Genomic DNA, 51,577 nt, shown 5'->3' on the forward strand with positions numbered 1-51,577 from the left:
CACCGCCTCCTGCGCCAGATCGCCCGCCGCAGCGCGTGTCTCACTGGTCACGGCACCACTCCCAGGAGGAACGTTCCTCCTGGGCCGCCGCAGGTTCGACCGGTGCTGCGGTGCGGGCCCGCTCAGTGGATGATGCCGGTGCGCAGTGCGACCGCCACCATCCCGGCGCGGTCACCGGTGCCGAGCTTGCGGGCGATCCGGGCCAGGTGGCTCTTCACGGTGAGCGCGGACAGGCCCATCGCCACGCCGATCGCCTTGTTCGACTGGCCCTCGGCGACCAGCCGCAGCACCTCGACCTCGCGGCCGGACAGCTCGCGGTAGGCGGCCTGCTGCGGGCCCGGCGCACCGGGGGCCCCGGGCGCACCCGGAGCGCCGGCGGCACCCGGCATGCCCGGCATGCCGGGGCGGCGCATCCGGCCGGCCAGCCCGGCGGCACCGAGCGGCAGGCCCGGGCGGCCGGGCATCGCGACGTTGGTGCGGGTGCCGGTGACCACGTAACCCTTGACGCCGCCCGCGAGCGCGCTGCGGACCGCGCCGATGTCGTCGGCGGCGGACAGGGCCAGGCCGTTGGGCCAGCCCGCGGCGCGGGTCTCGGCGAGGATGGTCAGCCCGGAGCCGTCCGGGAGGTGGACGTCGGCGACGCAGATGTCGCGCGGGGTGGAGACCCGGGGGCGGGCCTCGGCGATCGAGGACACCTCGATCACGTCGCGGACGCCGAGCGCCCAGAGGTGGCGGGTGACGGTGTTTCGGACACGGGGATCGGCGATGACCACCATGGCGGTGGGCTTGGTCGGGCGGTAGGCGACCACGTTTGCGGGGTGCTCAAGAAGGACCGACACCAGGCCTCCTGCGGGGAGTGGCGGACGGAACCCCGAGGGGGCGGTCGGAGTGTTCCGCGTTCGGAAAGGGTCACAGTCTGCTTCGGCAGCTACCGTGCCCGGCTTTAGCGAAAGATCACGATCTAGTGAGTAACAATACGGACAAATCGCGCATATGACTGATGCGACATGCCTGGTATTCGTACAAAATCGATCAGATTCGTCATAGATCGGTCGACTCTGACCGGTTAATTGACACAGAGCAGGACTGAAGTCACACTCCGTCAGTCCTGGGGGTGGCATCGGGGCGGGCGGTGCCGTCCGGCCCGGACGCCACCCTTCAGTGCGACCGGGGGCGTCGCCGCGCGGGCATCGGGACCACTCCACCGAGTGACGTGACCTCGGTCGGCGACTGCGGGGCCGGGCTGGCCGGGGGCAGCCCGGCGCTGATGCAGAGCAGGTCCCCCCAAGCCGCCAGGTGCCGCTCGAACCGGCCGTCGGCCGGCGTCCAGGAGGCCCGGATCTCGATCTCGGTCGAGGACGGGCGGTCCGCCAGACCGCCGAAGTACTGCGAGGCGCAGCGGGTCACCGTGCCGGACGGCTCCGCGTACCCGGCGCCGTGCGCCTGCAGCGCGTCCAGCAGCCAGGCCCAGCCGACCTCGGAGAGCATCGGGTCCCCGGCCATCTCCGGCTCCAGCTCGGCCCGGGTCATCGTGACCACCCGGAACTCCCCGTTCCAGGCCTCCTGTCCGGCCGGGTCGTACAGCAGCACCAGCCGGCCGTCGGCCAGCTCCTCGTCGTCGACCTCCACGGTGGCGGTCAGCGCGAACGCGTACGGGGCCAGCCGGCGCGGGGCCGGCGCGGGGGAGAGCTGGAGCTCGGGCCGCAGCCGAGCCCCGTCGAGGGCCTCCACGGCCGCCCGGAACTCGCTCGGCGCCCCCTCCCGACCCGTTCCGCCACCTGTTCCGCCACCCTGCGCGGGGTGCCCGCCGACCGCTGCCATGACCCGAAGACTAGGTCGAAAACCCGGGTTATCGCCGCAACTTCCGTCCGAGCGGCGTGCCGGAACGGCAAACCCGGCCAGATCTTGGAGGAACCGACGAGACCGGCTGAGGAGGGCGGCCCCGCGCGCGTGCGAAGATTTGACCCGTGAGCGAGACTACGGCAGACCCGACGGCGGCCACCCTCGACGGCCGGACCACCCCCGCGCGCCGCGGCGCCGCGCACGACTCCGCGTTCCTGCGCGCCTGCCGGCACGAGCCGGTGCCGCACACGCCGGTGTGGTTCATGCGCCAGGCCGGCCGCTCGCTGCCCGAGTACCTGAAGGTCCGCGAGGGCATCCCCATGCTGGAGTCCTGCATGCGGCCCGAGCTGGTCAAGGAGATCACCCTCCAGCCGGTGCGCCGGCACAAGGTGGACGCGGCGATCTTCTTCAGCGACATCGTGGTGCCGCTCAAGGCCGTCGGCATCGACGTGGACATCAAGCCCGGCATCGGCCCGGTCATCGCCGACCCGATCCGCACCTTCGAGGACCTCCAGCGGCTGCGCCCGCTCGAGCCCGACGACGTCCCCTACGTCACCGAGGCCGTCGGCCTGCTCGTCGACGAACTCGGCGAGACCCCGCTGATCGGCTTCGCGGGCGCGCCGTACACGCTCGCCAGCTACCTGATCGAGGGCGGGCCCTCCAAGAACCACGAGAACACCAAGGCCATGATGTACGGGCAGCCCGAGCTGTGGGCCGCCCTGCTGGACCGGCTCGCCGACATCACCTCCGCCTTCCTCAAGGTGCAGATCGAGGCCGGCGCCTCCGCGATCCAGGTGTTCGACTCCTGGGTCGGCGCGCTCGCCCCGGACGACTACCGCCGCTCGGTCATGCCCGCCAGCACCAAGGTCTTCGACGCCGTCGCCTCCTACGGGGTGCCGCGGATCCACTTCGGCGTCGGCACCGGCGAACTGCTCGGGCTGATGGGCCAGGCCGGCGCGGACATCGTCGGCGTCGACTGGCGGGTGCCGCTGAACGTCGCCGCCGAGCGGGTCGGCCACGGCAAGGGCCTCCAGGGCAACCTCGACCCCGCGGTGCTGTACGCGCCCACCAAGGTCGTCGAGACCAAGGCCCGCGAGGTGCTGCACGCCGCCCAGGCGCTCGGCACCAGCGGCCACATCTTCAACCTCGGCCACGGCGTGATGCCGTCCATGGACCCGGACGCGCTCAGCCGCCTGGTCGCCTTCGTGCACGAGGCCAGCGCGCGCTGACGCCCCGCGGCGGCGGGCCCCCGGGAGCCGGGGGCCCGCCGCCGTGCGTCACTCCCCGGGCTCGGTGGGTTCTCCGGGCTCCTCGGGCCGGAAGGGCTGCGGGCGGGTCCGGCGCCAGTACCGGTAGAGCAGCGCCGCCGGGACCCCGAGCACCAGCAGGAACGGCGCCACCGCGGCCAGCGCCACCACCAGCGCGGAGCCGATGGCCACCAGCACGTGCCAGCCGCCGCCGAGCGCGGACCCGACCGAGTCACCGAAGCCCTTCCCCTCGGGCTTCGGCGTGGGGGTCGGCGTCGGCGCCACCGCCTCGCGGCGGACGTCCAGGGTGACGGTCGAGTACGACGTCCGGGCGGACAGCTCCTTCTGCTGCTTCTGCAACGACTCCAGATCCGCCTCCCGGCGGCTCAACTCGCCCTCCAGCGAGGTGATGTCGCTGAGCGACTTGGCCTGCGCCATCAGCGCCCGCACCCGGTCCACGCTCGCCTGCTGGGTCTGCACCCGGCTCGCCACGTCCGCGACCTGCTGGGTCAGGTCGTCCGCCTGACTCTTGCGCGACACCACCTCGCCCAGGGCGGCCAGCTGGTCCAGGGTCTGCTGGTAGGCGGTGGACGGGATCTTCAGTGTCAGCTGCCCGGACTCGTCCGGCCCGCCGCCGCTGACCGACTCGCCACCCACGTAGCCACCCGAGGCAGTGGTCAACTCCCTCGCCCTGCCGAGCACTTGCCCGACGTCCTTGGCGCGCAGCCCCAGCTGCGCCGTGTACGAGATCAGCCGGGTGTCGGCCACCGGGCCGACCCCGGCCGCCGCCGGGGCGCCGGACGGCTGAGCGCCCCCCACGGCCGGCGCCGCCGCGGCGGGCGGATTCGCCGCCTGCGCCGGCCCCGCGGCCGAGTCCCGCCGCCCCCCGTCCCCGCCACCACCGGCGCTGCAGCCCCCCACCAGCAGCACCGCCCCGGCCACCGCCGCCCCCAGTGCCCCGGCTCTCGCCCGTCTCCGCATTCCCGGCCCCTCCCCAAGTCCTTTGGCAGTCCTTGCCATTGGACGTAAGAGCCTGCCCCACGGACCCGCCCGGCAGATCGCGGGTGCATCACAGCTCGGCGCCGGGACGGACACGACCTACCTGGTACCGGCCCCCGGCGTCCAGGTCCGGCAGTCCCTACGGAGCGTGGCAGATCAACTACGGTGGGCTCGTGGACGAACTCCCGGACTGGATGTACGCACCGCGCATCGAGGGCTGGTTCGCCGCCGACCTCGATCACCTACCGCAGGCGCCGCCGCACACCGAACTGCTGCACGGAGCCTTGGTCTTCCGGCTGGCGCCCCAGCGGTCGTGGCACGACCGGGTCGCGCGGCGGCCGGCCACGGCGCTGGAGGCGCAGGCCCCGGACGGACTTCTCGTCGAGAGCCGGATGTCGGTGACGCTGGACGAACGGAACCGCCTGGAACCGGACGTGGTGTTGGCCCAGGCGGCCTTCGAACCGGACCGCGCCGGATACACCCCGGGCGAGGTGCTGCTGGTGGTCGAGGTGGTCTCGCCGGAGTCTGAGTGCCGTGATCACGGGGTCAAGTTCGGCAAGTATGCCGAGGCCGGCATCCCGCACTACTGGATCGTCGAGCAGGAGGACGGTCGGCCGGTCGTGCACATCCACGAGTTGGACCGGGTGGCACATGCGTACGCCCCGGGTCGGATCTTCCGGGGCACGCTGAATCGGCCGGTGCCGTTCCCGATCTTCGTCGACCTGAACGCGTTGGCGGATTGAGGCATCCGTGTAAAGACCTGCGAGACTGCGAGGCATGTCGGATGCACGGGTCGTCGTCGTCGGTGGTGGGATCGCGGGGCTGGCTGCGGCTGCCTTCCTGAGCGGGGCGGCCGGGGGGGCGGCGCGGGCCCGGGTGACGCTGCTGGAGGCGTCGGGGCGGGTCGGCGGGAAGCTGTGGGGCGGCGAGGTCGGCGGGGTCCGGGTGGACCTGGGGGCCGAGTCGGTGCTGGCGCGGCGGCCGGAGGCGGTGGAGTTGGCGCGGGCGGTCGGGCTGGGGGCGGAGCTGGAGCCGCCGACCACCGCGAAGGCGGCGATCTGGACCAGGGGCGCGCTGCGGCCGCTGCCCGGCGGGCAGGTGATGGGCGTCCCGGGTGACCTGGAGGCGCTGGCCGCCTCCGGGGTCCTGACCGCCGAGGGGCTGGAGCGGGCCCGGCACGAGCAGGACACCGAGGTCGGAGCGGACGTCGCGATCGGCCGGTACGTCGCCGACCGGCTGGGCCAGGAGGTGGTGGACCGGCTGGTGGAGCCGCTGCTGGGCGGGGTCTACGCCGGTCGCGCCGAGGAGATCTCGCTGCGCGCCGCCGTGCCGCAGCTGCTGCCGATCGCCCAGGGCGGCGGTTCGCTGGTCGAAGGGGTGCACGCGCTGGCCTCCCGGCCGCAGGTGGTCGGCACCCCGGTGTTCCAGGGGCTGCGCGGCGGCCTCGGCACCCTGCCGGAGGCGGTGGCCGCGGCGTGCGTCAAGGCGGGCGTGGACCTGCGCACCGACACCCCGGTGGAGGAGCTGCGGCGCACCCCCGAGGGCTGGCGGGTGGTGGCCGGCGGCGAGGTGCTGACCGCGGACGCCGTGGTGCTGGCCGTGCCGGCGCCGGCCGCGGCCCGGCTGCTGCGCGCGGACGCCCCGGCGGCGGCCGCCGAGTTGGAGGCGGTCGAGTACGCGGGCATGGCGCTGGTGACCCTGGCGTTCCGCCGTGCCGACCTGCCCGAACCGCCCAGCGGCAGCGGGTTCCTGGTGCCGCCGGTGGACGGCCGCCGGATCAAGGCCTCGACCTTCTCCTCCAACAAGTGGGGCTGGCTGGAGCGTTCCGCCCCGGACGCCTTCCTGCTGCGCACCTCGCTGGGCCGCCACCGCGACGACGCGGTGCTGGGGCTGCCGGACGAGGAGCTGGTGGCCCGCTCGCTGGCGGACCTGGGGGAGGCGATCGGCCTGACCGCCCGGCCGTACGACACCTTCGTGTCGCGTTTCACGGCGGGCCTGCCGCAGTACCCGGTGGGGCATCCGGACCGGGTGGCCCGGGTGCGGGCGGCGGTGGCGGCGGTGGGCGGGCTGGCGCTGTGCGGCGCCGCGTACGACGGGGTGGGGATCCCGGCCTGCATCGGTTCGGCGGCCGCCGCCGCGACGGCCGTCGGCGGGCACATCGACAGACTGTTGACCCCGGCGACCGGGGACGGTTCCACGGAGAGGACAATGGGCGCATGACTGAGAGCGTTGAGCGGGAGCCCGAGCAGCGGCCCGAGAAGAAGAAGGCGCGCGACCTGAACCAGGTCATCCGCTACACCATGTGGTCGGTGTTCAAGCTCAAGGGCGCCCTGCCCGAGGACCGCACCGCCCTCGCCGCCGAGGTGGACGAGCTGTTCGCGCAGCTGGACGCCAAGGACGTGACGATCCGCGGCACGTACGACGTGTCCGGGCTGCGCGCGGACGCCGACCTGATGATCTGGTGGCACGCCGAGGACTCGGACGACCTCCAGGAGGCGTACAACCGCTTCCGCCGCACCGGTCTGGGCCGCCAGCTGGAGCCGGTCTGGTCGAACATGGCCCTGCACCGCCCGGCCGAGTTCAACAAGTCGCACATCCCGGCCTTCCTCGCCGACGAGCGCCCGCGCGACTACGTCTGCGTGTACCCGTTCGTCCGCTCCTACGAGTGGTACCTGCTGCCGGACGCCGAGCGGCGCGCGATGCTCGCCGAGCACGGCCAGATGGCGCGCGGCTACCCGGACGTGCGGGCCAACACGGTGGCCTCGTTCGCGCTCGGCGACTACGAGTGGCTGCTCGCCTTCGAGGCGGACGAGCTGCACCGGATCGTCGACCTGATGCGCGACCTGCGCCCCTCCCGGGCCCGGCTGCACGTCCGCGAGGAGGTGCCGTTCTTCACCGGCCGCCGCAAGCCGGTGAGCGAGCTGCTGAACGGCCTGGTCTAGCCCGCGCCGTACCGGAGGCCGGCTCCCCCTCTCCCTCACCGGAGTGGGGGAGCCGGCCTCCGGCCTTTGCCTCAGGTGCGGTGGGGACGCAGGGCGGCGCGCAGGCGGGCGTCGGGGAGGACGGCGGGACCGTTCATGGCGACGGCGGTGAGCAGTTGGCGCTCCTCGTCGTCGGCGAGGCCGCGCTGGCGGGCCGGGCGGACCTCGCGCAGCACCTCCTGGCCGATCGGGGAGGCCCAGCGGGTGTACGGGTAGACGTCGACCCGGGCCATCAGCAGGGTGCCCGCGGTGAGGATCAGCGGCAGCGAGAACCAGGCGAGCGGGGCGAGGGCGTCACCGCCGGTGAAGCCGCTGAGGGACAGCGCGGCGGCGAGCAGGACGACCGTCAGCAGCATCGCGTGCCGGACCTGGCGGACCACCACCACGGTGTTGCGCTGGACCAGCGCCGGGGTGGCCAGGCCGGCCAGCGAGAGCCGGGCGCCGATCTCCAGCACGGTGGGGTGCTCGCCCATCGCCCGACGCAGTTCGTCCGTACGGCACTGGCCCTCGGGGCCGACGGTGGCGATGATCGCCCGTTCCAGCCGGCTGCGGCCCTTGGGGTCGGCGACGGTGGTCCAGCCGGTATGGGCGAGGTGCAGGCGGCCGCGCCCGGCCATCAGGACGAGGGCCAGCTCCACCACCCGGTCCGGGCCGCCGGCCAGGTAGGCCGTCTCGTAGAGCCCGATGCCGACGGCCTCCGGCGGCCGCAGCCCGTCCAGGTCGGCGAGGGCGTCGGCGGTGGCGGTCATCCGCACCAGCCGGAGGCAGGACAGCACCGCCGCGACACAGGCCGGTATCAGGAACAGCAACCACATGGGCTTGTTCTATGCCTGGGGCCATGGCGTGGGGAACGGCTTCCCGGACCGCGATACCGAACTGTGACGTCAGGAGCCGCAGCTGCTCCCGCAGCTCGAACCGCAGCTGGAGGAGGAACTGCAGCTGGACGAGGAGCCGCAGCTGGAGTGCGAGGAGCCGCACGAGGAGTGGTGCGAGGAGCCGCACGAGGAGTGGTGCGAGGACCCGCAGGAGGAGTGGTGGGTGGAGCCGGAGTCCGAGGAGCCGCAGGAGGTGGTGGCGGCGGCGCCGCAGGAGGAGCTGCTCGACGAGCACGAGGACGAGGAGGACGACGAGGAGCTGCTCGATGAGGAGAAGAAGGACGAGGACGCCTGGGTCTGCCGCACCGCCTCCTCCTCGGCCGCCGCGGCCAGCATCGCGGCCTCCAGCTCCTGGTTGTCCAGCGCGGCCGCGGCCAGTCCGCCGAGGGCGACCGCGCCCAGCATCGCGCCGCCCGTCAGCCGGGGCGAGACGCCGGCGGCGGGTGTCCACGGGGTGGTGCCCTGCATCAGGTTGAGCTGGCGGTGCCCGGCCGGGGTGACCCGGCCGTCGGCGGGGAGGGTGACCAGCAGGGTGACGGCGCCGACGAACAGCAGCACGCCCGGGTACCAGAGGTTGGGCCGGTCGTAGCCGGCCCGGTCGTCGTCGAGCAGCAGGGCGAGCCCGGCGGAGAGCACGACGACGAGCATCGCCGGCCAGAGCATCCGGCGCGCCGTCCGGGCCTGGTGCAGCCGCGCGGGGCGGCGCATCAGCCCGCGGTCGGCGAGCCGGTCGCCGATCTCCTGGACGGCGGCGGAGCGCATCACCATGCGGCGCAGTGTGCCGAGTTCCCGGCTGCCGGTCGAGCCGACGGCGTCGTGGATCGCCTGGTCGACGGCGTCGTAGGGCCTGGCGCCGGTGAGGGTGACCAGTCCGGCGCGGTTGATCACGACCTGCTCGCCGAGGTGCATCCGGATCAGCGCCGTGTCGAAGACCCGGCCCGGGCCGCCGGCCAGGAAGGCGGTGTCCAGCAGTGCCAGGCCGCGGCCGGGCAGGCCCTGCGGGTGCGGGACGTGGCGGACCCGCTGCCGGGTCCGTGCGGCGTACAGCACGGCCGCGGCCAGCAGCACAGCAGGGATCAGGAAGTAGCTGTTGTGCCACATGGGCGGTTCCCCCGAATGAGACGTCGGATCAGTGGCCGCGCAGGGCCCGGCGCAGGCGGGTGAGCGGGCCCGGCGGCCGCTCGGGCGCCGGGTGGAGCCACTGCTCCAGGGCGCGGCGGTGGTCGGCGGCGGGCGGGCCGCCGTCGGTGAGCACCCACGCGGCGAAGGCCCGGGCGTCGGCGCGGTAGCCGTCGGTCTGCGGGTGGGTTCGCGCGTAGGCGAGGAAGAGCGGCCCGTACTGCGCCCCGAGCAGGCGGGGCAGGTCTGGGGCGACCTTCGCGGTGGTGTCGCGCCGTTTGGCGGCGAGGCCGGTGGACTGGGCACGGACCTGGTCCGGGTCGAAGCCGGGCGGGACGGGCCCGCCGGCCACCAGGGCGGCCAGCAGTTCCGCCTGGCGCCGGGCGAGGCGCTCCCTCGCGTCCTCGGCTCCGGCGGGCCTGCTCGGCTCGGCGCGGTCCAGGTCGCTCATCGGCGGGTGCTCCCCTCCAGCACCCGACGGATGGCGTCCAGTTCACCGGCCAGTTCGGAGGGCGGCGGGAAGTCGGCGTCCCGTTCCAGCAGGACGCCGGGCGGGTCGACCCGCGCGCAGAGTTCGGCCAGCACCTCCAGCACCGGTTCGGTGACGGGGTGGGCGTGGGTGTCGTGCCACACGCCGTCGACCAGGGTGCCGCCGGCGACGTGCACGTAGGCGAGCGCCTCCAGCGGCAGGCGGTCGAGTTCGGCCGCCGGGTCGGTGCCGAGGTTGACCCGGTTGGTGTGCAGGTTGGCGACGTCGATCAGCAGCCGGACGCCGGTCCGCGCGGCGAGTTCGGCGAGGAACTCGCCCTCGGTGAACTCGTCGTCGGGCCAGGCGAGTTGGGCGGCGATGTTCTCCAGGGCGAGCGGCACCGGGAGCTGGTCCTGGGCGATCCGGACGTTCTCGGCGATCACCCTCAGCGAGTCCCGGGTGCGCGGGACCGGCAGCAGGTGGCCGGCCTCCAGGCCGCCGGCCCGGACGAAGGCCAGGTGCTCGGTGACCAGCGGGGAGCCGAGTGCGAGGGCCGCTCCGGCGAGCCGGCCGAGCCGGTCGGGGTCGGGGCGGTCGGCGCCGCCCAGGCCGAGGCCGACGCCGTGCGGGACGACGGTGACGCCGCGTTCGCGCAGGACGGTGAGCGAGGTGGGCAGGTGGTCGGCGCAGATGTTCTCGGCGACCACCTCGACCCAGTCCAGGCCGGGCTGGCGCTCGACCACGGTGTCGATCTCGCTGCGCCAGCCGAGGCCGACACCGAGCCGGGGCGCGGCGGTGTGCACCGGCTTGGTGGCGGCCACCGGTTTGGTGGCGGCCACCGGCGTCGCGGTGTCCACCGGTGTCGAGGTGTCCGTCGTGGAGGTGGCGGAGCCGGGCAGGGCCAGGGCAGGGGAAGTCATCGGTTCGCCCCCTTCGGAGGGCTGGACGGGGAGGCCGTCGGGCGGTGCGGGCGTCGTCGCCAGGACCGCGCGGCCGTGCTGCTGAGGATGTCCCCGGGCGGGGTGGCTGCCAAGCCTCACCCGGTCTTCTCAGAGCATTATTTGAGCTTGCCGTCCTGCTGATCAAGGACACCAGCCCCTCGCACGGGTCAACTCCGCAGGTGGGGTGGCCTGTCGGCGGGAAAATCGGAGGCGGCGACGGGCCGGCGCGGATAGCGTGCGAACCCATGAACGAGACTGAACTGACGATCCGAGACTTCTGCCCCGCCGACGCCGAGGCGGTGGCCGCCGCCCACCGGGCCGGGCGTGAGCACCTGGTGTGGACGGCCGAGGCCCTGCTCTGGGCGAACGCCCGACAGAATCCCGACGAGCACTTCCGCACCTTCGTCGCCGAGTCGGACGGCCGGGTGGTCGGCGCGGTGCGCTGCGGGGTGGTGCTCGGGACGACGACCACCGGCGTCGGCTACGCCAACGGCAGCGTGCTGCCCGCCTTCCGGCGCCGCGGCGCCGCCACCGCGCTGCTGGCCGCGGCCGAACGGCACCTGGCCGGCCACGGGGTGACGGAACTGCACAGCTGGCTGGACGACGAGCCCGCCGCCCTGGCCTTCGGTGCCGCCCGGGGCTACCAGGTGGGGCGCGAAGCGCACTTCGGCGGACGGGACCTGACGCTGCCGCTGCCGTCGGCGCCCGAACTGCCGGCCGGTGTCGAGCTGCGCCCGGCCACCGACTGGGTGGACGATCCGCGCCCGCTCTTCCTGGTGGAGGCGGACGCGATCCGGGACGAGCCCGGCGAGGTGACGATGGACGCCCTGGACTACGAGGAGTGGCTGCGGGGCGACTGGGCCCGGCCGGACCTGGACCTGGCGTTGACGGTGGTCGCCGTGGTGGACGGCGAGCCGGTCGCCCTCACCCTGGCACAGACCGACGGGGTTGACCGCTACTGGTCCGCGTTCACCGCCTGTCGCCGGGAGTTCCGCGGCCGCGGGCTGAGCAAGCTGGCCAAGCTGGAGTCGCTGCGGCTCGCGGCCGCGGCGGGCTACCGGCGCGCGTACACCAGCAACGACGCCACCAATGCGCCGATGCTGGCGATCAACGCCTGGCTGGGGTACGAGCGCTGTGCGGGGGAGCGCAGGGGGATCAAGCGACTGGGGTGACTTCCGGTGCGGCGATCCGGGCAGGCCGATTTGCCGCGAAGGGGGGTATTTTCGGCCATGGGCGGGGACATGACCAGGGCGCACTGTTCGTGGTCGAGTCTTTCCCCCGGGGGGATCATATGGAGATCCTGCTCCAGGTGCTGATCGCATCGGTGCCGGCCGTGATCGGTTTCCTCACGGCCCGTTCCCTCGCCCGCACCAGACTGTTCCTCCGCTACGGCTTCCTGCGGGCGCTGCTGGCGCCGTACAGCCGGGTGCAGATCGTCATCCCGAGCCTGGAGGTGGCGGAGTTCGCCTTCACCTCGGACGGCTGCCAGCTGAGCAGCCGCGGGCCGAAGAACGTGCTGTTCGTGCCGATGGCCGAGGCCAGGGCGATAGCGGAGCTGACCGACCTGCTGCGGAAGGTCAACCGGAAGGCGACGATCGAGCTGGTGGTGGCGGGGGCGCAGGACCCGCGGATGCCGACCTTCTCGATCGGCGGCCCGAGCGTCAACTCCTACTCCGGCGGGGTGTTGGACGCGGTGTTCCCGGACTTCGCCGTCGAGTACCCGGACGAGGCCCGCGCCCGCTGGGGCGGGATGACCTTCGAGGCGCTGTACAACCCGGCGGGGGAGCTGGTCCGCGACCACGGCTTCATCTTCGTCACCCGCACGCCCCGGCAGGCGCCCTGCGTGGTGCTCTGCGGGGTGTTCGCCTTCGGCTCGGCGATGGCGGTGGAGGCGTTGACCTCGGCGAACCGGAGCTCCGCGCTGGCGGCGCTGTTCCGCTCGGGGGAGAAAGGATTCGTCGCGGTGGAGGGGCGGGTGATCGGGCTGGACACGGTGGACGTCACGGTCGAGGTCTGCCGGGTCCTGCCCACCCAGCGGTCCGACGTACCGTCGGGTTTCCGGGGTGAGGTGTCCACCAGTCGTCCCGAGCAGTGAGACGACTGGTCTCGACCATGCAGTGCGAATCCGGACAGTGCGGGAGGGATCGGGGCACTAACTCCAGCTGGCCGTACAGGTTTTGCCCCATCCTTGACGCAACATGGGCATAATCGCGCGCATGACGATCAACCGTGCGAACGTGAGCGCGATTGCCGAGGACCTGTATGTGTGGCTCCCCCCGAAGCGGGGCTGGGGCCTGGCCAACTGCGGCCTGCTGGCCTCCGAGACCACCGCGCTCTGGATCGACACCCCGTACGACCCCTCGCTGGCCGGGGAGTTCCTGGCCGCCAGCCGGCGGCTGCTGCCGACCGGGGTCGACATCGACCGGGTGGTCGTCACCCACGCCAACGGCGACCACCTGTGGGGCGCCGGAGTGCTCCCCGACGCCGAGGTGATCGCCACCCGAGAGGCGCTGGAGCACATCCACTGGGAGCCCACCCCCCAGCAGCAGCACGCCCTGCTCGCCAACAGCGACCCGGACTCCCCGCTCGGCGGCTACCTGCGCGAGCACTTCGGCCGCTTCGACTGGTCCGCCACCGAGCCGGTGCACCCGGACACCGTCTTCACCGGCGAACTGGAGCTCAAGGTCGGCCGCTACCCGGTGCAGATCACCAGCCTGCCCGCCGCCCACACCGGCGGCGACCTGATGGTCCACCTCCCGCACCAGCGCACGGTGTTCACCGGTGACGTGATCTTCTCCTCGACCTCCGAGCAGCCCGGCGACCACCCCTCGCACTGGGCCGGCCCGCTGGAGAACATCATCGGCGCCTGCGAACGGGCCCTGGCCACCGGCGCGGAGATCTTCGTCCCCGGCCACGGCCCGGTGCTCGACCGCGACGGCGTCCAGGAGCACATCGGCTACCTGGCGTACGTCCGCGAGCGCGCCCACACCCTGCACGCCGCCGGGATACCCGCGCTGGACGCCGCCCGGCGGGTGATCGCCGAGCAGCGCCACCCCGAACTCGGCCTGCCCGAGAGGCTGGTGCTCACCGTCGCGGCCGAGTACCGGCACCTGGACGGCTCCGCGCTGCCCGGCATCCTGGACGCCATGGGCCAGGTCGCCCTGGTCGCCCGGGAGCTGGCCGAGGAAGCGGCCCGCGTCCCGCGCCCGCGCTCCGCCCGGAACTGAGCACCGCGCCCGTCCGAACCGACGCCCCGCCCGAACCGACGCCCCGCGCCGGCGGGCACCCGCGCCGAGACCCCGTCCGGCACCCGCGCCGGAACCCCGTAAGGCCCCCGACCCCGGGCGACGGCCCGGGCCAAGCAGCGAGGACACCCGAGTACTCGATGACGCAGATCGCGCTGATCGCCCTGGCGCTGGTCGCCGCCGCGGCCACGGTCGTGCTCGCCCGCAGCCGGGCCGGGGCCGTCACCCGGGCCGCGGCCGCCGAGGCCGCACTCGGCCACGACGCCCAGCAGGCCCGCGCCGCGGAGGCCAAACTCGCCCGCGCCGAACGCCAGTTGAACGAGGCCCAGGAGGCCGTACGGAACTCCGCCGAACAGGCCCGGCGGGCCGAGGAACAGGCCCGGGCCGCCGATCAGCGGGGTGCCGCGGCCAACGCCCGCGCCAAGCAGGCGGCCATCCGCGCCGAGGAGGCGACCGCCCGCGCCGAGGAGGCCGCTGCCCGGCTCGCCGCCGCCGAGCGGCGGGCCGCCGCGCTGCTCGCCGAGATCGGCCACCTCGCCCAGGAGCGGGTCTCCGCCACCGCCGTCCGGCTGACCCACGCCAACGCCCAGCAGGTGGGCCCGCTGGACGCGCAGGCCGTCGGCCCCGAGGCCGTCCGGGCGCTGCAGTCCGTCCTGGACGCCGCCACCGCGGCCCTCGCCGACGAGCGCGAACGGGTCGACGCCGCCGCCCGGGCCGCCATGCGCGGCGCCACCTCCCGGATCCAGACCCTGCTGTACCAGATCCAGAGCCTGGTCCAGCAGCTCCAGCACGACAACGACGACCCCCGGCTGCTGGAGGTCGACTTCCGCAACGAGGTCGCGCTGCGCCGGATCCAGACCGTCGCCGTGCTCTGCGAGGCCTGGCCGGGCCTGGCCCGCACCGACTCCCCGCTCGCCGAAGTGGTCGTCGGAGCGCTCTCCCGGGTGCCCGGCTACGCGCGGATCAAGGTCGCCAACCACCTGCGCGAGCAGCGGCTGGCCGTGGCCGCCCGGGCCGCCGAGCCGATCGCCATCGCCGTCGCCGAGCTGCTCGCCAACGCCACCGCCTACTCCCACCCGGAGACCGACGTCCCGGTCACCGTCCAGCAGGGCGGCCGCGGCGCGCTGGTGATCATCGACGACAGCGGCATCGGGATGGACGAGGACCAGCTGCGTCGGGCCCGCCGACTGCTGGCCGGCCCTTCGGACGTGCTGCTCACCGAGCTGGGCAACCCGCCCAAGACCGGCTTCGCGGTGGTCGGCAAGCTGGCCCGGCAGTACGGCTTCACCAGCCACATCGAGCCCTCGCCGTACGGCGGCATGCGGACCATCCTGCGCATCCCCGCCGCCCTGGTGACGGTGGTGGACGACGAGCAGCCGCTCTCGGTGCTCACCCCGCTGCCGCTGCGGGCCGGCAACGGCCCGGCGCCGGCGCCCTCCGTCGCGGCCGTCCCGCCGATGCGGGACGCCGACGAGCAGGACGGCCCGGTGCTCGCCGACCGCCACCACCAGCCCGGTCCGCACCCGGCGCCCGCCATCCGCGTGGTCCCCGACCCCGCCCCGGGCGCCGCCCCGGGCGGGGACTCGGCCGCTGACCCGGCCGGGGACGGCAGCGGCCTGCCCAGCCGGCGGCGCCGCCGCCCGCTCACCGCCGAGGAGCCGGTGACGGGCGGGGCGGCACCGCGCCCGGGAGCGGTAGCGGGGGCGGGAACGGGAACCGCCCAGGGGGAGCGGCCCGCGCCGTACGTCCGCAGCCCCGAGCAGGCCGCCGCCCACTGGCAGGCGCTCCAGCAGGGCACCGACTCCGGCCGGGCCGCCGCCGCGCAGGCCGACTCCGGCAGCGCCGGGGGCGCCACGGCCGGCGCGACCACCGCGACGGGCGCGACCACCAGTACCGGCGCGACCACCGGCACCGGCGACACCACCGCCGGCCGCGACACCGGTGACCACACCACCGGACCGACCTTAGAAGGAGCCGAGCAGTGAGCAGCTCGCCCAGCCCGACCGCCACCGAGATCTCCTGGGTGCTGAACCCGCTGCTGGAGCTCCCGGGGGTGCTGCACGCGGTGGTCGCCACCGGTGACGGCCTCGTCGAGGCCGCCTCCGACAGCCTCGGCCGGGCCTCCGCCGAGCGGGTCGCGGCGATGACCGCCACCGTGCACGCCGCCTCCCGCGCCTTCACCAGCGCCTTCACCGACACCGAGCGGCCGCGGTTGGCCCAGACCGTGGTGGAGTCCGACCTCGGCTACGCCATCGTCGTCCCCGCCGGGGAGAACACCTCGCTCGCCGTGTTCACCGCCCCGGACGCCCAACTCGGCAACGTGGCCTACCAGATGCAGCTCCAGGTCGCCGCCCTGGGCCGGGCCCTCGCCAGTCCGTCCCGGCAGCAGGGGGCCGGTGCGCAGGACGCGGGCGTGCAGGGCACCGGCTCGCAGGACGCTCCGACCGGGTCATGACCGCCGTCCCCCGCAGGCGGATGGTGCCCGCCTACCTGGCCACCGGCGGCCGCAGCCGCCCCGGCACCGACGGCTTCGAGCGGCTGACCGTCCTGTTCGCGGACCGGGCCGAACCGCCGGCCGAACTCGAACCCGAGCACCGCCGGCTCTGGGAACTGCTGCGCCCCGGCGCGCTGACCGTGGTGGAGGCCGCCGCCCATCTGCGCCTGCCGGTCAGCGCCACCGTCTTCCTCGCGGCCGACCTGGTCGAGGCGGGCTGTCTGCGCGCCCGCGCGCCGATCCCGCGCGCCCAGCAGACCGACCGCTCCATCGTCGAGAGGCTCCTCGTTGGACTCCGTGCACTCCGGTGACACCGGCACCGCCACCGGCGCCGGCACTGCCACCGGTGCCGGCCTCGGCTCCGGCTCCAGCCTCCCGGCCGGGCGGTCGAGCCGGGTGGGTTACCTGCCCGACCGGGACCAGCTGCTGATGAAACTGGTGGTCGCCGGCCCGTTCGGGGTCGGCAAGACCACGCTCATCCGCACCCTCTCCGAGATCGCCACCCTGCACACCGAGGAGGCGATGACCGAGACCGGGCGCCCGGTGGACGACCTGGCAGGCCTGCCGGAGAAGACCACCACCACGGTCGCGGTGGACTTCGGCCGGCTCACCCTGCCCGGCAACACGGTGCTCTACATGTTCGGCACCCCCGGCCAGCGCCGCTTCTTCCCGCTCTGGCAGGACATCGCCCGCGGCGCCCTGGGCGCCCTGGTGCTCGCCGACACCCGCCGGCTGGCCGACTCCTTCGAGATCATGGACATGGTCGAGGAGCAGGGCCTGCCGTACGCGGTCGCCGTCAACCGCTTCCCGGACTCCCCGGACCACCCGCCCGAGGTGCTGCGCACCCACCTCGACCTGCACGCGGCCACCCCGCTGCTGCTGTGCGACGCCCGCGAGCGCGGCAGCAGCCTCGACGCGCTGATCGCCCTGGCCGAGCACGTCCTCGACACCCTGCCCGCCACCGCCACCGATCCCCAGGAACGCCCGTGACCGTCGAGACCCGACCGACCCCGATCTACGGCCCGGTCTTCGCCGCCGACCCCCAGCTGGTGTACGAGCGGCTCCGCCGCCACGGAGCGGTCGCCCCGGTCGAGATCGCCCCCGGCGTCGAGGCCCTGCTGGTCACCGACTACCAGGCCGCGCTGGACCTGCTGCGCGACACCGACACCTTCTCCAAGGACTCCCGCGCCTGGCAGGCGACCGTCCCGCCGGACTCCCCGCTGCTCCCGGTGCTCGGCTACCGCCCCACCGCGCTGTTCAGCGACGGCGCGACCCACGCCCGCTACCGCGCGGTGATCACCGACGGCCTGGCCCTGTTCGAGCCGCACCGGCTGCAGCGCCAGGTCGCCGAGGTCGCCCACCGGCTGATCGACCGCTTCGCGGCGGTCGGCCACGCCGACCTGATCGCCGAGTACGCCCGCCAGCTGCCCGCCTTCGTGCTGACCACCGGCTTCGGCGTGCCGGAGGAGGAGCACGCCGAGGTGGTGGCCGCCATCACCGGGCTGATCGAGTCCACCGCCCGGGCCGGTGCCGCGTACGGCAAGCTCGTCGCGGTGGTCACCGCGATGGTCGCCGAGCGCCGCGAGCGCCCCCGGCACGACCTGGCCTCCTGGTTCGTCACCCACCCGGTCGGACTGGACGACGACGAGGTGATCCGGCAGATCACCCTGACCATGATCGCCGGGCACGAGCCGACCACCAACCTGATCGGCAACGCCCTGCTGCGCCTGCTCACCGACGCCCGCTACGCCGGCTCGCTGTTCGGCGGCGCGGTGACCGCCCACCAGGCGATCGACGAAGTCCTGTGGCACGAGCCGCCGATGGCCAACCTCTCCGCCCACTACCCGCGGTACGACATCACCTTCCACGGCCGCGAGATCAAGGCGGGCTCGCTGGTCCTGGTCTCGTACGCGGCCGCCAACTCCCAGGCCGCGCCGCCCACCGACGGCGACGGGCTGCGCAGCGGCGAGAGCGCCCACCTGGCCTGGGCGGCCGGCCCGCACGCCTGCCCGGCCCGGGATCCGGCCCTGCTGATCGCGATCACCGCCATCGAGCAGCTGACCAGCCGGCTCAGCGACCTCGAACTGTCCACCCCGGCCGACGAGTTGCTCTGGCGCCCGGGCCCCTTCCACCGCGCCCTGGTCCACCTTCCGGTCCGCTTCGCGCCGGTGGCCGGCTGAGGCCGAGAACGCCGGAGGGCCCGGACGGCAGCAGCCGTCCGGGCCCCTCTCCGTGGTACCCCGCTCAGTCCGAGCCGGCGGGCCGCAGCGTCAGCGAGATGCTGTTGATGCAGTACCGCTGGTCCGTCGGCGTGCCGTAGCCCTCGCCCTCGAAGACGTGGCCCAGGTGCCCGCCGCACTTGGCGCAGCGCACCTCGACCCGGCGCATGCCGAGCGAGGTGTCCTCGATGTACTCGACCCGGTCGCCGGCCAGCGGCGCGTAGTACGAGGGCCAGCCGCAGTGGCTGTCGAACTTGGTCTCGGAGCTGAACAGCTCCGTCCCGCAGGCCCGGCAGGCGTAGACCCCGACCGTCTTGGTGTCGGTGTACTCGCCGACGAACGGGCGCTCGGTGCCCGCCTCGCGGAGCACGTGGTACTCCTCGGGGCTGAGCTGCTCGCGCCACTCGGCCTCGGACTTCTGGATCTCGTAGCTCATCACGACTCCCGCTCGGCGTACGTCAGACGTTGGAAGCAACGTTCGCGAGGTGCTTGAGAATTTCTGGCCCCAGGTTGGTGACGTCCCCGGCGCCCATGGTGAGCAGCAGGTCGCCCGGGCGGGCCAGGCCGGCCAGCAGGGCGGGGGCGGCGGCGAAGTCGTGCTCGGGGGTGACGTCGGCGCCGGCCCGGCGGGCGGCGTCGATGATCAGCTCGCTGGTGACGCCCGGGATCGGGTCCTCGCGGGCCGGGTAGATGTCCAGCACCACCGAGGCGTCGGCCAGCGCCAGCGCCTGGCCCATCTCCTCGGCGAGCTGCTGGGTGCGGCTGAACAGGTGCGGCTGGAAGACCACCAGGACGCGGCCCTCGCCCTCCAGGCCCTCGCGGATCGCCTCCAGGTCGGCGGTCATCTCGGTCGGGTGGTGGGCGTAGGAGTCGATCACCTGGACGCCGGCCGCCTCGCCCTTGAGCTGGAGGCGGCGGCGCACGCCGGTGTAGGCGCCGAGCGCCTTGGCCAGGTCGGTGGCCGGGACGCCGAGGGCGACGCCGGCGGCCAGCGCGGCCACCGCGTTGTGGGCGTAGTGCCGGCCGGGCACCGAGACGGTGAAGGCCAGCTCGGCGCCGTCCAGGAGCACGGTGACCTCGCTGGTCATGCCGCGGGCGACCACCGACAGGACGCGCAGGTCGGCGTCCTCGGCGGCGCCGACGGTGACCACGTTGAGGCCCTCGCGGGCGGCCACCCGGGAGGTCAGCTCGCGGGCGCCGTCGTGGTCGGCGGAGACGACCAGGGTGCCGCCGGGGGTGATCCGGCCGACGAAGGTCTCGAAGGACTCGTAGATCTCGTCGATCGAGGCGTAGTTGGCGTGGTGGTCCAGCTCCACGTTGAGCACGATCGCCACCTCGGGCGCGTACTTGTGGAAGCTGCGGTCGCTCTCGTCGGCCTCGGCGACGAAGATCTCGCCGGTGCCGTGGTGGGCGTTGGAGCCGGGCGCGTCGAGGTCGCCGCCGATCGCGTAGGACGGGTCCAGGCCCAGTTCGCCGAGGGCGACGGCGAGCATGCTGGTGGTGGTGGTCTTGCCGTGGGTGCCGGCCACCGCCAGCGCCCGGCGGCCGCCCATCAGCGCGGCCAGCGCGTCGGAGCGGTGCACCACCGGGATGCTGCGCTCGTGGGCGGTGACCAGCTCGGGGTTGTCGGCGCGGATCGCGCTGGAGACCACGATGCTGCTGGCGCCGTCCGGCACGTGCTCGGCGGCGTGGCCGACGTGCACGGTGGCGCCGAGGGCGCGCAGGGCCAGGACGGTCTCGGACTCCTTGGAGTCGCTGCCGGAGACGCTGGCACCGCGCACCGCGAGGATCTTCGCCAGGCCGGACATCCCGGCGCCGCCGATGCCGATGAAGTGCGGGGCGTGCAGGTCGTGCGCGGCGTCGTTCAAGGCGTGGCTCCGTACGGGCGGGATCTGGTGGGCAGGCGGACGGATGCGAATCGTCCTCGCGGGCGGACCGCAAGGACGATTCTGCACCACTGGCGCGCGGAGCTGGAGCGGAGCCAGGGCCTGTCCGGCGGATCCTGCCGGGCGCGCCAGGATCCGCCGGACGGGCCCTACGAGTCGCTGGCGAACAGCCTGAGCACCGGCACCCCCACCTTGTGCCGGGCCTGGGAGGCCCAGTCGCGGTGGAAGAACTCCTCCACGAAGTGCGGTGAGGTGAGCACCACCACCTCGTCCGCCCGGTGCTGCTCGACCGCCGCGCGCAGTCGGTCCAGCGGCTTCTCCTCGACCAGTTCGCCGATCGCCTCGGCCCCGGCCGCGCGCAGGTGGCGCAGGCTGTGCTCCAGCGATTCGCCGGCCACGGTCGGGCCGCTCTCGGACTCGTCGTGCTCGTGCACCACCTTGTCGAGGTGGCCGAGGGCGACGTCGTCGAGCGCCCGCAGCAGTTCGTCCTGCTTGCCGCGCGGCTGCATCAGGACGACGAAGGACACCTTCTCGTCGCTGTGGAGCGTGGTGACGAGCTCCACGTCCGCGTCCGAGAGCGCCTTTTCGATCATCAGTACCGTCTTGAACACGTGAGTCCCTTCCAGTGGCCGGCCCCCGGGCCCCGGCATCGCATAACGGGATCACGATCAGGGGGTCACGGGGTCATCCGAACCCGGGTGACGCAGGTAGCGGGTGAAGAGGAATCCTTTCTGCTCGATCAATGAGACCAGCCGCATCCGCTGCACGTCAGGCATTTCCGCATCGCGGACGATGCGCGGCGCGTCGCCGCCGGTGACCAGCGGGGCCAGCGACAGGCACAGCTCGTCCAGCAGGCCCGCCGCCGCCAGCTGCCCCAGCAGCCGCGGCCCGCCCTCGGTCAGCAGCCGCGTCCAGCCCCGCTCCACCAGGGCCGCCACGCCCACCCGCAGGTCCACCGAGCCGCGCCCGGCGAGCACCAGGTCGGCCCTCTCGGCGACCTCCCGGCGGCGCTCCTCCGGGGCGTCCTCGACGGTGATCACCACCGTCCTGACCAGCGGTTCCGTGAACAGCGGCGCGCCCAGGTCGAGGTCCAGCGAGCGGCTCACGATCGCGATCGCCGGGGCCGCGGCCTGCCCCGCCGCCGCCCGCGCGGCCGCGAACTCCGCACGGGCCCGGGCCGGCCGGTAGCCCTCCGCCCGGACCGTCTCGGCGCCCACCAGCACCACGTCCGACAGGGCTCGCAGCACACCGAAGATCCGCTTGTCGGCGTCCCCGGAGAGGCCCTCGGAGAGGCCGTCCAGCCGTGCACCGCCGTCCAGCCCCGCCACCATGTTGGCGCGCAGCCACGGACGCCCCCGATTCACCTGGTCGGGGTACGCGTAGACGGCCGCGAGCGATTCCAGGTCGGACGGATCGGCGACCGGAGCGCCCAGCGGGCTGATCAACTGTTGCATGCCCCCAGTCTTCCACCGCGGCCCCCGCAGGGGCCCTGCGCGGGCCTCGCCCGGGCTCCGCGCGGCCTGACCGGAGCGGGTTCGGGGGGCGCGGGGGCGAGGCGTACCCTCTACTAACGTGCCCGCAGCCTCCCGCCCCGCCACCGCGACCGAGTCGATAGCCGCCGCGAGCCCGGCCGGCGCCCCGATCGCGCTCTCCGACCGCCGCCCCGTCGTACCCGCCGAGCGGCTGGTCGCCGAGATGGTCCCGCCGCCCCGGTTCGCCGAGGTGAGCTTCGGGACGTACATCCCGGACCAGACCCAGCCCAGCCAGTACGAAGCCGTCCAGGTCCTGGAGCAGTTCGCGGGCACCCTCGGAGGAGGAAACGGTTCCGCGCCCAGGCGCAGCTGGTTCCGCCGCTCCGCCCCCGCCCCCACCGGCCCGGCCGGCGTCTACCTCGACGGCGGCTACGGCGTCGGCAAGACCCACCTGCTCGCCTCGCTCTGGCACGCCGCCCCCGGCCCCAAGGCCTTCGGCACCTTCGTGGAGCTGACCAACCTGGTCGGCGCGCTCGGCTTCCAGCAGGCCGTCCGGACCCTCTCCGGGCACACCCTGCTCTGCATCGACGAGTTCGAACTGGACGACCCGGGCGACACCGTGCTGGTCTCCACCCTGCTCGGCCGGCTGGTCGAGAACGGCGTCAAGCTGTGCGCCACCTCGAACACCCTGCCGGAGAAGCTCGGCGAGGGCCGCTTCGCCGCCGCCGACTTCCTGCGCGAGATCCAGGGCCTGTCCGCGCACTTCCGCCCGATGCGGATCGACGGCCAGGACTACCGCCACCGCGGCCTGCCCGACGCCCCGCCGCCGTACCCCGACGCCACCGTCGAGGCCGTCGCCGCCCGCACCCCCGGCGCCTCGCTGGACGACTTCGACGCCCTGCTCACCCACCTCTCCGCCGTCCACCCCAGCCGCTACGGCGCACTGCTGGACGACGTCGGCGCGGTCTGCCTGCGCGGCGTGCGCCAGGTCGACGACCAGTCCACCGCGCTGCGCCTGGTCGTCCTCGCCGACCGGATGTACGACCGCGAGCTCCCCATCACCGCCTCCGGCCTCCCCTTCGACCAGGTCTTCCCGGAGGACATGCTGCGCGGCGGCTACCGCAAGAAGTACCTCCGGGCGATCTCCCGCCTGGTCGCCCTCGCCCGCGACAGCGAGAAGCTGCGCTGAACCCCGTCCGGCACCCCGCCCGCATCCGCTGCCCCGCGGCCTGACCGGAAGGGCTTCGGTTGTCGGCGGGGGGTCGTACGGTGGAGGCGTGCGTCCCATCACGAGTATTGAGCGGTCCGTGGCGCCCTTCGAGGTCGTCAGTCCCTTCCAGCCGAACGGTGACCAGCCGGCGGCGATCGCCGATTTGGAACGGCGGATCAGGGCGGGGGAGAAGGACGTCGTGCTGCTCGGTGCCACCGGCACCGGCAAGTCCGCCACCACGGCCTGGATGATCGAGAAGCTGCAGCGCCCCACCCTGGTGATGGCGCCGAACAAGACGCTGGCCGCGCAGCTGGCGAACGAGTTCCGCGAGCTGCTGCCGAACAACGCGGTCGAGTACTTCGTCTCGTACTACGACTACTACCAGCCGGAGGCGTACGTCCCGCAGACGGACACCTACATCGAGAAGGACTCCTCGATCAACGAGGAGGTCGAGCGGCTGCGGCACTCGGCGACCAACTCGCTGCTCACCCGCCGCGATGTGATCGTGGTCGCCTCGGTCTCCTGCATCTACGGCCTCGGCACCCCGCAGGAGTACGTGGACCGGATGGTCCCGCTCAAGGTCGGCCAGGAGATCGACCGCGACGTGCTGCTGCGCCGCTTCGTCGACATCCAGTACGCGCGCAACGACGTGGCCTTCACCCGCGGCACCTTCCGGGTCCGCGGCGACACCATCGAGATCTTCCCGGTCTACGAGGAGCTCGCCGTCCGGATCGAGATGTTCGGCGACGAGATCGAGTCGCTCTACACCCTGCACCCGCTCACCGGCGAGATCATCAGCCAGGACGAGCAGATCTACGTCTTCCCCGCCTCGCACTACGTGGCCGGCCCCGAGCGCATGGAGCGGGCGATCACCGGCATCGAGCAGGAGCTGGAGCAGACGCTCGCCAAGCAGGAGAAGCAGGGCAAGCTGCTGGAGGCCCAGCGGCTGCGGATGCGCACCACCTACGACATCGAGATGCTTCGCCAGATCGGCACCTGCTCGGGCGTCGAGAACTACTCGATGCACTTCGACGGCCGCGAGCCCGGCTCCCCGCCGAACACCCTGCTGGACTACTTCCCGGAGGACTTCCTCCTGGTCATCGACGAGTCGCACGTGACCGTCCCGCAGATCGGCGCGATGTACGAGGGCGACGCCTCGCGCAAGCGCACCCTGGTCGAGCACGGGTTCCGGCTGCCGTCCGCGATGGACAACCGCCCGCTCAAGTGGGAGGAGTTCCTGGGCCGGATCGGCCAGACGGTGTACCTGTCGGCGACGCCGGGCCCGTACGAGCTGTCGCGCGGCGACGGCCAGGTGGAGCAGATCATCCGCCCGACCGGTCTGATCGACCCCGAGGTGATCGTCAAGCCGACCGAGGGACAGATCGACGACCTGGTGCACGAGGTCCGCAAGCGGGTCGAGAAGGACGAGCGCGTCCTGGTCACCACGCTGACCAAGAAGATGGCCGAGGACCTCACCGACTACATGCTGGGCCTGGACATCCGGGTCCGGTACCTGCACAGCGATGTGGACACCCTGCGCCGGGTGGAGCTGCTGCGCGAGCTGCGGGCGGGCCGGTACGACGTGCTGGTCGGCATCAACCTGCTGCGCGAGGGCCTGGACCTGCCCGAGGTGTCGCTGGTGGCGATCCTGGACGCGGACAAGGAGGGCTTCCTGCGCTCCGGCACCTCGCTGATCCAGACGATCGGCCGCGCGGCCCGCAACGTCTCCGGGCAGGTGCACATGTACGCGGACCGGATCACCCCGTCGATGGAGAAGGCGATCGACGAGACCAACCGGCGCCGGGCCGTGCAGCAGGCCTACAACAAGGAGCACGGGATCGACCCGCAGCCGCTGCGGAAGAAGATCGGCGACATCCTGGACACCCTCGCCCGGGAGGACGTGGACACCGACGAGCTGCTCTCCTCCGGCTACCGCAACCAGGGGAAGGGCAAGGCCCCGGTGCCGGCGCTGGGCGCGGAGCGCAAGCCCGCCAAGTCGCTGCCGGCCGCCGAGCTGGCGGAGCTGATCCAGGAGATGACCGACCGGATGCACACGGCCGCCGCGGACCTCCAGTTCGAGGTCGCGGCGCGGCTGCGCGACGAGGTCAAGGAGTTGAAGAAGGAGCTGCGGCAGATGCGCGAGGCGGGTGTGGCCTGACGGGCGCGCCGGGTTTGGCCGGTTCGGCACCGGTCAAGCCCGGCGGTGTCTCAGCCTTGCCACAAACCGGGTAACCCGGAGGAGTCGCGGGTGCCGCAGGCCCTAGGCTGGCCTGCGGCACCGCGCCCTCGGGACGGGGTCGCGGGCCGCCAGCAGAGGGGGCCTCAGCCGGGGGACGGCGACGGGGTGTTCCACCGGGGAGCCGTGCGGCAGCGAGCGCGCGGCCGGCAGAGAGGACAACGTCGTGTCGGTGAACCTTGCCAAGGGGCAGCGGGTCAGCCTCCAGAAGGGGGCGGGCGGCACCCTGACCGTGGTGCGGATGGGCCTGGGCTGGCAGGCCGCCCCCAAGCGGGGCCTGTTCGGCAGCCGGACCAGGAAGATCGACCTGGACGCCTCGGCGCTGCTGTACGCCGAGCGGACCCCGTCCGACGTGGTGTTCTTCCAGCACCTGGAGTCCACCGACGGCTCGGTGCGGCACACCGGGGACAACCTGGAGGGCGGCTCGGGCGACGAGGACGACGAGGCGATCCTGGTCGACCTGCTGCACGTGCCGCCGCACATCACCCAGGTGGTGTTCACGGTCAGCTCGTACACCGGGCAGACCTTCGCCGAGGTGCGCCAGGCGCACTGCCGGCTGGTGGACGAGGCCACCGGGCTGGAGCTGGCCCGGTACGAGCTGGCGGGCGGCGGGCCGCACACCGGGCAGATCATGGCGAAGGTGGTCCGGGACGGCAACGGCGGCTGGGAGATGCAGGCGATCGGCGCCCCGGCGAAGGGGCGGACCTTCCAGGACCTGCTGCCGGCGATCGAGCCGTTCCTCTGACGGTTCTTTACCTTCTTTACCTTTCCTTGCCTCCCCTGTTACTCTCGATGGCAGCGGAGGGGAGTATTCCTCGACAGCCGACCCCGTCATCACGGGTGCCCGTCGTGGCACCCCGGGGCGCTGGTCCCGGGTGAGCCCGTGGGCGGAAGAGACCTCCGGCAGTGACGACCTGTCTCGCCTAGCTGCCGGAGGAGCAGTAATGGACGTTTCCGTAGCCATGTGGGCCACCACGATCGGTGTGCTGATCGCACTGATCACGGCGGACTTCTTCATCGGAGGGCGCAAGCCGCACGAGGTCTCGATCAAGGAGGCCGGGATCTGGACGGTCGTCTGGGTCGTGCTGGCGCTGCTCTTCGGCGGTTTCCTCTGGTGGCACTCCGGCGCGCAGCCGGCCGGTGAGTTCTTCGCCGGCTACATCACCGAGAAGTCGCTCAGTGTCGACAACCTCTTCGTGTTCATCCTGATCATGGGCAAGTTCGCGGTGCCGAGGATCTACCAGCAGCGCGTGCTGATGTTCGGTGTGATCATCGCGCTGGTGCTGCGGGCGGTGTTCATCGCCGGCGGTGCGGCGCTGGTCACCCAGTTCTCCTGGGTGTTCTTCATCTTCGGCGCCTTCCTGATCTGGACGGCCTGGAAGCTGATCAAGGAGGCCCGGGCGGACGAGGAGGACGAGGAGTTCGAGGAGAACCGCCTGCTCAAGTCGATCACCCGGCGCTTCCCGTCGGCTGATCGGTACCACGGCACCAAGCTGTTCGTCCGGGAGAACGGCCGCCGGCTGATCACCCCGATGCTGATCGTCATGCTGGCGATCGGCACCACGGACGTGCTGTTCGCCCTGGACTCGATCCCGGCCATCTTCGGCCTGACCCAGGACCCGTACATCGTCTTCACGGCGAACGCCTTCGCCCTGATGGGCCTGCGCCAGCTGTACTTCCTGATCGGCGGGCTGCTCAAGAAGCTGGTCCACCTGAGCTACGGCCTCTCGGTGATCCTCGGCTTCATCGGCGTGAAGCTGGTGCTGCACGCCGCCCACGAGGCCGGCGCGAACGTCCCGGAGATCGGCATCCCGTTCTCGCTCGGCTTCATCGTGGTGGTGCTGGCCGTGACGACGGTGACCAGCCTGATGGCCTCGAAGAAGGCCGAGCAGGCCGGGCGGGAGCCCGAGAAGCTGGACGCCTGACCCTCCCGCACGACGCACCGGGGCCCCGCGACGCAGACCGCGTCGCGGGGCCCCGGTGCGTCCGGGAGCGGAAGTCACCAGCCGCGCTCGCGCCACTCGGCGAGGTGCGGGCGCTCCGCGCCGAGGGTGGTGTCGTTGCCGTGGCCGGGGTAGATCCAGGCCTCGTCGGGCAGCACGTCGAAGATCTTCTCCTTGACGTCCCGGAAGAGGGTCTTGAAGGCCTCCGGGTCGCCCCAGGTGTTGCCGACCCCGCCGGGGAAGAGGCAGTCGCCGGTGAAGACGTGGGGGTGGCCCTGGGGGTCGTCGTAGATGAGCACGATCGCGCCCGGCGTGTGGCCGACCAGGTGCCGGACGGTGAGCTCGACGTCGCCGACCCGCAAGGTGTCGCCGTCCGCGAGCCGCAGCTCGGTGGGGACGTCGATGCCCTCGGCGTCGTGCTCCCCGGCGGCGGTCCGGGCGCCGGTGGTGGCGACCACCTCGGCCAGCGCGCCCCAGTGGTCCTGGTGCCGGTGGGTGGTGACCACGGTCGCGAGCTCGTCCCCGACGGTCTCCAGCAGCACCGGGGCGTCGGCGGCCGCGTCGATCAGCAGCTGCTCGTCGGTGGCCCGGCAGCGCAGCAGGTAGGCGTTGTTGTCGTACGGGCCGACGGCCACCTTGGTGATGATCAGGTGCGCCAGCTCGCGCACGTCCGGCGGCCCGCCGACCTTGACCGCTCCGTGGTACGTCATGCGTCCGCTCCTCGTTGTGTCGGTCCTGAGATCATCTTCCCGCCCTCAGCCCAGCGGGGGAAGCTGGGGGAGCGCGGTGTCGGGGGTGCGCTTGAGGTCCGCGCCGTCGGAGCGGCCGGCCAGCCAGGCGAGCAGGGAGCGGACGGGGCCGCGGACGGTCAGGGCGGGCTCGCCGGTGCCGATCAGGCCGGTGTCCCCGGTGTCCTCGGCGACCAGCTCGACGGCGGGCAGGTCGGCGCCGGCCAGCTTGGCGACGAGCTTGCGGAACTCGACGACCGCGAAGGCCTCCGGCCAGCGGGCGGGGGTGTAGCCGGCGTCCAGGTCGACCGCGTGGTACTCGAGCTCGCCGAGGCGCTTCCAGACGAGCTCCCAGGCCGGGAAGACCGCGCCCGAGCGGTGCCGCACCTCGGCGGCCCAGTCCTCGTCGGTCATCAGAGCGGCGGCGGCGAGGAAGCGCTCGTCGGACTCGCGCAGGTCGGCGAGCTGCTCGTCCAGCGGGCGGCCGGCGCCCTCCTGGATGTCCTCCTCGCGGGCGTTCTCGCTGGCGTACTGCGGGATGTCGGTGCCGGTGCGGGCGCCGGTCAGCAGGTTGACCAGGGAGTCGGCGTTGCGGGCGATGTGGGTCAGGACGTGGCCGCGGGTCCAGCCGGGGAGCGCGGAGGGCTCGGCGACGGCCTCCGGCTTGAGCTCGGCGACGGTCTGCAACAGCTCCCGGGTGCTGTCCGCCACCAGGGCGAGCCGCTCGGCGGCGTGGGCGGCTGCGGACTGCGGGTCGGTCATCGAATCTGCCTTCTGTACGGGGCGGCGCGTTGCCCGGAGCGGGCCTCGCTCGTTGACCCGTCGACGCTACCGCCGAATCCGAGCCCTGAGCAGGGCCTTTTTCGGTCCGGGTACGGACGGTCCGGCGGGCGCTCTCACTCGTTCGGGTGGACTCCGCTGGACAAAGTCGAGATTCGAACGTCTGAGCTATAGGCTGGCTGCCGCATCCTGGAAGAAGAACACCCCCCACACCGCAAGCCATCTCGTCCGGAGAAAGGCGCCAGAAGCAGTGGCCGACCGCCTCATCGTCCGCGGTGCTCGTGAGCACAACCTCAAGAACGTCTCGCTCGACCTGCCCCGCGACTCCCTCATCGTCTTCACGGGCCTCTCCGGCTCCGGCAAGTCCTCGCTCGCCTTCGACACGATCTTCGCCGAGGGCCAGCGCCGCTACGTCGAGTCGCTGTCCTCCTACGCACGCCAGTTCCTCGGGCAGATGGACAAGCCCGACGTCGACTTCATCGAAGGCCTCTCCCCGGCCGTCTCGATCGACCAGAAGTCCACCAACCGCAACCCCCGTTCGACCGTCGGCACCATCACCGAGGTCTACGACTACCTGCGCCTGCTGTTCGCCCGGATCGGCAAGCCGCACTGCCCGCACTGCGGCCGCCCGATCGCCAAGCAGTCGCCGCAGGCGATCGTGGACAAGGTGCTGGAGCTCGCCGAGGGCACCCGGTTCCAGGTGCTCAGCCCGGTGGTGCGCGAGCGCAAGGGCGAGTTCGTCGACCTGTTCGCCGACCTCCAGTCCAAGGGCTACTCGCGCGCCCGGGTCGACGGCGAGACGGTCCAGCTCGCCGAGCCGCCGAAGCTCAAGAAGCAGGAGAAGCACACCGTCGAGGTGGTCATCGACCGCCTGACCGTCAAGGAGAGCGCCAAGCGGCGGCTCACCGACTCGGTGGAGACGGCCCTGCGGCTCTCCGGCGGCATGGTCGTGCTCGACTTCGTCGACCTCCCCGAGGGCGACCCGGAGCGCGAGCGGATGTACTCCGAGCACCTCTACTGCCCGTACGACGACGTGTCGTTCGAGGAGCTGGAGCCGCGCTCGTTCTCCTTCAACTCGCCGTTCGGCGCCTGCCCGGACTGCTCGGGCCTGGGCAACCGGATGGAGGTGGACCCGGAGCTGGTCGTGCCGGACGTCGAGCGCTCGCTGGACGAGGGCGCGATCCACCCGTGGTCGGCCGGGCACGCCAAGGAGTACTTCCAGCGCCTGATCGACGCGCTCGGCGAGGAGCTCGGCTTCCGCACCGACATCCCCTGGGCCGGGCTGCCCGCCCGCGCCAAGAAGGCGCTGATGTACGGGCACAAGCACCAGGTGCAGGTCCGCTACCGCAACCGCTTCGGCCGCGAGCGCTCGTACAGCACGGGCTTCGAGGGGGCCGTCCCGTTCATCCAGCGCCGGCACACCGAGGCGGAGAGCGACAGCAGCCGCGAGCGCTTCGAGGGCTACATGCGCGAGGTGCCCTGCCCGACCTGCCAGGGCACCCGGCTCAAGCCGGTGGTGCTCGCGGTCACCGTCGAGGACAGGTCGATCGCCGACGTCTCCTCGATGTCGATCAGCGACTGCGCCGAGTTCCTGGGCGCGATGAAGCTCAACGACCGGGACAAGCAGATCGCCGAGCGGGTCCTCAAGGAGGTCAACGAGCGGCTGCGCTTCCTGGTCGACGTCGGCCTGGACTACCTGTCCCTGGACCGCGCGGCCGGCACCCTGTCCGGCGGCGAGGCCCAGCGCATCCGGCTGGCCACCCAGATCGGCTCCGGCCTGGTCGGGGTGCTCTACGTGCTGGACGAGCCGTCCATCGGCCTGCACCAGCGGGACAACCACCGGCTGATCGAGACGCTGGTGCGGCTGCGCGACATCGGCAACACCCTGATCGTGGTCGAGCACGACGAGGACACCATCAAGACCGCGGACTGGGTGGTGGACATCGGCCCGGGCGCCGGTGAGCACGGCGGCAAGGTGGTGCACTCCGGCGCGTTGAAGGGGCTGCTGACCAACAAGGAGTCGCTGACCGGGCAGTACCTCTCCGGCAAGCGCTCCATCCCGATCCCGGCCGCCCGCCGCGACCGGGACAAGAAGCGCCAGCTGACGGTGCACGGCGCCCGCGAGCACAACCTCAAGGACGTCACGGTCGGCTTCCCGCTCGGCACCTTCACGGCGATCACCGGCGTCTCCGGCTCCGGCAAGTCGACGCTGGTCAACGACATCCTGTACACCCACCTCGCCCGGGAGCTGAACGGCGCCCGCAGCGTGCCCGGCCGGCACACCCGGATCACCGGCACCGACCTGGTGGACAAGGTGGTGCACGTCGACCAGTCGCCGATCGGCCGCACCCCGCGGTCCAACCCGGCCACCTACACCGGGGTGTTCGACCACGTCCGCCGGCTCTTCGCGGAGACCCAGGAGGCCAAGGTCCGGGGCTACCTGCCCGGCCGGTTCTCCTTCAACGTCAAGGGCGGCCGCTGCGAGAACTGCACCGGTGACGGCACCATCAAGATCGAGATGAACTTCCTGCCGGACGTCTACGTCCCGTGCGAGGTGTGCCACGGCGCCAGGTACAACCGGGAGACGCTGGAGGTCCACTACAAGGGCAAGTCCATCGCCGAGGTGCTGGACATGCCGATCGAGGAGGGGCTGGCCTTCTTCGAGGCCGTCCCGGCGATCGCCCGCCACCTGCGGACGCTCAACGACGTCGGCCTCGGCTACGTCCGGCTCGGCCAGTCCGCGCCGACGCTCTCCGGCGGCGAGGCGCAGCGCGTCAAGCTCGCCTCCGAGCTGCAGAAGCGCTCCACCGGGCGGACGGTCTACGTGCTGGACGAGCCCACCACCGGCCTGCACTTCGAGGACATCAGCAAGCTGATCAAGGTGCTCAGCGGGCTGGTGGACAAGGGCAACACGGTGATCGTGATCGAGCACAACCTCGACGTGATCAAGACCGCCGACTGGGTGGTCGACATGGGCCCCGAGGGCGGCTCCGGCGGCGGCACGGTGGTCGCCGAGGGCACCCCGGAGCAGATCGCCGCCGCTTCGGAGAGCCACACCGGCAAGTTCCTCCGGGACATCCTGCCGGGTGACTTCGCCGACGCCCCGGTCGCGGCGCCGGCCAGGAAGGCACCCGCCAAGAAGGCGGCCGCCAAGGCACCCGCCAAGACGGCGGCGGCCAAGAAGGCCCCGAGCAAGCGGGCCGCGGCGGCGAAGAAGTAGGCCCGCCCCGCCGCTCCAGCCCGCCCCGCCGCCCCCGGGACGTCCCGCCTTGCGGGCGTCCCGGGAGCGGCGGGGCGGGTGCGGCATAGACTTCCGTGGTCCCTCGCAGCAGCAGCACACCGTAGGAGCGCACCGATGTCCGAGGCCCCCGAGACCAGCCCCGCCACCTCCCGCCGCACCCTGCTCTGCGGGGCTGCGGCCGTGTTGGCGGCCGGCGGCACCCTGGCGGTCACCGGCTGCAGTTCCTCGGCCGGCTCCTCCGACTCCACCAGCGCGCCCAAGGGCCCGGTGGACCTCGGCCCGGCCTCGGCCGTCCCGGTCGGCGGCGGCACGGTGTTCCGCGAGCAGAAGATCGTCGTGACCCAGCCGACCGAGGGCCAGTACAAGGCGTTCAGCGCCAAGTGCACCCACGCCGGCTGCATCGTGGACCAGGTGAAGAAGGAGCAGATCCAGTGCCCCTGCCACGGCAGCCGGTTCGGCATCGCCGACGGCGCGGTGCAGGACGGCCCGGCCCCCAGCCCGCTGCCCGCCTACGTCGTCACGGTCGAGGGCGGCAACCTCAAGGTGACCCCGAGCTGAAGCAGTTGATCGACTTCGAGCCGAACTCGGTACGGTGGACCCATGGCTGACCCGAGCACCTACCGCCCGGCTCCGGGCGCGATCCCGACCTCCCCGGGCGTCTACAAGTTCCGTGACGCCCACGGCCGGGTCATCTACGTCGGCAAGGCCAAGAGCCTGCGGCCGCGGCTGTCGTCCTACTTCCAGGACCTGGCCGGCCTGCACCCGCGCACCGCGACCATGGTCACCACCGCCGCCTCGGTGGAGTGGACCGTGGTCGCCACCGAGGTCGAGGCGCTCCAGCTGGAGTACTCCTGGATCAAGGAGTTCGACCCGCGGTTCAACGTCAAGTACCGCGACGACAAGAGCTATCCGGAACTGGCGGTCACCCTCAACGAGGAGTACCCGCGGGTCCAGGTGATGCGCGGGGCGCACAAGAAGGGCGTGCGCTACTTCGGCCCCTACGGGCACGCCTGGGCGATCCGCGAGACGGTCGACCTGCTGCTGCGCGTCTTCCCCGTCCGCACCTGCTCCAACGGCGTCTTCAAGCGCGCCCGGCAGGTCGGCCGCCCCTGCCTGCTCGGCTACATCGGCAAGTGCGCCGCCCCCTGCGTCGGCAAGGTCTCCGGGGACGAACACCGGGCGCTGGCCGAGGACTTCTGCGACTTCATGGCCGGGCGCACCGGCAACTACCTGCGCCGGCTGGAAGAGCAGATGCAGGAGGCCGCCGCCGAGATGGAGTACGAGAAGGCGGCCCGGCTGCGGGACGACATCGGCGCCCTCAAGCGCGCGATGGAGAAGAACGCCATCGTGCTCGCCGACGCCACCGACGCCGACCTGCTGGCCGTGGCCGAGGACGAACTGGAGGCCGCCGTCCAGATCTTCCACGTCCGCGGCGGCCGGGTGCGCGGCCAGCGCGGCTGGGTCACCGACAAGGTCGAGGACGTGGACACCGCCGGCCTGGTCGAGCACGCCCTCCAGCAGCTCTACGGCGGTGCCGGCCCGGACGAGCGCAATGAGTCCGTCCCGCGCGAGGTGCTCGTCCCCGCCCTGCCCGAACCGGCCGCCCCGGTCCGGGAGTGGCTCAGCGGGCTGCGCGGCAGCCAGGTCGACCTGCGGATCCCGCAGCGCGGCGACAAGAAGGACCTGATGGCCACCGTGCAGCGCAACGCCCAGCACGCGCTGGCCCTGCACAAGACCAAGCGCGCCTCCGACCTCACCACCCGCAGCCGCGCCCTCCAGGAGATCGCCGACGCGCTGGAGCTGGACTCCGTCCCGCTGCGGATCGAGTGCTACGACATCTCCCACCTCCAGGGCGAGGACGTGGTCGCCTCGATGGTCGTCTTCGAGGACGGCCTGGCCCGCAAGAGCGAGTACCGGCGCTTCCAGATCAAGGGCTTCGAGGGCCAGGACGACGTCCGCTCGATGCACGAGGTGATCAGCCGCCGCTTCCGCCGCTACCTCCAGGAACGCGAGCAGACCGGCGAGTGGGCCGTCCCGGAGGAGCCCGACGAGGACCGGCCCGGCGACGGCCCGCGCAGCGAGGACGGCCGCCCCAAGCGCTTCGCCTACCCGCCTCAGCTGCTGGTGGTCGACGGCGGCCAGCCGCAGGTCGCCGCTGCCAGGCGCGCCCTGGACGAACTCGGCATCGACGACGTCGCGCTGTGCGGCCTCGCCAAGCGCCTGGAGGAGGTCTGGCTGCCCGGCGAGGACGACCCGGTTGTGCTGCCCCGCTCCAGCGAGGGCCTCTATCTGCTCCAGCGGGTCCGCGACGAGGCCCACCGCTTCGCGATCGGCTACCAGCGCGCCAAGCGTTCCAAGCGACTCACCGCCGGGGAACTGGACTCCGTCCCGGGCCTCGGCGAGACTCGCCGCCAGGCGCTGCTCAAGCACTTCGGCTCGCTGAAGAAGCTCAGGGCCGCCACCGTCGACGAGCTCTGCGCGGTACCCGGCATCGGGCGCCGCACCGCGGAGACTGTTGCGGCGGCGTTGTCGTCCCGTACACCCGCCGCACCCGCGGTCAACACCGCGACCGGCGAGATCATCGAGGACGGGGCCGACGAGGCACCCGAGCCGGTGGCCGCAGCACCTCAGACCGCACCATCCCAGGAGACGCCATGACGGCCGACGCCGCCCGTCTGTCGGCGCGCCCCGACCCCGCCCGGCTGTCCGGGACGGGGAAGGGCGGCCGTGCCGTGCGCGTTCTCCCCAGTAGAAAGACCGAGAGCGGGGAACCGAAGTGACCGTGTCAGACGTGGCCGAGAACGCGCCGGAGCTGGTGATCATCTCCGGCATGTCCGGAGCCGGCCGCTCCACCGCCGCGAAGTGCCTGGAGGACCTCGGCTGGTTCGTGGTGGACAACCTGCCGCCGGCCCTGATCCCCACCATGGTCGACCTGGGCGCCCGCTCCCAGGGCAACGTCGCCCGGATCGGCGTGGTCGTGGACGTCCGCGGCCGCCAGTTCTTCGACGACCTGCTCACCTCGCTGGACGAGTTGGAGAAGCGCGGCGTCCGCCTCCGGGTGGTCTTCCTGGACTCCTCCGACGAGGCGCTGGTCCGCCGCTTCGAGAGCGTGCGCCGCCCGCACCCGCTGCAGGCCGACGGCCGGATCGTGGACGGCATCGCCCAGGAGCGCGACCTGCTGCGCGACCTGCGCGGCGAGGCCGACCTGGTGATCGACACCTCGAACCTCAACGTGCACCAGCTGCGCGCCAAGCTGGACGCCCAGTTCGCCGACCACGACGAGCCCGAGCTGCGCGCCACCGTGATGTCCTTCGGCTTCAAGTACGGCCTGCCGGTCGACGCCGACCTGGTGGTGGACTGCCGCTTCCTGCCCAACCCGCACTGGGTGCCCGAGCTGCGGGCCCGCACCGGCACCGATTCGGACGTCGCCGACTACGTGTTCCAGCAGCCCGGTGCCAACGAGTTCCTGAACGGTTACGCCGAGCTGCTGCGCATCGTCACCGAGGGGTACCGCCGGGAGGGGAAGCGCTACATGACGCTTGCCGTAGGCTGCACCGGTGGCAAGCACCGCAGCGTCGCCATGTCCGAGCGTCTGACCAAGCGTCTCATCGCCGACGGAGTCGAGACGGTGCTCGTCCACCGTGACATGGGACGGGAATAACCGCCGCCTTCCCCTGCCGGAGCCCCGGCGGAGCCGGTGGCGGCGCCGAGGAACGCGAGGTGATGTGTGGCGGGATACGTGCCCGGGCGGCAGCCGCAGAGCAGGACCGGCGAACGGGTGGGAAGCCCTTCGCCGAGTCGTCCGCGGAGCAGTCCCGCCCGGGCCAATCCGGCCCCCAGGATCACCGCGCTCGGCGGCGGCCAGGGCCTGTCCGCCTCGCTGTCGGCGCTGCGCCGGCTCACCAGCGACCTCACCGCGGTAGTCACCGTCGCCGATGACGGCGGCTCCAGCGGGCGGCTGCGCGAGGAGCTGGGGGTGCTGCCGCCCGGTGACCTGCGCAAGGCGCTGGCCGCGCTGTGCGGGGACGACGACTGGGGCCGCACCTGGTCCGAGGTGATCCAGCAGCGTTTCACCGGCAACGGCGAGCTGGGCGGCCACGCCGTCGGCAACCTGCTGATCGTGGCGCTGTGGGAGAAGCTCGGCGACCCGGTGGCGGCGCTGGACTGGGTCGGCCGGCTGCTGAACGTCCAGGGCCGGGTGCTGCCGATGTCGGCGGTGCCGCTGGACATCGAGGCGACCGTGCGCGGCCACGACCCGGCCCGCCCGGCCGAGGTCACGGCCGTCCGCGGCCAGGCCGACGTGGCCGTCACCCCCGGCACCGTGCAGTCGATCCGGCTGCTGCCGGACGAGCCGCCGGCCGTCCCGGAGGCGGTCACGGCGGTCCGGGAGGCGGACTGGGTGGTGCTCGGCCCCGGCTCCTGGTTCACCAGCGTGCTGCCGCACCTGCTGGTGCCCGAGCTGGCCAAGGCGCTGGTCGAGACCCGCGCCCGCCGCCTGCTCACGCTGAACCTGGCCCCGCAGCCGGGGGAGACCGAGGGCTTCACCCCGCAGCGTCACCTGGAGGTCATCGCCGACCACGCTCCCGACCTCGCGGTGGATGCGATCCTGGTGGACGAGCGCGCCGTCACGGGCGGCGCCTTCGGCCAGGCGGACCTGGCCGGACTGGAGAAGGCCGCCGAGCGGATGGGTGCCGCCCTGGTGCTCGGCACGGTGGCCCGCACCGACGGCACCCCGCGACACGACCCGGAGCTGTTGGCCGCCGCGTACGACCGGATTTTCCGGACACATGGAAGGATCGGGCCATGGCGATGACTCCAGCGGTGAAGGACGAGATCAGCCGGCTCCCGGTCACCCGGGCCTGCTGTCGCAAGGCTGAGGTGTCGGCGATCCTGCGGTTCGCGGGCGGGCTGCACATCGTGAGCGGCCGCATCGTGATCGAGGCGGAGCTGGACACCGGCGCGGCGGCGCGGCGGCTGCGCAAGGACCTGCTGGAGATCTTCGGGCACTCCTCCGACCTCGTGGTGATGGCGCCCGGCGGGCTGCGGCGCGGCAGCCGCTTCGTCGTCCGGGTGGTCAAGGACGGCGAGCTGCTGGCCCGCCAGACCGGCCTGGTGGACGGCCGCGGCCGGCCGATCCGGGGCCTGCCGCCGGCGGTCGTCTCCGGGGCCACCTGTGACGCGGAGGCCGCCTGGCGCGGGGCCTTCCTGGCGCACGGCTCGCTCACCGAGCCGGGCCGCTCCTCCTCGCTGGAGATCACCTGCCCCGGCTCCGAGGCGGCGCTGGCCCTGGTCGGCGCGGCCCGCCGGCTCGGCATCCCGGCCAAGGCCCGCGAGGTGCGCGGGGTGGACCGGGTGGTCATCCGCGACGGTGACGCGATCGGCGCGCTGCTGACCCGCCTGGGGGCACACGAGTCGGTGCTCGCCTGGGAGGAGCGCCGGATGCGGCGGGAGGTCCGGGCCACCGCCAACCGGCTCGCCAACTTCGACGACGCCAACCTGCGCCGCTCGGCCCGCGCCGCGGTGGCGGCGGGCGCCCGGGTGCAGCGCGCGCTGGAGATCCTCGGCGAGGAGGTGCCCGAGCACCTGGCCGCGGCCGGCCAGCTGCGGATGCAGCACAAGCAGGCCTCGCTGGAGGAGCTGGGCGCGCTCGCCGACCCGCCGCTGACCAAGGACGCGGTGGCCGGCCGGATCCGCCGCCTGCTGGCGATGGCCGACAAGCGCGCCGCCGAGCTCGGCCTGCCGAGCACCGAGGCCAATCTGACCGACGAGATGGCGCTCAACTGAGGTGACCGACTGCGGCCGGTGTCCGGATTCCGGGCACCGGCCGCAGTCGTGTCCGGGGCCGGACGAGGTCGGACGGCGAACCGAAATTGGTCAAGACCACTTGACCAGGACCAACGGCCCGGGCGGGCAGGGACGGAGGGCCCCGCAACTCGCCACGCTGCGTCTTGCCAGGTGGCGCGATGTGCCCTCGCAGGGTCCGGAGAGGTAGGGTCGTAGGCGGTCGGGGACTTCCCAAATCTCATCCCCGTCGGCTCAGCGCCGGCGTACCTAACGAGGAGATCGGTTCGTGACGATCCGGGTAGGCATCAACGGCTTCGGCCGCATCGGCCGCAACTTCTTCCGCGCTGTCAAGGCCCAGGGCGCGGACATCGAGATCGTCGGTGTCAACGACCTCACCGACACGAAGACCCTGGCTCACCTGCTCAAGTACGACACCACCCTGGGGACCCTCCAGGCCGAGGTCTCGCACACCGAGGACAGCATCACCGTCGACGGCCACACCTTCAAGGTGACCGCCGAGCGTGACCCCGCCAACCTGCCGTGGGGGGCTCTGGGCGCCGACATCGTCGTCGAGTCCACCGGCATCTTCACCAAGGCCGAGGCTGCGAAGAAGCACCTCGCCGCCGGCGCGAAGAAGGTCATCATCTCGGCCCCCGCCACCGACGAGGACGTCACCATCGTCCTGGGTGTCAACGACGAGAAGTACGACGCCGCCAACCACCACATCATCTCCAACGCCTCCTGCACCACGAACTGCGTGGCGCCGATGGCGAAGGTGCTGAACGAGAGCTTCGGCATCGTCAAGGGTCTGATGACCACCGTCCACGCGTTCACCAACGACCAGGTGACCCTGGACTTCCCGCACAAGGACCTGCGTCGTGCTCGTGCGGCCTCGCAGAACATCATCCCGACCTCGACCGGTGCCGCCAAGGCGACCGCCCTGGTCCTGCCGGAGCTGAAGGGCAAGCTGGACGGCACCTCGCTGCGCGTCCCGGTCCCCACCGGTTCCATCACCGACCTGGTCGTCACGCTGGAGCGCGAGGTCACCAAGGAGGAGGTCAACGCGGCCTTCCAGAAGGCGGCGGAGGGTTCCCTCAAGGGCATCCTGGCCTACACCGAGGACCCGATCGTGTCGTCGGACATCGTCAACGACCCGGCCTCCTGCATCTTCGACTCGCAGCTCACCATGGTCCAGGGCAACCAGGTCAAGGTGCTCGGCTGGTACGACAACGAGTGGGGCTACTCGAACCGCGTCGTGGACCTGGTCACCCTCGTCGGTGGCCAGCTCTGACGCAGTGGGAGCTGACGTGATGTAAGGGCGAGGGCCCGGACGGCGACAACGTGCCGACCGGGCCCTCGTTCTGCGTACTAGGACTTCTCAGGCGGCCCCTGCGCCGTGCCGCCTCTGCGCATCAACCATCTCCCCAGGAGACAGAAGAACCCGTGAAGACCATCGAAGACCTGGACGTCGCCGGCAAGCGCGTCTTCGTGCGCGCCGACCTGAACGTCCCGCTGTCGGACGGCCGGATCACCGACGACGGCCGGATCCGCGCCGTGGCACCGACCATCGCCAAGCTCGTCGAGCGCGGCGCCAAGGTCGTCGTCGCCTCCCACCTCGGCCGCCCCAAGGGTGCGCCGGACCCGCAGTTCTCGCTCGCCCCGGTCGCCGAGCGCCTCGGCGAGATCCTCGGCAGGCCGGTCGCCTTCGCCGCCGACACCGTCGGTGAGTCCGCCGCGGCCGCCGTCGCCGGGCTGGCCGACGGCGAGGTCGCGCTGCTGGAGAACCTGCGCTTCAACGCCGGTGAGACCAGCAAGGACGACGCCGAGCGCAAGGCCTTCGCCGAGCAGCTGGCCGCCCTGGCGGACCTGTACGTCGGCGACGGCTTCGGCGCCGTGCACCGCAAGCACGCCTCCGTGTACGACCTCCCGGCCCTGCTGCCGCACGCCGTCGGCGACCTGATCGCCACCGAGGTCGGCGTGCTGAAGCGCCTCACCGAGGAGGTCGAGCGCCCGTACGTGGTGGTGCTCGGCGGCTCCAAGGTCTCGGACAAGGTCGGCGTGATCGACAACCTGCTCGGCAAGGCCGACCGCATCCTGATCGGCGGCGGCATGGCGTACACCTTCCTGTACGCGCTGGGCAACGAGGTCGGCATCTCGCTGCTGCAGAAGGACCAGGTCGACACCGTCCTGGAGTACCTGGAGCGGGCGAAGCAGAACGGCGTCGAGTTCGTCCTGCCGGTGGACGTCGCGGTCTCCGCGTCCTTCCCCGACACCAAGACCCACGCGCCGGTCGAGGACTTCGAGGTCGTCGACGCGGACAAGATCCCCGCGGACAAGGAGGGCCTGGACATCGGCCCGAAGACCCGCGAGCTGTTCGCCTCGAAGCTGGCCGACGCCAAGACCGTGTTCTGGAACGGCCCGGTGGGCGTCTTCGAGCACCCGACCTTCGCCGAGGGCACCAAGGCCGTCGCCCAGGCCCTGGTCGGCAGCGACGCGTTCACCGTGGTCGGCGGCGGCGACTCCGCCGCGGCCGTCCGCATCCTGGGCTTCGACGAGACGAAGTTCGGGCACATCTCGACCGGCGGTGGCGCGAGCCTCGAGTACCTGGAGGGCAAGACCCTCCCCGGTCTCGCCGCCCTGGAAGGCTGAAAGCATGACTGAGCGTCTCCCGCTGATGGCGGGCAACTGGAAGATGAACCTCAACCACCTCGAGGCCATCCAGCACACCCAGAAGCTGGCGTTCGCGCTGGCCGACAAGGACTACGAGGCCGTCGAGGTCGCCGTTCTGGTGCCGTTCACCGACCTCCGGTCGGTGCAGACCCTGGTCTTCGGCGACAAGCTGAAGATCAAGTACGGCTCGCAGGACATCTCCCAGCACGACGGCGGTGCCTACACCGGTGAGGTCTCCGGCCCGATGCTGGCCAAGCTCCAGTGCACCTACGCGGTGATCGGCCACTCGGAGCGCCGCCAGTACCACGGCGAGGACGAGGCGATCGTCAACGCCAAGGTCAAGGCCGCCTACCGGGCCGGGATCACCCCGATCCTGTGCATCGGCGAGCCGCTGGAGATCCGCAAGGCCGGCACCCACGTCGCGCACACGCTGGCCCAGCTGGACGGCGCCCTGGAGGGCGTCCCGGCTGACCAGGCCGAGTCGATGGTGGTCGCGTACGAGCCGGTCTGGGCGATCGGCACCGGCGAGGTGGCCACCCCGGAGGACGCGCAGGAGGTCTGCGCCGCGATCCGGGCCCGCCTCGCCGAGCTGTACAGCGCCGAGCTGGCCGACAAGGTCCGTGTGCTGTACGGCGGTTCGGTCAAGTCGTCGAGCGCGGCCGGCCTGATGGCCAAGCCCGACATCGACGGCGGTCTGATCGGCGGTGCCTCGCTGGACGCCGATGAGTTCGTCAAGATCGTGCGCTACCGTGAGCAGGCAGTAGGCTAACGCCGCCGCAGCAACGTAGGCTTTGGGGCCGGACCGCCGACAGCGGCCCGGCCCCGTCGCCGAAGATACGAGAGAGTTGGTCCGGTCGTGGTTCTCGGGTTCTCGATTGCCCTGATCATCTTCAGCCTGCTGATGATCCTGCTGGTGCTGCTGCACAAGGGGAAGGGCGGCGGCCTGTCGGACATGTTCGGTGGCGGTGCCATGTCCACCGGTGGCGGTTCGGCGGTGGCCGAGCGCAACCTGGACCGCATCACCATCGTGGTCGGCATCGGCTGGTTCGCCTCCATCATGGCGCTGGGCCTGGTCCTGAAGTACAAGAGCTGACGCAGCCCTGACGCCCCGTCGCCCGAGCGCCTATCCTGGGACGGTCGGGGGCGGAGGCGATGGTGGCGGAGGCTTAAGTCCTGCTTACACTAGGACGACTTTCGCCACCGACGCGCACCGCGGCGGGTCGGCGCACCAGCACGCAGGGAGTCAGACCGTGGCAAGTGGCAACGCCATCCGTGGGAGCAGGGTCGGGGCAGGCCCGATGGGGGAGGCGGAGCGCGGCGAGTCCGCTCCGCGCAGCAGGATCTCCTTCTGGTGCGCCAACAAGCACGAGACGCGCCCCAGCTTCGCCGCCGAGGCCGTCATCCCGGAGACCTGGGACTGCCCGCGCTGCGGCTTCCCGGCCGGGCAGGACGAGCACAACCCGCCGGCGCCCTCGCGCAACGAGCCCTACAAGACCCACCTCGCCTACGTCCGGGAGCGGCGCACCGACGCCGACGGCGAGGCGATCCTCGCCGAGGCGCTGGCCAAGCTGCGCGGCGAGATCTGACCATGCGAGCGGGCTGCGCGCGAGCGGCCGGAGGTGTGCGCGAGCGGGCCGAACGGGCGCGCAGGAGCGCCTGAGACGCGGAAAGGGCGCCACCGTCGAGTGACGGTGGCGCCCTTCGGCGTTTCCCCGCTGGGCCGAGGCCTGTCCGGCGGACCTCAGGCCGAGGACGGCGGGTACAGCTGCGCCGGGATCCGCTCCGCGGCGGCGCGGTCCAGCAGCCACAGGGTGCGGCTGCGGCCGTACGCGCCGGAGGCGGGCGCCTGGAGCTCGCCGGGGCCGGACAGGGCCAGCGCGACCGCGCCCGCCTTGTCCTCGCCGGCGGCCAGCAGCCAGACCTCGCGGGCCGCCCGGATCGCCGGGAGGGTGAGCGAGATCCGGGTCGGCGGGGGCTTGGGGGCCCCGCGCACGCCGACCACGGTCAGCTCGGTCTCCCGCACGCCCGGGTGCTCCGGGAAGAGCGAGGCGACGTGGGTGTCCGGGCCGACGCCGAGCAGCAGCACGTCGAAGGCCGGGACGCCGAACCGGTCGCCCGGCTCGGCGGCCTTCGCCAGCTCCTGCGCGTAGCGGGCGGCGGCCGCCTCCACGTCCGAGCCGTCCACCCCGTCCGAGGCGGGCATCTCGTGCACCCGCGCCGGGTCGAGCGGGACGGCGTCCAGCAGTTCGGCGCGGGCCTGGACGGCGTTGCGGTCCGGGTCGGCGGCGGAGACGAAGCGCTCGTCGCCCCACCACAGGTCCAGCCGGCCCCAGTCGACCGCGTCGCGCGCCGGGGAGGCGGCGATCGCGGCCAGCAGGGCGTTGCCGTTGCGGCCGCCGGTGAGCACCACCGAGGCGGTGCCGCGGGCGGCCTGGGCGTCCACGATCCGGGTGATCAGCCGGGCCGCGGCCGCCTGGGCCATCAGCTCCTTGTCCCGGTGGACGACCAGCTGCGGGGTCGCGGCCGTCATGCGCTGCCCTTGGCGGCGCGCTTGCCCGCGGCCTTCTTGGCGGCCGGCTTCTCCGCGTCGGCGGTCACCCGGGCCGGGTCGGCCACCGCGGCGTCGGCCGCTGCGGCCGCCGCGTCGGCGACGGGGCCGGCTGCTGCTGCCGGCGGGGTCTGCTCCGAGGGCTCGCTCAGCCGGTCGACGGGCGTGCGCACGGCCGTCGAGTAGATGTCGTCCGGGTCCAGCCGGCGCAGCTCCTCGGCGATCAGCTCGGCGGTCTCGCGCCGCTTGAGCGCCACCTGCCGGTCCGGCGAGCCGGGCATCGAGAGGGTGCCCATCAGGCCGTCCGGGCGGTCCAGGGTGATGTCCCCGTCCTTGGTGCGCAGGTGCACCGCGGTGATGCCGGGGCCGCCGGTGACGACCCGCTCGACCGGCACGCTCAGCCGGTTGAGCAGCCACAGGCCGAGTAGCTCGACGCTGGGGTTGTAGGACTCGCCCTCGACCACCACCGAGTGGATGGCGGCCGGCCGCTGGTCCAGTGCGGCGGCCAGCATGGAGCGCCAGCCGGTGAGCCGGGTCCAGGCCAGGTCGGTGTCGCCCGGGGTGTAGCTCTGGGACCGCTGGGCGAGCTGGCCGACCGGGGACTCGGCGGTGACCGCGTCGGTGATCCGGCGCTGGGCGAGCGCGCCCAGCGGGTCCTGCGCGGGGTGCTGCGGCGCGTTGTCCGGCCACCAGACCACGGTCGGGGCGTCCGGGAGCAGCAGCGGCAGGACCACCGACTGGGCGTGCGAGGCGAGTTCGCCGTGCATGCGCAGGATGACCGTTTCTCCGGAGCCGGCGTCCGAGCCGACCAGGATCTCGGCGTCCAGCCGGGTCTCGGCGCGGGCCCGGGGCGAGCGGCCGGCGCGCTTGATCACCGCGAGGGTGCGCATCGGGTGCTCGCGGGAGGCGTCGTTGGCGGCCTTGAGGGCGTCGTAGGCGCTGCCCTCGTCGGTCACGATCACCAGGGTGAGCACCATGCCGGCAGCGGTGGAGCCGCTGGTCCGGCGCGCCTCCATCAGCGCGGCGTTGATCTTGCTGGACGTCGTGTTGGTGAGGTCGATCTTCATGGCCGGCGCCAGCTCCTGCCGTCTCGTGCGAGCATCTCGTCCGCCTCGGTGGGGCCCCAGGTGCCCGCCGCGTACTGGGCGGGCTTGCCGTGGGCGTCCCAGTACTTCTCGATCGGGTCGAGGATCTGCCAGGAGAGCTCGACCTCCTGGTGCCGCGGGAACAGGTTGGCGTCGCCGAGCAGCACGTCGAGGATGAGCCGCTCGTACGCCTCCGGGCTGGACTCGGTGAAGGACTCGCCGTAGGCGAAGTCCATCGTGACGTCCCGGACCTCGAAGGAGGTGCCCGGCACCTTGGAGCCGAACCGCACCGTCACGCCCTCGTCCGGCTGGACCCGGATGACCAGGGCGTTCTGCCCCAGCTCCTCGGTCGCGTAGGAGTCGAACGGCAGGTACGGGGCGCGCTGGAAGACCACCGCGATCTCGGTGACCCGGCGGCCCAGCCGCTTGCCGGTGCGCAGGTAGAACGGCACGCCCGCCCAGCGGCGGTTGTTGATCTCCAGCTTGATGGCCGCGTAGGTGTCGGTCTTGGAGTCCGGGTCGATGCCGTCCTCGTCCAGGTAGCCGACCACCTCCTCGCCGCCCTGCCAGCCGGCCGCGTACTGGCCGCGCACGGTGTGCCGGCCGAGGTCGGCCGGGAGCTTGACGGCGCTGAGCACCTTGAGCTTCTCGGCCACCAGCGCCTTCGGGTGGAAGGACGCGGGCTCCTCGATGGCGGTGAGCGCCATCAGCTGCAGCAGGTGGTTCTGGATGACGTCACGGGCGGAGCCGATGCCGTCGTAGTAGCCGGCCCGGCCGCCGATGCCGATGTCCTCGGCCATGGTGATCTGCACGTGGTCGACGTACGACCGGTTCCAGATCGGCTCGAACATCTGGTTGGCGAAGCGCAGCGCCAGGATGTTCTGGACCGTCTCCTTGCCCAGGTAGTGGTCGATCCGGAAGACCTCGTCCCGGGGGAAGACCTCGTGGACGACCTTGTTGAGCTCCTGGGCGCTCTCCAGGTCGTGGCCGAAGGGCTTCTCGATGACGGCGCGGCGCCAGGAGCCCTGCGGCGGGTCGGCCAGGCCGTGCTTCTTGAGCTGCTGGACGACGGTCGGGAAGAACTTCGGCGGGACGGACAGGTAGAAGGCGAAGTTGCCGCCGGTGCCCTGGGCCTTGTCCAGCTCCTCGATGGTCTCGCGGAGCTTGTCGAAGGCCTCGTCGTCGTCGAAGGTGCCCTGGACGAAGCGCATGCCCTTGGCGAGCTGCTGCCAGACCTCCTCCCGGAACTGGGTCCGGGCGTGCTCCTTGACCGCGTCGTGGACCTCCTTGGCGAAGTCCTCGTCCTCCCACTCGCGGCGGGCGAAGCCCACCAGGGAGAAGCCCGGCGGCAGCAGACCCCGGTTGGCCAGGTCGTAGATGGCCGGCATCAGCTTCTTGCGGGACAGGTCGCCGGTGACCCCGAAGATGACCAGGCCGGACGGCCCCGCGATGCGCGGGAGCCGCCGGTCGGAGGGGTCACGAAGCGGGTTGACGGGGGCGGGCGGGAGGTCGTCCGCGTCCGATTCCGACGTCAACTCAGGGAAATCAGTGCTCACTTGGTGTGCTCCGCTTTCGTGCTGGCTGTGTGAGCAGGGGTCACTTCTCGCTGGCGAAAGCGGCCAGCGAGGCGGTGACGGTGTCGAGCAGCTCCTGCCAGGACTGCTCGAACTTCTGCACGCCCTCGTCCTCCAGCACCTGGACCACGTCGTCGTAGTCCACGCCGGCGGCCGCGATGGCGTCCAGGACGGCCTTGGCGTCGGCGTAGTTGGGGACGATGGTGTTGCCGGCGACCACGCCGTGGTCGCCGGTGGCGTCCAGGGTGGCCTCGGGCATGGTGTTGACGGTGCCCGGGGCGACCAGCTCGGTGACGTACAGGGTGTCCGGCAGGGCCGGGTCCTTGACGCCGGTGGAGGCCCACAGCGGGCGCTGCGGCTTGGCGCCGGCGGCCTCCAGGGCCGTCCAGCGGGCGCTGCCGGCGGTCTTGCCGTCGACGCTGCCGAAGACCTCCTCGTACGCCTGGTAGGCGAGGCGGGCGTTGGCCAGGGCGGCCTTGGAACGCAGGTTGCGGGCGTCGCCGCCGATCTTGTCCAGGCGCTTGTCGATCTCGGTGTCCACGCGGGACACGAAGAAGGAGGCGACCGACTCGATCTGGGAGAGGTCCAGGCCCTTGGCCTTGGCGGCCTCCAGGCCGGTCAGGTAGGCGTCCATGACGGCCTTGTAGCGCTCGAGCGAGAAGATCAGCGTGACGTTGACGCTGATGCCCAGGCCGATGACCTCGGCGATGGCGGGCAGGCCGGCCTTGGTGGCGGGGATCTTGATCAGGACGTTCGGGCGGTCGACCAGCCACCACAGCTGCTTGGCCTCGGCCACGGTCGGGGCGGTCTGGTGCGCCAGGCGCGGGTCGACCTCGATGGAGACCCGGCCGTCGCGGCCGTTGGAGGCGTCGTAGACCGGGCGCAGCACATCGGCGGCGTCGCGCACGTCCGAGGTGGTGATCATGCGGATCGCCTCGTCGGTGGTGACCTTGCGGACCGCGAGGTCGCGCAGCTGGCCGTCGTAGGAGCTGTCGCCGCTGCCGGCGATGGCCTTCTGGAAGATGGTCGGGTTGGTGGTGACACCCACCACGTGCTTGTTCTGCACCAGCTCGGCCAGGTTGCCGGAGTTGAGCCGCGCCCGGCTGAGGTCGTCCAGCCAGATCGCCACGCCTTCGTCGCTGAGGCGCTTCAGTGCGTCAGTCATGGTGCTTCAGTCCCTTTTTCTTCTGCTTCGTGGGGTAGTCAGAGGGGGCCGCGTGCCCGCGTGCGGGCGGGCACGCGGCCCGGACGCGTTAGCGGTTGACGGCTTCGAGGGAGCGCAGGGCGTTGTGCGCCTCGGCGACCACGCGCTCGGCGGTCAGGCCGAACTCCTCGAACAGCACCTGGTAGTCGGCGGAGGCACCGAAGTGCTCCAGCGAGACGATCCGGCCGTGGTCGCCGACCAGCTCGCGCCAGCCCTGGGCGATGCCGGCCTCGACCGAGACGCGGGCCTTGACCGACGGCGGCAGCACGCTGTCGCGGTAGGCCTGGTCCTGCTCCTGGAACCACTCGAAGGACGGCACCGAGACCACGCGGGTGGCGATGCCCTCGGCCTCCAGGACCTCGCGGGCCTTGACGGCCAGCTGGACCTCGGAGCCGGTGCCCAGCAGGATCACCTGCGGGTCCCCGTTGCCGGCCTCGGCCAGCACGTAGGCGCCCTTGGCGGTGCCCTCGGCGGAGGCGAAGACCTCGCGGTCGAAGGTCGGGACGTTCTGGCGGGTCAGCGCGAGGCCGACCGGGCCGGGGTGGCTGGTCTGGCGCTCGATGACGGTGCGCCAGGCGACGGCCGTCTCGTTGGCGTCGGCCGGGCGGACCATGGACAGGCCCGGGATGGCGCGCAGCGAGGCCATGTGCTCGACCGGCTGGTGGGTCGGGCCGTCCTCGCCGAGGCCGATCGAGTCGTGCGTCCAGACGTAGGTGACCGGCAGCTTCATCAGCGCGGCCAGGCGGACGGCCGGGCGCATGTAGTCGGCGAAGACCAGGAAGGTGCCGCCGTACACGCGGGTCCTGCCGTGCAGGGCGATGCCGTTCATGGTCGAGCCCATGGCGTGCTCGCGGATGCCGAAGTGGATCGTCCGGCCGTACGGGCTGGCCGACTTCAGCGGGTTGCCCTCGGGGAGGAAGGAGCTGTCCTCGTCGATGGTGGTGAGGTTGGACTCCGCGAGGTCGGCCGAGCCGCCCCACAGCTCCGGGATCACCGCGCCGAGCGCCTTGAGGGTCTCGCCGGAGGCCTTGCGGGTGGCGACGTCCTTGCCGGCCGGGAAGGAGGGGATGGCCTTCTTCCAGCCCTCGGGCAGCTCGCCGGCCTGGATGCGGTCGAACTCGGCGGCCCGGTGGGCGTTCGCGGCGCGCCAGGCGTCGAAGCCCTGCTGCCACTGGTCGCGGGCGGCCTTGCCGCGCTTGATGACCTGACGGGCGTGCTCGATGACCTGGTCGCTGACCTCGAAGGTCTTCTCCGGGTCGAAGCCCAGGACCTTCTTGGTGGCGGCGATCTCGGCGGCACCGAGCGCGGAGCCGTGCGCCTTGGCGGTGTTCTGGGCGTCCGGGGCCGGCCAGGCGATGATCGTGCGCATCGCGATCAGCGACGGGCGGGAGGTCTCGGCCTTGGCCGCGGCCAGCGCACCGGCGAGGGCCTCGACGTCGATGTCGCCGTTGGCCTTCGGGGTGACGCGCTGCACGTGCCAGCCGTACGCCTCGTAGCGCTTGAGGACGTCCTCGGAGAAGGCGGTCTCGGTGTCGCCCTCGATCGAGATGTGGTTGTCGTCGTACAGGGCGACCAGGTTGCCCAGCTTCTGGTGGCCGGCCAGCGAGGAGGCCTCGGCGGAGATGCCCTCCTCCAGGTCGCCGTCGGAGACGATGGCCCAGACGGTGTGGTCGAAGGGGGACTCGCCGGCCGCCGCCTCCGGGTCGAACAGGCCGCGCTCGTAGCGGGCGGCCATCGCCATGCCGACCGCGTTGGCGATGCCCTGGCCGAGCGGGCCGGTGGTGGTCTCGACGCCGGCGGTGTGGCCGTGCTCGGGGTGGCCCGGGGTGCGGCTGCCGGCCACGCGGAAGGCCTTGAGGTCGTCCAGCTCCAGGCCGTAGCCCGAGAAGTACAGCTGGGTGTAGAGCGTCAGGCTGGTGTGCCCGGGGGAGAGGACGAAGCGGTCGCGGCCGACCCAGGCCGGGTCGGTCGGGTCGTGGCGCAGGAAGCGCTGGAAGATCAGGTAGGCGGCCGGGGCCAGCGACATGGCCGTCCCGGGGTGCCCGTTGCCGACCTTCTGGACAGCGTCCATAGCCAGGACCCGCGCCGTGTCAACCGTGCGCTCGTCCAGGTCGCTCCACTCGAATGCGTTCTTCGGCGCAGTGCTCACCCTGTCTCAGGGCTCCTTCCATTGTGAAGAGTGACCCCGTGAATGGGGACCGGGTCGGCCACGGCGCTGTGGTCCCGACTGTGGATGGTGCCGGTCACGGAGGGTAGATCCCGCTTCTGCGTGCGAGCCTACCGTCCGGGCCGGGGCTCACCCTCCGTGCCGGGACAACCGGGATTTCCGCATGGTGATTCCCACTAGGGCGTTCTGATCCGTTTCGTCCCAGGCTCTCCCGATTCGGCGGGGCGCGCCGCCCGGGTGGTCGGGACGGGTTGCGCGGACGCGGCGGAGGCGTTTCGTGGCTTCACCCAGTCGGTCGACCCGGGGGCGGGCCGTCCGCCCCGCCGGGGACCCCGGAGCCGGTTGGGATGTATGGAGCGTCTATGGTGTCGTGGTACGCGCAGAGCGGACGATTCGGGACCCTTCGTTCCTGTGGACGCCTGCGAAGTTTCATCTTCAGTTGGGGTGTTAGTGACCGCCGTCGAAACCCGTCCCGCCGGGGTCACCGGGGCGACTCCTGCGCACCGGCCCATCGGGGCCCGTGTCGGCGCGTTCGTCGCACTGACCAAGCCGCGGATCATCGAGCTGCTGCTGATGAGCACCGTGCCGGTGATGTTCCTGGCCCAGCAGGGCGTGCCGAACATGCTGCTGGTGCTCAAGGTCGTGGTCGGCGGCTACCTGTCGGCGGGCGGCGCCAACGCCCTCAACATGTACATCGACCGCGACATCGACGCGCTGATGACCCGCACCGAGCGGCGGCCGATCGTCACCGGGATGGTGTCGCCGCGCGAGGCGCTGGTGTTCGGCATCGTGCTCGGGGTCGTCTCCACGCTGCTGCTCGGCTTCGGCGTCAACTGGCTCTCCGCCGGACTCGCCCTCGGCGCGCTGCTGTTCTACGTGTTCGTCTACACGCTGGGGCTCAAGCGGCGCACCTCGCAGAACATCGTCTGGGGCGGCATCGCCGGCTGCATGCCGGTGCTGATCGGCTGGTCCTCGGTGACCGACTCGGTGTCCTGGGCGGCGGTCGCGCTGTTCCTGGTGGTCTTCTTCTGGACCCCGCCGCACACCTGGGTGCTGTCCATGAAGGTGCGCGACGACTACGAGCGGGCCGGCGTGCCGATGCTGCCGGTGATCAAGGGCAACGTGGCGGTCGGCAAGCAGGTCGTCGCCTACTCCTGGGTGATGGTCGCGGTCTCGCTGGCGGTCTGGCCGCTCGGGCACATGAGCTGGCTCTACCCCGTCGCCGCGGTGCTGCTCGGCGGCTTCTGGCTGCGCGAGGCGCACGCGCTGTACGGGCGGGCCAAGGCCGGGATCGTGGGCGCCAAGCTCAAGGAGATGCGGCTGTTCCACTGGTCGATCACCTACCTGTCGCTGCTGTTCGTGGTGTGCGCGATCGACCCGTTCGTGAAGTAGGACCTTCGTACTGTGCGAAGAGCCCCGGTCCTGGTGGACCGGGGCTCTTCCACGTTCGGCGCTGTTCACCGTGCGGGCAGCTCGGACGGGCCGACGTGGTCGTCCAGCCAGTCCTTCAGCGGCTGGGAGGCGCGGAGGAAAGCGGTGATCCGGGTGTGGGCGGTGCGGGTGCCGAGCCACTTCGCGGGCGGCCACTCCTGCCAGGCGACCAGGCCCTTGTGGCGGAGCAGTTCGATCCGGGGGTGGTCCTTGGGGAAGCCGCGCGGGGCGGTCTTGAGGGAGTCCCGGCCGAACACCTGGGGGCCGTCCTCCTCCACCCGGGCGATCACCCGCTCCAACTCCGCGCCGCTGACGTCCTCGGCGACGGCGGCGCGGTAGCGGTCCAGCTGGTCCGGCGCGAGCTGGTACATCCCGTTGCCGCAGGCCAGGCCGTCGGCGGAGAGCTGGATGTAGCCACCGGCCTCCAGGTGCGCGCCGATGTGCGTCTTGTACGGGGACTTGTCGGCGCTGAAGCGGACGTCCCGGTTGGGACGGAAGATCTTCCCCGGCCCGAACTCCGGCTCCAGCTCGACGAGCAGCAGCTCCATGGGCGCCCGTACGACGTCGTCGTACTGCTCCTTGTGGGCCTGCCAGAAGGTCTTGGAGTTGTCGGCTTCGAGGTGCTCGTAGAAGTCCAGCGCCTCGGCCGGCCAGCCTTTGAACGTCATGTTCCGAGTATGTGGCCCGGTGCACAGGGCGCTCCCGTCGCCAGCGCCTCTACCGGTCGGTAGCATGCGGGCATGAGCAGCGCAGAGACCGCCACCGCCGCCACGCCGGACGCCCGCACCGAGCGCCGCGCCAAGCGCATCGCCAAGCACCTCACCAGCTTCGCCCAGCAGCACGGCGGCAGCGCCGACGCGGTCGTCGAGTACGTCGGCGGCGTGGCCACCCGCATCGTCGTGGTCGGCGCGGACGGCGCCTGGGGCGACCAGGTCGCCCCGACCTACGCCGTCGGCCGCCGGGCGGCCGAGCTGGCGGGCCTGACCGTGCACGAGAACTTCGAGGGCGAGCTGGGGCTCAAGGTCAAGACCAGCGCCTACGAGTGGAAGCGCATGGCGGGCATCCAGATCTGAACCCCGCAGGCACATGAGTGCGCCGGCGGCCCGGCCCTGGGAGATCCGGGAGTGGACCACGGCGGTCGGGTCGGTGACCTGGGCGAGGGCCTCGGCGATCGGGCCGCCGAAGCC

46 protein-coding genes and 1 pseudogene are annotated in these 51,577 nt (G+C 72.4%); 29 read left to right on the top strand and 18 right to left on the bottom strand.

Features of this window, described 5'->3' with window-relative positions; genetic code table 11:
• Window positions 1–122: 122 nt before the first annotated feature.
• Window positions 123–839, bottom strand: a complete 717-nt coding sequence (locus ABTY61_RS35555; RefSeq protein ID WP_030288221.1) for a response regulator transcription factor — start codon at window positions 837–839, stop codon at window positions 123–125.
• 319 nt (window positions 840–1,158) lie between these two features.
• Window positions 1,159–1,821: a DUF3000 domain-containing protein gene (locus ABTY61_RS35560; protein ID WP_350509313.1), complete on the bottom strand. Its 663-nt coding sequence runs from the start codon at window positions 1,819–1,821 to the stop codon at window positions 1,159–1,161.
• 146 nt (window positions 1,822–1,967) lie between these two features.
• Between ABTY61_RS35560 and hemE the strand changes: the two genes are divergently transcribed.
• The gene (gene hemE / locus ABTY61_RS35565; protein WP_350509314.1) at window positions 1,968–3,071 is read left to right on the top strand and encodes a uroporphyrinogen decarboxylase; all 1,104 of its coding nucleotides are present in this window, start codon (window positions 1,968–1,970) and stop codon (window positions 3,069–3,071) included.
• 48 nt (window positions 3,072–3,119) lie between these two features.
• On the opposite strand, the gene ABTY61_RS35570 is transcribed toward hemE, so the two are convergent.
• Complete coding sequence (locus ABTY61_RS35570; RefSeq protein ID WP_350509315.1) at window positions 3,120–3,908, bottom strand: DUF4349 domain-containing protein; 789 nt, start codon at window positions 3,906–3,908, stop codon at window positions 3,120–3,122.
• Window positions 3,909–4,261: 353 nt separating this feature from the next.
• On the opposite strand from ABTY61_RS35570, the gene ABTY61_RS35575 reads away from it, so the two are divergent.
• Genes ABTY61_RS35575 through hemQ form a run of 3 tightly spaced genes read left to right on the top strand, consistent with a single transcriptional unit; the run spans window position 4,262 to window position 7,030 of the window.
• Window positions 4,262–4,831, top strand: a complete 570-nt coding sequence (locus tag ABTY61_RS35575; RefSeq protein ID WP_350509316.1) for a Uma2 family endonuclease — start codon at window positions 4,262–4,264, stop codon at window positions 4,829–4,831.
• A 34-nt stretch (window positions 4,832–4,865) separates the two neighbouring features.
• Window positions 4,866–6,308, top strand: coding sequence for a protoporphyrinogen oxidase (gene hemG / locus ABTY61_RS35580; protein ID WP_350509317.1), 1,443 nt, complete (start codon window positions 4,866–4,868; stop codon window positions 6,306–6,308).
• Window positions 6,305–7,030 (top strand): hydrogen peroxide-dependent heme synthase, encoded by a 726-nt coding sequence (gene hemQ / locus ABTY61_RS35585; RefSeq protein ID WP_350509318.1) that lies wholly within the window; start codon window positions 6,305–6,307, stop codon window positions 7,028–7,030. The genes hemG and hemQ overlap by 4 nt, the downstream gene beginning before the upstream one ends.
• 71 nt (window positions 7,031–7,101) lie before the next feature.
• Here the strand turns inward: hemQ and ABTY61_RS35590 are convergent, their stop codons facing one another.
• The 3 genes and pseudogenes from ABTY61_RS35590 to ABTY61_RS35600 all read right to left on the bottom strand — a co-directional run bounded on the left by ABTY61_RS35590 (window position 7,102) and on the right by ABTY61_RS35600 (window position 10,335).
• Entirely contained in the window at window positions 7,102–7,884 is a 783-nt protein-coding gene (locus ABTY61_RS35590) for a TIGR04222 domain-containing membrane protein (protein WP_350509319.1), read from the bottom strand.
• Between the two features lie 69 nt (window positions 7,885–7,953).
• Window positions 7,954–9,045, bottom strand: a complete 1,092-nt coding sequence (locus tag ABTY61_RS35595) for a TIGR04222 domain-containing membrane protein (RefSeq protein WP_350509320.1) — start codon at window positions 9,043–9,045, stop codon at window positions 7,954–7,956.
• A gap of 28 nt (window positions 9,046–9,073) precedes the next feature.
• Window positions 9,074–10,335 (bottom strand): annotated as a pseudogene (locus ABTY61_RS35600) (MbnB/TglH/ChrH family RiPP precursor modification enzyme).
• Window positions 10,336–10,718: 383 nt separating this feature from the next.
• Here ABTY61_RS35600 and ABTY61_RS35605 point away from each other — a divergent pair.
• The 8 genes from ABTY61_RS35605 (at window position 10,719) to ABTY61_RS35640 (ending at window position 18,392) form a co-directional block, all read left to right on the top strand.
• The gene (locus ABTY61_RS35605; RefSeq protein WP_350509321.1) at window positions 10,719–11,645 is read left to right on the top strand and encodes a GNAT family N-acetyltransferase; all 927 of its coding nucleotides are present in this window, start codon (window positions 10,719–10,721) and stop codon (window positions 11,643–11,645) included.
• A 119-nt stretch (window positions 11,646–11,764) separates the two neighbouring features.
• Window positions 11,765–12,568, top strand: a complete 804-nt coding sequence (locus ABTY61_RS35610; protein WP_350509322.1) for a hypothetical protein — start codon at window positions 11,765–11,767, stop codon at window positions 12,566–12,568.
• A 121-nt stretch (window positions 12,569–12,689) separates the two neighbouring features.
• Window positions 12,690–13,700 carry an MBL fold metallo-hydrolase gene (locus ABTY61_RS35615; RefSeq protein ID WP_350509323.1) on the top strand — a complete coding sequence of 337 codons (1,011 nt, stop codon included), beginning with the start codon at window positions 12,690–12,692 and terminating at the stop codon, window positions 13,698–13,700.
• A gap of 158 nt (window positions 13,701–13,858) precedes the next feature.
• Window positions 13,859–15,703, top strand: a complete 1,845-nt coding sequence (locus ABTY61_RS35620; protein WP_350509324.1) for an ATP-binding protein — start codon at window positions 13,859–13,861, stop codon at window positions 15,701–15,703.
• Window positions 15,700–16,173 (top strand): roadblock/LC7 domain-containing protein, encoded by a 474-nt coding sequence (locus ABTY61_RS35625; protein WP_350509325.1) that lies wholly within the window; start codon window positions 15,700–15,702, stop codon window positions 16,171–16,173. Before ABTY61_RS35620 ends, ABTY61_RS35625 begins: the two co-directional genes overlap by 4 nt.
• On the top strand, window positions 16,170–16,523 hold the full coding sequence (locus ABTY61_RS35630) for a DUF742 domain-containing protein (protein WP_350509326.1): 354 nt from the start codon (window positions 16,170–16,172) through the stop codon (window positions 16,521–16,523). Before ABTY61_RS35625 ends, ABTY61_RS35630 begins: the two co-directional genes overlap by 4 nt.
• A gap of 118 nt (window positions 16,524–16,641) precedes the next feature.
• Window positions 16,642–17,202, top strand: coding sequence for a GTP-binding protein (locus tag ABTY61_RS35635; protein ID WP_350509352.1), 561 nt, complete (start codon window positions 16,642–16,644; stop codon window positions 17,200–17,202).
• Window positions 17,199–18,392, top strand: a complete 1,194-nt coding sequence (locus ABTY61_RS35640) for a cytochrome P450 (RefSeq protein WP_350509327.1) — start codon at window positions 17,199–17,201, stop codon at window positions 18,390–18,392. Before ABTY61_RS35635 ends, ABTY61_RS35640 begins: the two co-directional genes overlap by 4 nt.
• Window positions 18,393–18,456: 64 nt before the next feature.
• Here the strand turns inward: ABTY61_RS35640 and msrB are convergent, their stop codons facing one another.
• The 4 genes from msrB to ABTY61_RS35660 all read right to left on the bottom strand — a co-directional run bounded on the left by msrB (window position 18,457) and on the right by ABTY61_RS35660 (window position 21,771).
• Complete coding sequence (msrB, locus tag ABTY61_RS35645) at window positions 18,457–18,867, bottom strand: peptide-methionine (R)-S-oxide reductase MsrB (RefSeq protein ID WP_350509328.1); 411 nt, start codon at window positions 18,865–18,867, stop codon at window positions 18,457–18,459.
• 22 nt (window positions 18,868–18,889) lie between these two features.
• Window positions 18,890–20,278, bottom strand: coding sequence for a UDP-N-acetylmuramate--L-alanine ligase (murC, locus tag ABTY61_RS35650; RefSeq protein WP_350509353.1), 1,389 nt, complete (start codon window positions 20,276–20,278; stop codon window positions 18,890–18,892).
• Window positions 20,279–20,466: 188 nt separating this feature from the next.
• Window positions 20,467–20,928 (bottom strand): indole-3-glycerol phosphate synthase, encoded by a 462-nt coding sequence (locus ABTY61_RS35655; protein WP_350509329.1) that lies wholly within the window; start codon window positions 20,926–20,928, stop codon window positions 20,467–20,469.
• Between the two features lie 57 nt (window positions 20,929–20,985).
• Window positions 20,986–21,771: a pyrimidine reductase family protein gene (locus tag ABTY61_RS35660; RefSeq protein ID WP_350509330.1), complete on the bottom strand. Its 786-nt coding sequence runs from the start codon at window positions 21,769–21,771 to the stop codon at window positions 20,986–20,988.
• Window positions 21,772–21,928: 157 nt separating this feature from the next.
• Between ABTY61_RS35660 and zapE the strand changes: the two genes are divergently transcribed.
• The 4 genes from zapE to ABTY61_RS35680 all read left to right on the top strand — a co-directional run bounded on the left by zapE (window position 21,929) and on the right by ABTY61_RS35680 (window position 27,160).
• Window positions 21,929–22,978: a cell division protein ZapE gene (gene zapE, locus ABTY61_RS35665; protein WP_350509354.1), complete on the top strand. Its 1,050-nt coding sequence runs from the start codon at window positions 21,929–21,931 to the stop codon at window positions 22,976–22,978.
• Window positions 22,979–23,066: 88 nt separating this feature from the next.
• A complete protein-coding gene (gene uvrB, locus ABTY61_RS35670; RefSeq protein ID WP_350509331.1) occupies window positions 23,067–25,157 on the top strand; it encodes an excinuclease ABC subunit UvrB in 2,091 nt (696 codons plus the stop codon).
• Window positions 25,158–25,401: 244 nt separating this feature from the next.
• On the top strand, window positions 25,402–25,980 hold the full coding sequence (locus tag ABTY61_RS35675; RefSeq protein WP_350509332.1) for a TerD family protein: 579 nt from the start codon (window positions 25,402–25,404) through the stop codon (window positions 25,978–25,980).
• A 199-nt stretch (window positions 25,981–26,179) separates the two neighbouring features.
• A complete protein-coding gene (locus tag ABTY61_RS35680) occupies window positions 26,180–27,160 on the top strand; it encodes a TerC family protein (RefSeq protein ID WP_350509333.1) in 981 nt (326 codons plus the stop codon).
• 74 nt (window positions 27,161–27,234) lie between these two features.
• Here the strand turns inward: ABTY61_RS35680 and ABTY61_RS35685 are convergent, their stop codons facing one another.
• A complete protein-coding gene (locus ABTY61_RS35685; protein WP_350509334.1) occupies window positions 27,235–27,888 on the bottom strand; it encodes an MBL fold metallo-hydrolase in 654 nt (217 codons plus the stop codon).
• 45 nt (window positions 27,889–27,933) lie between these two features.
• Entirely contained in the window at window positions 27,934–28,668 is a 735-nt protein-coding gene (locus ABTY61_RS35690) for a maleylpyruvate isomerase family mycothiol-dependent enzyme (RefSeq protein ID WP_350509335.1), read from the bottom strand.
• Window positions 28,669–28,936: 268 nt separating this feature from the next.
• Here ABTY61_RS35690 and uvrA point away from each other — a divergent pair, with 268 nt between their 5' ends.
• From uvrA to ABTY61_RS35745, 11 genes are all read left to right on the top strand, one after another.
• Complete coding sequence (gene uvrA, locus ABTY61_RS35695) at window positions 28,937–31,906, top strand: excinuclease ABC subunit UvrA (RefSeq protein ID WP_350509336.1); 2,970 nt, start codon at window positions 28,937–28,939, stop codon at window positions 31,904–31,906.
• A 135-nt stretch (window positions 31,907–32,041) separates the two neighbouring features.
• A complete protein-coding gene (locus ABTY61_RS35700) occupies window positions 32,042–32,485 on the top strand; it encodes a Rieske (2Fe-2S) protein (protein ID WP_350509337.1) in 444 nt (147 codons plus the stop codon).
• Window positions 32,486–32,527: 42 nt separating this feature from the next.
• Window positions 32,528–34,585: an excinuclease ABC subunit UvrC gene (gene uvrC, locus ABTY61_RS35705; RefSeq protein ID WP_350509338.1), complete on the top strand. Its 2,058-nt coding sequence runs from the start codon at window positions 32,528–32,530 to the stop codon at window positions 34,583–34,585.
• A gap of 172 nt (window positions 34,586–34,757) precedes the next feature.
• A complete protein-coding gene (gene rapZ, locus ABTY61_RS35710) occupies window positions 34,758–35,588 on the top strand; it encodes an RNase adapter RapZ (RefSeq protein WP_502895486.1) in 831 nt (276 codons plus the stop codon).
• 66 nt (window positions 35,589–35,654) lie between these two features.
• Entirely contained in the window at window positions 35,655–36,740 is a 1,086-nt protein-coding gene (locus ABTY61_RS35715) for a gluconeogenesis factor YvcK family protein (RefSeq protein ID WP_387930109.1), read from the top strand.
• On the top strand, window positions 36,731–37,711 hold the full coding sequence (gene whiA / locus ABTY61_RS35720) for a DNA-binding protein WhiA (RefSeq protein WP_188308910.1): 981 nt from the start codon (window positions 36,731–36,733) through the stop codon (window positions 37,709–37,711). The genes ABTY61_RS35715 and whiA overlap by 10 nt, the downstream gene beginning before the upstream one ends.
• 286 nt (window positions 37,712–37,997) lie before the next feature.
• Window positions 37,998–39,002, top strand: coding sequence for a type I glyceraldehyde-3-phosphate dehydrogenase (gene gap / locus ABTY61_RS35725; RefSeq protein ID WP_350509340.1), 1,005 nt, complete (start codon window positions 37,998–38,000; stop codon window positions 39,000–39,002).
• Between the two features lie 152 nt (window positions 39,003–39,154).
• Window positions 39,155–40,360, top strand: a complete 1,206-nt coding sequence (locus ABTY61_RS35730) for a phosphoglycerate kinase (protein ID WP_350509341.1) — start codon at window positions 39,155–39,157, stop codon at window positions 40,358–40,360.
• A gap of 4 nt (window positions 40,361–40,364) precedes the next feature.
• Window positions 40,365–41,150, top strand: coding sequence for a triose-phosphate isomerase (gene tpiA / locus ABTY61_RS35735; RefSeq protein ID WP_350509342.1), 786 nt, complete (start codon window positions 40,365–40,367; stop codon window positions 41,148–41,150).
• Between the two features lie 87 nt (window positions 41,151–41,237).
• Window positions 41,238–41,474, top strand: a complete 237-nt coding sequence (secG, locus tag ABTY61_RS35740) for a preprotein translocase subunit SecG (protein WP_350509343.1) — start codon at window positions 41,238–41,240, stop codon at window positions 41,472–41,474.
• A 205-nt stretch (window positions 41,475–41,679) separates the two neighbouring features.
• On the top strand, window positions 41,680–41,967 hold the full coding sequence (locus tag ABTY61_RS35745; RefSeq protein WP_254553118.1) for an RNA polymerase-binding protein RbpA: 288 nt from the start codon (window positions 41,680–41,682) through the stop codon (window positions 41,965–41,967).
• Between the two features lie 155 nt (window positions 41,968–42,122).
• Here ABTY61_RS35745 and pgl read toward each other — a convergent pair whose 3' ends face one another.
• From pgl to tkt, 5 genes are all read right to left on the bottom strand, one after another.
• Window positions 42,123–42,911: a 6-phosphogluconolactonase gene (gene pgl / locus ABTY61_RS35750; RefSeq protein WP_350509344.1), complete on the bottom strand. Its 789-nt coding sequence runs from the start codon at window positions 42,909–42,911 to the stop codon at window positions 42,123–42,125.
• Complete coding sequence (opcA, locus tag ABTY61_RS35755; RefSeq protein WP_350509345.1) at window positions 42,908–43,996, bottom strand: glucose-6-phosphate dehydrogenase assembly protein OpcA; 1,089 nt, start codon at window positions 43,994–43,996, stop codon at window positions 42,908–42,910. The genes pgl and opcA overlap by 4 nt, the downstream gene beginning before the upstream one ends.
• Window positions 43,993–45,549 (bottom strand): glucose-6-phosphate dehydrogenase, encoded by a 1,557-nt coding sequence (gene zwf, locus ABTY61_RS35760; RefSeq protein ID WP_350509346.1) that lies wholly within the window; start codon window positions 45,547–45,549, stop codon window positions 43,993–43,995. The genes opcA and zwf overlap by 4 nt, the downstream gene beginning before the upstream one ends.
• 61 nt (window positions 45,550–45,610) lie before the next feature.
• Window positions 45,611–46,753 (bottom strand): transaldolase, encoded by a 1,143-nt coding sequence (gene tal, locus ABTY61_RS35765; protein WP_350509347.1) that lies wholly within the window; start codon window positions 46,751–46,753, stop codon window positions 45,611–45,613.
• 88 nt (window positions 46,754–46,841) lie between these two features.
• Window positions 46,842–48,941 carry a transketolase gene (gene tkt, locus ABTY61_RS35770; protein ID WP_350509348.1) on the bottom strand — a complete coding sequence of 700 codons (2,100 nt, stop codon included), beginning with the start codon at window positions 48,939–48,941 and terminating at the stop codon, window positions 46,842–46,844.
• A gap of 462 nt (window positions 48,942–49,403) precedes the next feature.
• Between tkt and ABTY61_RS35775 the strand changes: the two genes are divergently transcribed.
• Window positions 49,404–50,351, top strand: a complete 948-nt coding sequence (locus tag ABTY61_RS35775) for a heme o synthase (protein WP_350509349.1) — start codon at window positions 49,404–49,406, stop codon at window positions 50,349–50,351.
• Between the two features lie 65 nt (window positions 50,352–50,416).
• Here the strand turns inward: ABTY61_RS35775 and ABTY61_RS35780 are convergent, their stop codons facing one another.
• A complete protein-coding gene (locus ABTY61_RS35780) occupies window positions 50,417–51,058 on the bottom strand; it encodes a DUF2461 domain-containing protein (RefSeq protein ID WP_350509350.1) in 642 nt (213 codons plus the stop codon).
• 72 nt (window positions 51,059–51,130) lie between these two features.
• On the opposite strand from ABTY61_RS35780, the gene ABTY61_RS35785 reads away from it, so the two are divergent.
• Complete coding sequence (locus tag ABTY61_RS35785; protein WP_350509351.1) at window positions 51,131–51,463, top strand: hypothetical protein; 333 nt, start codon at window positions 51,131–51,133, stop codon at window positions 51,461–51,463.
• Window positions 51,464–51,577 lie beyond the last annotated feature (114 nt).

The organism is Kitasatospora sp. NPDC096128 (assembly GCF_040303105.1).
In the GTDB taxonomy this organism is placed as follows: domain Bacteria; phylum Actinomycetota; class Actinomycetes; order Streptomycetales; family Streptomycetaceae; genus Kitasatospora.

Bases quoted from the DNA above. Each gene is read 5' to 3' on its own strand.
- ABTY61_RS35560 (WP_350509313.1), bottom strand. From the start codon at position 1,821: ATGGCAGCGGTCGGCGGGCACCCCGCGCAGGGTGGCGGAACAGGTGGC.
- hemG (WP_350509317.1), top strand. From the start codon at position 4,866: ATGTCGGATGCACGGGTCGTCGTCGTCGGTGGTGGGATCGCGGGGCTG.
- hemQ (WP_350509318.1), top strand. From the start codon at position 6,305: ATGACTGAGAGCGTTGAGCGGGAGCCCGAGCAGCGGCCCGAGAAGAAG.
- ABTY61_RS35590 (WP_350509319.1), bottom strand. From the start codon at position 7,884: ATGTGGTTGCTGTTCCTGATACCGGCCTGTGTCGCGGCGGTGCTGTCC.
- ABTY61_RS35595 (WP_350509320.1), bottom strand. From the start codon at position 9,045: ATGTGGCACAACAGCTACTTCCTGATCCCTGCTGTGCTGCTGGCCGCG.
- ABTY61_RS35605 (WP_350509321.1), top strand. From the start codon at position 10,719: ATGAACGAGACTGAACTGACGATCCGAGACTTCTGCCCCGCCGACGCC.
- ABTY61_RS35610 (WP_350509322.1), top strand. From the start codon at position 11,765: ATGGAGATCCTGCTCCAGGTGCTGATCGCATCGGTGCCGGCCGTGATC.
- ABTY61_RS35615 (WP_350509323.1), top strand. From the start codon at position 12,690: ATGACGATCAACCGTGCGAACGTGAGCGCGATTGCCGAGGACCTGTAT.
- ABTY61_RS35620 (WP_350509324.1), top strand. From the start codon at position 13,859: ATGACGCAGATCGCGCTGATCGCCCTGGCGCTGGTCGCCGCCGCGGCC.
- ABTY61_RS35630 (WP_350509326.1), top strand. From the start codon at position 16,170: ATGACCGCCGTCCCCCGCAGGCGGATGGTGCCCGCCTACCTGGCCACC.
- ABTY61_RS35635 (WP_350509352.1), top strand. From the start codon at position 16,642: ATGAAACTGGTGGTCGCCGGCCCGTTCGGGGTCGGCAAGACCACGCTC.
- msrB (WP_350509328.1), bottom strand. From the start codon at position 18,867: ATGAGCTACGAGATCCAGAAGTCCGAGGCCGAGTGGCGCGAGCAGCTC.
- ABTY61_RS35660 (WP_350509330.1), bottom strand. From the start codon at position 21,771: ATGCAACAGTTGATCAGCCCGCTGGGCGCTCCGGTCGCCGATCCGTCC.
- ABTY61_RS35680 (WP_350509333.1), top strand. From the start codon at position 26,180: ATGGACGTTTCCGTAGCCATGTGGGCCACCACGATCGGTGTGCTGATC.
- ABTY61_RS35685 (WP_350509334.1), bottom strand. From the start codon at position 27,888: ATGACGTACCACGGAGCGGTCAAGGTCGGCGGGCCGCCGGACGTGCGC.
- ABTY61_RS35690 (WP_350509335.1), bottom strand. From the start codon at position 28,668: ATGACCGACCCGCAGTCCGCAGCCGCCCACGCCGCCGAGCGGCTCGCC.
- ABTY61_RS35700 (WP_350509337.1), top strand. From the start codon at position 32,042: ATGTCCGAGGCCCCCGAGACCAGCCCCGCCACCTCCCGCCGCACCCTG.
- uvrC (WP_350509338.1), top strand. From the start codon at position 32,528: ATGGCTGACCCGAGCACCTACCGCCCGGCTCCGGGCGCGATCCCGACC.
- rapZ (WP_502895486.1), top strand. From the start codon at position 34,758: ATGTCCGGAGCCGGCCGCTCCACCGCCGCGAAGTGCCTGGAGGACCTC.
- whiA (WP_188308910.1), top strand. From the start codon at position 36,731: ATGGCGATGACTCCAGCGGTGAAGGACGAGATCAGCCGGCTCCCGGTC.
- tpiA (WP_350509342.1), top strand. From the start codon at position 40,365: ATGACTGAGCGTCTCCCGCTGATGGCGGGCAACTGGAAGATGAACCTC.
- ABTY61_RS35745 (WP_254553118.1), top strand. From the start codon at position 41,680: ATGGGGGAGGCGGAGCGCGGCGAGTCCGCTCCGCGCAGCAGGATCTCC.
- pgl (WP_350509344.1), bottom strand. From the start codon at position 42,911: ATGACGGCCGCGACCCCGCAGCTGGTCGTCCACCGGGACAAGGAGCTG.
- opcA (WP_350509345.1), bottom strand. From the start codon at position 43,996: ATGAAGATCGACCTCACCAACACGACGTCCAGCAAGATCAACGCCGCG.
- tal (WP_350509347.1), bottom strand. From the start codon at position 46,753: ATGACTGACGCACTGAAGCGCCTCAGCGACGAAGGCGTGGCGATCTGG.
- ABTY61_RS35780 (WP_350509350.1), bottom strand. From the start codon at position 51,058: ATGACGTTCAAAGGCTGGCCGGCCGAGGCGCTGGACTTCTACGAGCAC.
- ABTY61_RS35785 (WP_350509351.1), top strand. From the start codon at position 51,131: ATGAGCAGCGCAGAGACCGCCACCGCCGCCACGCCGGACGCCCGCACC.